The 57,671-nt window shown below is 39.2% G+C and carries 52 protein-coding genes, 2 riboswitches and 1 other annotated feature; of the genes, 35 read left to right on the top strand and 17 right to left on the bottom strand.

What is annotated here, in order from left to right; genetic code table 11:
* Positions 1–641: 641 nt before the first annotated feature.
* A complete protein-coding gene (gene adhE / locus DXC23_RS09755) occupies positions 642–3,263 on the bottom strand; it encodes a bifunctional acetaldehyde-CoA/alcohol dehydrogenase (protein WP_117705955.1) in 2,622 nt (873 codons plus the stop codon).
* A 64-nt stretch (positions 3,264–3,327) separates the two neighbouring features.
* On the bottom strand, positions 3,328–4,050 hold the full coding sequence (locus DXC23_RS09750; RefSeq protein WP_117705953.1) for a leucine-rich repeat domain-containing protein: 723 nt from the start codon (positions 4,048–4,050) through the stop codon (positions 3,328–3,330).
* A 497-nt stretch (positions 4,051–4,547) separates the two neighbouring features.
* Here DXC23_RS09750 and DXC23_RS09745 point away from each other — a divergent pair, with 497 nt between their 5' ends.
* The 4 genes from DXC23_RS09745 to DXC23_RS09730 all read left to right on the top strand — a co-directional run bounded on the left by DXC23_RS09745 (position 4,548) and on the right by DXC23_RS09730 (position 8,995).
* On the top strand, positions 4,548–5,822 hold the full coding sequence (locus DXC23_RS09745) for a cation:proton antiporter (protein ID WP_117705952.1): 1,275 nt from the start codon (positions 4,548–4,550) through the stop codon (positions 5,820–5,822).
* A gap of 278 nt (positions 5,823–6,100) precedes the next feature.
* Positions 6,101–6,766, top strand: a complete 666-nt coding sequence (locus tag DXC23_RS09740; protein WP_117705950.1) for a YcxB family protein — start codon at positions 6,101–6,103, stop codon at positions 6,764–6,766.
* Positions 6,767–7,104: 338 nt separating this feature from the next.
* Positions 7,105–8,679, top strand: coding sequence for a peptidoglycan-binding protein (locus DXC23_RS09735; RefSeq protein WP_117705948.1), 1,575 nt, complete (start codon positions 7,105–7,107; stop codon positions 8,677–8,679).
* A 94-nt stretch (positions 8,680–8,773) separates the two neighbouring features.
* Positions 8,774–8,995, top strand: a complete 222-nt coding sequence (locus DXC23_RS09730) for a DUF896 domain-containing protein (RefSeq protein ID WP_117705946.1) — start codon at positions 8,774–8,776, stop codon at positions 8,993–8,995.
* Between the two features lie 441 nt (positions 8,996–9,436).
* Here the strand turns inward: DXC23_RS09730 and DXC23_RS09725 are convergent, their stop codons facing one another.
* Positions 9,437–9,796 carry a helix-turn-helix domain-containing protein gene (locus DXC23_RS09725; RefSeq protein WP_117705943.1) on the bottom strand — a complete coding sequence of 120 codons (360 nt, stop codon included), beginning with the start codon at positions 9,794–9,796 and terminating at the stop codon, positions 9,437–9,439.
* Positions 9,797–9,926: 130 nt separating this feature from the next.
* Between DXC23_RS09725 and DXC23_RS09720 the strand changes: the two genes are divergently transcribed.
* Positions 9,927–10,445, top strand: a complete 519-nt coding sequence (locus DXC23_RS09720) for a nitroreductase family protein (RefSeq protein WP_117705941.1) — start codon at positions 9,927–9,929, stop codon at positions 10,443–10,445.
* A gap of 110 nt (positions 10,446–10,555) precedes the next feature.
* Positions 10,556–10,694: riboswitch (FMN riboswitch) on the top strand.
* Positions 10,695–10,985: 291 nt separating this feature from the next.
* Here the strand turns inward: DXC23_RS09720 and DXC23_RS09715 are convergent.
* Genes DXC23_RS09715 through thyX form a run of 8 tightly spaced genes read right to left on the bottom strand, consistent with a single transcriptional unit; the run spans position 10,986 to position 17,887 of the window.
* Entirely contained in the window at positions 10,986–12,206 is a 1,221-nt protein-coding gene (locus DXC23_RS09715) for a U32 family peptidase (protein WP_117705939.1), read from the bottom strand.
* A 15-nt stretch (positions 12,207–12,221) separates the two neighbouring features.
* On the bottom strand, positions 12,222–13,553 hold the full coding sequence (gene mltG, locus DXC23_RS09710) for an endolytic transglycosylase MltG (RefSeq protein ID WP_117705937.1): 1,332 nt from the start codon (positions 13,551–13,553) through the stop codon (positions 12,222–12,224).
* Positions 13,554–14,162 carry a 5-formyltetrahydrofolate cyclo-ligase gene (locus DXC23_RS09705; RefSeq protein WP_117705936.1) on the bottom strand — a complete coding sequence of 203 codons (609 nt, stop codon included), beginning with the start codon at positions 14,160–14,162 and terminating at the stop codon, positions 13,554–13,556. It abuts the gene before it with no gap.
* Positions 14,153–14,692: a DJ-1 family glyoxalase III gene (locus DXC23_RS09700; RefSeq protein WP_199523071.1), complete on the bottom strand. Its 540-nt coding sequence runs from the start codon at positions 14,690–14,692 to the stop codon at positions 14,153–14,155. Before DXC23_RS09700 ends, DXC23_RS09705 begins: the two co-directional genes overlap by 10 nt.
* A gap of 18 nt (positions 14,693–14,710) precedes the next feature.
* Entirely contained in the window at positions 14,711–15,493 is a 783-nt protein-coding gene (locus tag DXC23_RS09695) for a GNAT family N-acetyltransferase (protein WP_117705932.1), read from the bottom strand.
* Positions 15,480–16,376 carry a phosphatidylglycerol lysyltransferase domain-containing protein gene (locus DXC23_RS09690; protein WP_117705930.1) on the bottom strand — a complete coding sequence of 299 codons (897 nt, stop codon included), beginning with the start codon at positions 16,374–16,376 and terminating at the stop codon, positions 15,480–15,482. Before DXC23_RS09690 ends, DXC23_RS09695 begins: the two co-directional genes overlap by 14 nt.
* Positions 16,370–17,041 (bottom strand): deoxynucleoside kinase, encoded by a 672-nt coding sequence (locus tag DXC23_RS09685; RefSeq protein ID WP_117705928.1) that lies wholly within the window; start codon positions 17,039–17,041, stop codon positions 16,370–16,372. Before DXC23_RS09685 ends, DXC23_RS09690 begins: the two co-directional genes overlap by 7 nt.
* A gap of 45 nt (positions 17,042–17,086) precedes the next feature.
* Complete coding sequence (gene thyX / locus DXC23_RS09680) at positions 17,087–17,887, bottom strand: FAD-dependent thymidylate synthase (RefSeq protein WP_117705926.1); 801 nt, start codon at positions 17,885–17,887, stop codon at positions 17,087–17,089.
* Positions 17,888–18,071: 184 nt separating this feature from the next.
* Positions 18,072–18,287: a binding site (T-box leader), on the top strand.
* Positions 18,288–18,335: 48 nt separating this feature from the next.
* On the opposite strand from thyX, the gene alaS reads away from it, so the two are divergent.
* The 8 genes from alaS to DXC23_RS09640 all read left to right on the top strand — a co-directional run bounded on the left by alaS (position 18,336) and on the right by DXC23_RS09640 (position 27,860).
* Complete coding sequence (gene alaS, locus DXC23_RS09675) at positions 18,336–20,969, top strand: alanine--tRNA ligase (RefSeq protein ID WP_117705924.1); 2,634 nt, start codon at positions 18,336–18,338, stop codon at positions 20,967–20,969.
* A 217-nt stretch (positions 20,970–21,186) separates the two neighbouring features.
* Positions 21,187–22,302: an LPXTG cell wall anchor domain-containing protein gene (locus DXC23_RS09670; RefSeq protein WP_117705923.1), complete on the top strand. Its 1,116-nt coding sequence runs from the start codon at positions 21,187–21,189 to the stop codon at positions 22,300–22,302.
* A 170-nt stretch (positions 22,303–22,472) separates the two neighbouring features.
* A complete protein-coding gene (locus tag DXC23_RS09665; RefSeq protein WP_022234538.1) occupies positions 22,473–22,736 on the top strand; it encodes a PqqD family protein in 264 nt (87 codons plus the stop codon).
* Positions 22,729–23,199 carry a S24/S26 family peptidase gene (locus DXC23_RS09660; RefSeq protein ID WP_117705921.1) on the top strand — a complete coding sequence of 157 codons (471 nt, stop codon included), beginning with the start codon at positions 22,729–22,731 and terminating at the stop codon, positions 23,197–23,199. The genes DXC23_RS09665 and DXC23_RS09660 overlap by 8 nt, the downstream gene beginning before the upstream one ends.
* A gap of 10 nt (positions 23,200–23,209) precedes the next feature.
* Positions 23,210–24,424 carry a nucleotidyltransferase family protein gene (locus tag DXC23_RS09655; RefSeq protein ID WP_117705919.1) on the top strand — a complete coding sequence of 405 codons (1,215 nt, stop codon included), beginning with the start codon at positions 23,210–23,212 and terminating at the stop codon, positions 24,422–24,424.
* Between the two features lie 230 nt (positions 24,425–24,654).
* A complete protein-coding gene (locus DXC23_RS09650) occupies positions 24,655–25,371 on the top strand; it encodes a polyphosphate polymerase domain-containing protein (protein WP_117705917.1) in 717 nt (238 codons plus the stop codon).
* Positions 25,364–26,056 carry a DUF4956 domain-containing protein gene (locus DXC23_RS09645; RefSeq protein WP_117705916.1) on the top strand — a complete coding sequence of 231 codons (693 nt, stop codon included), beginning with the start codon at positions 25,364–25,366 and terminating at the stop codon, positions 26,054–26,056. Before DXC23_RS09650 ends, DXC23_RS09645 begins: the two co-directional genes overlap by 8 nt.
* Positions 26,046–27,860 (top strand): carbohydrate-binding domain-containing protein, encoded by a 1,815-nt coding sequence (locus DXC23_RS09640; RefSeq protein ID WP_117705914.1) that lies wholly within the window; start codon positions 26,046–26,048, stop codon positions 27,858–27,860. Before DXC23_RS09645 ends, DXC23_RS09640 begins: the two co-directional genes overlap by 11 nt.
* Before the next feature lie 48 nt (positions 27,861–27,908).
* Here the strand turns inward: DXC23_RS09640 and DXC23_RS09635 are convergent, their stop codons facing one another.
* Positions 27,909–29,537 (bottom strand): lectin like domain-containing protein, encoded by a 1,629-nt coding sequence (locus tag DXC23_RS09635; protein ID WP_117705912.1) that lies wholly within the window; start codon positions 29,535–29,537, stop codon positions 27,909–27,911.
* A gap of 134 nt (positions 29,538–29,671) precedes the next feature.
* On the opposite strand from DXC23_RS09635, the gene gpr reads away from it, so the two are divergent.
* From gpr to DXC23_RS09575, 12 genes are all read left to right on the top strand, one after another.
* Positions 29,672–30,547, top strand: a complete 876-nt coding sequence (gpr, locus tag DXC23_RS09630; protein WP_117705911.1) for a GPR endopeptidase — start codon at positions 29,672–29,674, stop codon at positions 30,545–30,547.
* 55 nt (positions 30,548–30,602) lie between these two features.
* The gene (spoIIP, locus tag DXC23_RS09625; RefSeq protein ID WP_117705909.1) at positions 30,603–31,694 is read left to right on the top strand and encodes a stage II sporulation protein P; all 1,092 of its coding nucleotides are present in this window, start codon (positions 30,603–30,605) and stop codon (positions 31,692–31,694) included.
* 77 nt (positions 31,695–31,771) lie between these two features.
* Positions 31,772–32,308: a hypothetical protein gene (locus DXC23_RS09620; RefSeq protein WP_117705907.1), complete on the top strand. Its 537-nt coding sequence runs from the start codon at positions 31,772–31,774 to the stop codon at positions 32,306–32,308.
* Between the two features lie 10 nt (positions 32,309–32,318).
* Positions 32,319–33,302 (top strand): tRNA dihydrouridine synthase DusB, encoded by a 984-nt coding sequence (gene dusB, locus DXC23_RS09615; protein ID WP_117705906.1) that lies wholly within the window; start codon positions 32,319–32,321, stop codon positions 33,300–33,302.
* 28 nt (positions 33,303–33,330) lie between these two features.
* Positions 33,331–34,587: a serine hydroxymethyltransferase gene (glyA, locus tag DXC23_RS09610; RefSeq protein WP_117705904.1), complete on the top strand. Its 1,257-nt coding sequence runs from the start codon at positions 33,331–33,333 to the stop codon at positions 34,585–34,587.
* 151 nt (positions 34,588–34,738) lie between these two features.
* The gene (locus DXC23_RS09605) at positions 34,739–36,010 is read left to right on the top strand and encodes a replication-associated recombination protein A (RefSeq protein WP_117705903.1); all 1,272 of its coding nucleotides are present in this window, start codon (positions 34,739–34,741) and stop codon (positions 36,008–36,010) included.
* Between the two features lie 233 nt (positions 36,011–36,243).
* Positions 36,244–37,830 carry a starch-binding protein gene (locus DXC23_RS09600; protein ID WP_117705901.1) on the top strand — a complete coding sequence of 529 codons (1,587 nt, stop codon included), beginning with the start codon at positions 36,244–36,246 and terminating at the stop codon, positions 37,828–37,830.
* Positions 37,831–37,872: 42 nt separating this feature from the next.
* Positions 37,873–40,275, top strand: a complete 2,403-nt coding sequence (locus DXC23_RS09595; RefSeq protein ID WP_117705899.1) for an alpha-amylase family glycosyl hydrolase — start codon at positions 37,873–37,875, stop codon at positions 40,273–40,275.
* Positions 40,276–40,524: 249 nt separating this feature from the next.
* Positions 40,525–40,752 (top strand): DUF3343 domain-containing protein, encoded by a 228-nt coding sequence (locus tag DXC23_RS09590; RefSeq protein ID WP_117705898.1) that lies wholly within the window; start codon positions 40,525–40,527, stop codon positions 40,750–40,752.
* A complete protein-coding gene (locus DXC23_RS09585; protein ID WP_117705896.1) occupies positions 40,749–41,903 on the top strand; it encodes an aminotransferase class V-fold PLP-dependent enzyme in 1,155 nt (384 codons plus the stop codon). The genes DXC23_RS09590 and DXC23_RS09585 overlap by 4 nt, the downstream gene beginning before the upstream one ends.
* 67 nt (positions 41,904–41,970) lie before the next feature.
* Positions 41,971–42,843 (top strand): diadenylate cyclase CdaA, encoded by an 873-nt coding sequence (gene cdaA, locus DXC23_RS09580; protein WP_117705894.1) that lies wholly within the window; start codon positions 41,971–41,973, stop codon positions 42,841–42,843.
* Positions 42,833–44,098, top strand: coding sequence for a CdaR family protein (locus tag DXC23_RS09575; RefSeq protein WP_117705893.1), 1,266 nt, complete (start codon positions 42,833–42,835; stop codon positions 44,096–44,098). The genes cdaA and DXC23_RS09575 overlap by 11 nt, the downstream gene beginning before the upstream one ends.
* Positions 44,099–44,829: 731 nt before the next feature.
* Here DXC23_RS09575 and DXC23_RS09570 read toward each other — a convergent pair.
* From DXC23_RS09570 to ylxM, 4 genes are all read right to left on the bottom strand, one after another.
* On the bottom strand, positions 44,830–45,063 hold the full coding sequence (locus DXC23_RS09570) for a KH domain-containing protein (RefSeq protein ID WP_117705891.1): 234 nt from the start codon (positions 45,061–45,063) through the stop codon (positions 44,830–44,832).
* Positions 45,064–45,086: 23 nt separating this feature from the next.
* On the bottom strand, positions 45,087–45,332 hold the full coding sequence (gene rpsP, locus DXC23_RS09565; RefSeq protein WP_022235347.1) for a 30S ribosomal protein S16: 246 nt from the start codon (positions 45,330–45,332) through the stop codon (positions 45,087–45,089).
* Between the two features lie 63 nt (positions 45,333–45,395).
* Positions 45,396–46,772 (bottom strand): signal recognition particle protein, encoded by a 1,377-nt coding sequence (gene ffh / locus DXC23_RS09560; RefSeq protein WP_117705889.1) that lies wholly within the window; start codon positions 46,770–46,772, stop codon positions 45,396–45,398.
* A gap of 12 nt (positions 46,773–46,784) precedes the next feature.
* Positions 46,785–47,135: a YlxM family DNA-binding protein gene (gene ylxM, locus DXC23_RS09555; protein WP_117705887.1), complete on the bottom strand. Its 351-nt coding sequence runs from the start codon at positions 47,133–47,135 to the stop codon at positions 46,785–46,787.
* 309 nt (positions 47,136–47,444) lie between these two features.
* Between ylxM and DXC23_RS09550 the strand changes: the two genes are divergently transcribed.
* From DXC23_RS09550 to DXC23_RS09510, 10 genes are all read left to right on the top strand, one after another.
* Positions 47,445–48,380 carry a PhoH family protein gene (locus DXC23_RS09550; protein WP_117705885.1) on the top strand — a complete coding sequence of 312 codons (936 nt, stop codon included), beginning with the start codon at positions 47,445–47,447 and terminating at the stop codon, positions 48,378–48,380.
* A 58-nt stretch (positions 48,381–48,438) separates the two neighbouring features.
* Positions 48,439–48,951 carry an rRNA maturation RNase YbeY gene (ybeY, locus tag DXC23_RS09545; RefSeq protein WP_117705884.1) on the top strand — a complete coding sequence of 171 codons (513 nt, stop codon included), beginning with the start codon at positions 48,439–48,441 and terminating at the stop codon, positions 48,949–48,951.
* A 7-nt stretch (positions 48,952–48,958) separates the two neighbouring features.
* Complete coding sequence (locus DXC23_RS09540) at positions 48,959–49,459, top strand: diacylglycerol kinase family protein (protein ID WP_022235352.1); 501 nt, start codon at positions 48,959–48,961, stop codon at positions 49,457–49,459.
* A gap of 41 nt (positions 49,460–49,500) precedes the next feature.
* On the top strand, positions 49,501–50,409 hold the full coding sequence (gene era, locus DXC23_RS09535) for a GTPase Era (RefSeq protein ID WP_117705882.1): 909 nt from the start codon (positions 49,501–49,503) through the stop codon (positions 50,407–50,409).
* Positions 50,409–50,894 carry a GNAT family N-acetyltransferase gene (locus DXC23_RS09530; protein ID WP_117705881.1) on the top strand — a complete coding sequence of 162 codons (486 nt, stop codon included), beginning with the start codon at positions 50,409–50,411 and terminating at the stop codon, positions 50,892–50,894. The genes era and DXC23_RS09530 overlap by 1 nt, the downstream gene beginning before the upstream one ends.
* A gap of 58 nt (positions 50,895–50,952) precedes the next feature.
* The gene (locus DXC23_RS12460) at positions 50,953–51,126 is read left to right on the top strand and encodes a hypothetical protein (protein ID WP_158552556.1); all 174 of its coding nucleotides are present in this window, start codon (positions 50,953–50,955) and stop codon (positions 51,124–51,126) included.
* Positions 51,077–51,820 carry a DNA repair protein RecO gene (recO, locus tag DXC23_RS09525; RefSeq protein WP_117705879.1) on the top strand — a complete coding sequence of 248 codons (744 nt, stop codon included), beginning with the start codon at positions 51,077–51,079 and terminating at the stop codon, positions 51,818–51,820. The genes DXC23_RS12460 and recO overlap by 50 nt, the downstream gene beginning before the upstream one ends.
* A 16-nt stretch (positions 51,821–51,836) precedes the next feature.
* Positions 51,837–54,197 carry an endonuclease MutS2 gene (locus DXC23_RS09520; RefSeq protein ID WP_117705878.1) on the top strand — a complete coding sequence of 787 codons (2,361 nt, stop codon included), beginning with the start codon at positions 51,837–51,839 and terminating at the stop codon, positions 54,195–54,197.
* A gap of 240 nt (positions 54,198–54,437) precedes the next feature.
* A riboswitch (purine riboswitch) is annotated at positions 54,438–54,536 on the top strand.
* A 74-nt stretch (positions 54,537–54,610) separates the two neighbouring features.
* On the top strand, positions 54,611–55,990 hold the full coding sequence (locus DXC23_RS09515) for an NAD(P)/FAD-dependent oxidoreductase (RefSeq protein WP_117705876.1): 1,380 nt from the start codon (positions 54,611–54,613) through the stop codon (positions 55,988–55,990).
* A 289-nt stretch (positions 55,991–56,279) separates the two neighbouring features.
* Positions 56,280–56,879, top strand: coding sequence for a DUF3267 domain-containing protein (locus DXC23_RS09510; RefSeq protein WP_158552554.1), 600 nt, complete (start codon positions 56,280–56,282; stop codon positions 56,877–56,879).
* A gap of 65 nt (positions 56,880–56,944) precedes the next feature.
* Here the strand turns inward: DXC23_RS09510 and DXC23_RS09505 are convergent, their stop codons facing one another.
* The gene (locus DXC23_RS09505) at positions 56,945–57,505 is read right to left on the bottom strand and encodes a transposase (protein ID WP_147329137.1); all 561 of its coding nucleotides are present in this window, start codon (positions 57,503–57,505) and stop codon (positions 56,945–56,947) included.
* Positions 57,506–57,671 lie beyond the last annotated feature (166 nt).

Raw genomic sequence — 57,671 nt, 5'->3', positions numbered from 1 at the left:
TAAAAGCCACTTTTGATTTAATTCAAAGGTGGCTTATGTGTTTTTACTTATTTTAGCTGATTATCGGTCGGGCAACAAAGTAAAGCAAAAGGCAAACTTTTCGTCCCGAATATAAAAGTTTGGTCAACCTTTTCAAAGGTTGCGGGTTTGGGCAGAGCCCATAAAATAATAAAAACAAACTAAATTGAAATATAAATAAACAGTTGTAATTATATTATAGAATAACTAAACTTTAGATTGCTCAAGACTTTAGTAGAAAACAAAAGTTAAGACTAATGAGTGGCAGAGAGCAAGAGAGTTGCACTTGAATGTCAGTAGAGAAAAGATATTCCAAAGGACGCAAAAGTTTGCGTGTGTGGCTAATTTGCCCTTGAAGAGTAGTTTAGTAGCGTACTTTTTCTTTGTTACTGTCGCAATTTTAAAGGTTTACGCTATTTGTTTGTTCAAGCCGCCAAATGACAAGCCGTTTGGCTATCAGAATTTGAAAAAGCATAAAGTATTTGTGACGTTGCCCAAACCCGCAACCCTTTAAAAAGGGTTGACCTAAATTTTATATTTATACTACAAAACATAGCACTAAACCACATAAAAATCCCCCGTAGAAAACTACGGGGGAGAGAAGTAACGAAATAATTTATCTATTAAACTGTCTCGCTGTTGTTGCCATAGTAAGCATTGAGGTACATCTGCTTGATTTCCTTGAAGAGTGGGTATCTTGGGTTAGCGCCTGTGCACTGATCGTCGAATGCCTGCTCTGTCATATCGTCAAGTCTTGCAAGGAAGTCAGCCTCATCAACGCCGTACTCCTTGATTGAGTTCTTAATGCCAACTCTTGCCTTAAGGTCATTGATAGCCTTAATAAGGTTCTCAACGCTCTCAGCATCGTCCTTACCGCCAAGACCAAGGAATCTTGCTACTTCAGCGTAACGAGCCTGTGTCTTTGGATGATCGTACTGTGGGAATGTACCCATCTTAGCAGGAGTATCAACAGAGTTGAAACGGATAACCTGCTCAAGCATAAGAGCATTTGCAATACCATGTGGAATGTGGTGGAATGCACCAAGCTTATGAGCCATTGAGTGACATACGCCGAGGAATGCGTTAGCAAATGCCATACCTGCCATTGTAGCACCGTGAGCAACCTTCTCACGAGCAACAGGCTCATTCATACCGTTGTCATAGCAAGCCGGGAGATACTTGAAGATAACTTCAAGAGCTCTAAGTGCAAGACCGTCTGTAAAGTCAGTAGCCATCATTGATGCATAAGCCTCAAGTGCGTGGCTGACAGCATCTATACCTGATGCAGCTGTAAGACCCTTAGGACCGCTCATCATATTGTTAGCATCTACGATAGCCATATTTGGCATAAGCTCGTAGTCAGCGAGTGGGTACTTAACGCCTGTTTCCTGATCTGTGATAACTGCGAATGGTGTTACCTCAGAACCTGTACCTGAAGATGTTGGAACAGCGATGAAGTAAGCCTTTTCACCCATCTTAGGGAATGTGTAAACTCTCTTACGAATATCGCAGAAACGCATAGCCATATCCTGGAAGTCTGCCTCCGGATGCTCATAGAGAACCCACATAATCTTACCGGCATCCATTGCTGAACCGCCGCCGAGTGCGATGATTACATCAGGCTCAAACTTACGCATAGCCTCTGCACCCTTCTGAGCTGAGAGAAGTGATGGATCCGGCTCAACATCAGCAAATGTTGTGTAAACAATGCCCATTTCATCGAGCTTGTCTGTGATTGGCTTTGTATAACCATTCTTGTAAAGGAATGAGTCAGTTACGATAAATGCTCTCTTCTTGCCCATAACATCCTTGAGTTCCTGAAGAGCAACAGGCATACAGCCTCTCTTAATATAAACCTTCTGTGGTGCTCTGAACCAAAGCATATTTTCTCTCCTCTCGGCTACTGTCTTAATGTTGATAAGGTGCTTAATACCCACGTTCTCTGATACTGAGTTACCGCCCCATGAGCCGCAGCCAAGTGTAAGAGATGGTCTGAGCTTGAAGTTGTAGAGGTCACCGATACCACCCTGTGATGATGGTGTGTTTACGAGAATACGGCAAGTCTTCATTCTTGCAGCGAACTCGTCAATCTTAGCTGTGTCATTTACAGCGTCTACATAAAGTGAAGATGTATGACCGTAACCGCCGTCAGCTACAAGCTGCTCAGCCTTAGCAAGTGCATCTTCAAAATCTTCTGCCTTATACATAGCAAGAACAGGAGAGAGCTTCTCATGAGCGAATTCCTCGCTGATATCAACGCTTTCAACCTCACCGATAAGAATCTTTGTTTCCTCAGGAACTGTTACGCCTGCAAGAGCAGCGATTGTAACAGGCTTCTGACCAACGATCTTAGCGTTAAGTGCGCCGTTGATGATGATAGTCTTTCTAACCTTCTCTGTTTCTTCATCGTTAAGGAAGTAGCAGCCACGAGCCTTAAATTCCTTCTTAACCTTTGAGTAGATCTTCTTTTCAACGATTACTGACTGCTCAGAAGCACAAATCATACCGTTATCGAAAGTCTTAGAATGAATGATTGAGTTTACAGCAAGAAGAATGTCTGCTGACTCATCAATGATAGCAGGAGTGTTACCTGCACCAACGCCGAGAGCCGGCTTACCTGAAGAATAAGCAGCCTTAACCATGCCGGGGCCACCTGTTGCGAGGATGCAATCAGCTTCCTGCATAAGCATATTTGTAAGCTCAAGGCTTGGAATGTCGATCCAGCTGATGATTCCTTCCGGAGCACCTGCTGCAACAGCAGCCTCAAGAACAACCTTAGCAGCCTCGATTGTGCTCTTCTTAGCACGTGGGTGTGGGCTGATGATGATACCGTTTCTTGTCTTTAAGCAGATAAGTGTCTTAAAGATAGCTGTTGATGTTGGGTTTGTTGTTGGGATAACGGCAGCAATTACACCGATTGGCTCTGCAATCTTCTTGATGCCGAATGACTTGTCTTCTTCAATAACGCCACAAGTCTGAACATTTTTATAAGCATTGTAAATGTACTCAGAAGCGAAGTGGTTCTTGATAACCTTATCTTCAGCTACGCCCATGCCTGTTTCTTCAACAGCCATTTTAGCGAGTGGGATTCTCATCTTGTTAGCTGCGGATGCTGCTGCAAGGAAAATCTTATCAACCTGTTCCTGTGTGTAGGTTGCGAAAATCTTCTGAGCTTCTTTAACCTTTGCTAAAGCTGCCTCAAAAGTCTCTGCGTTTTCTACGATCGGATACTCTTTTGTGCTCATTAAATCTACCTCTTATCTTGCATTTTGTATTTTATTCAGCATAAAGCTGAAAATGGATGACTTATTATTCTTCAACAGCCTTGAAAGTAAGGTTGTTGGTTTTTCCGTAGGATTTAACATAATTCTCAGAATATGAACCCTTTGGAGCATTTATAGTAACAGCGTTTTTGTTTTCACATACGCTGTACTCAGACATTTTAGTTACATTTGCCGGAATTTTGATTTCTGTAAGGTCAGGGCACTGATAGAAAACATATTCTCTGATTTCTTCAAGGCTGCCTGATTCAATAGTTACAGATTTAACTCCCGATCCCTGGAAGGTGTAAAGACCGAGGTCTGTTACAGAACCCGGAACTGTTACCTGCTCAAGAGAAGTACAGAGAAAAAATACATTATTGCCTAATGTTTTAAGATTTTTGGAAAGTGTAACCGTCTTAAGATTTGCACATGACTGGAAAGCATGACCCTCAATCTCAGTTACCGTATCGGGAATAGTTACGCTTTCGATTTCCTTATCGCTGAATGCGTTAGGACCGATAGAAGTTACCTTGTAGTTGTTGTAGCTGTCCGGAATTACAATATTTTTTTCATTACCTGTGTATTCCGTTACCATAAGCTCATTGCTGTTTACAATGTAATAACCAAAGCCGTTATTAGTAAGGTCAGGCTTTGTAGCTTCAACGGTATAACCGGGCTCGTTCTTATTTGAACAACCGCAGCCGGCTAAGCCGAATACCATTGTTGCACACATTGCTCCTGCAATAAGTGCGCATAATATTTTTTTCATAATTTGAAGGATCCTTTCAAAAACTTAGTACCAGTACTGAGCTATCTAACTCTCAGTAATAACATTTTAACATCTTTGTTAAATAATTGTCAATGTTTTTTTCGCTTTTTTTTTGTAAAAAGTAACTTTTATCGCATTACATAATAAATCGGTAGTAAGGTAATGTTATTATGACACAATCGACAAAATAGCAAGTAATTCTTGCCTGAAAAGCCTATTTAAAACACTTTGCTTTAGTGTGTTTTCAGCGTAATAATCATTAAAATTCTAATATGAAATTATCCGATTTCTCTATGAAAAAAGATAATAAACACCGTATCCAATAAATACATAAATGTATTCCAATTTGACAAAAAAATGTCAATGTATACAAAACAGTGAAAACTGTTATATTTTTAAATTTTTTGTCTTGAAATTTAAAGCAAAAGTGCTAAAATATATGGTGGAAAAATTTTATATTTCCTATATAAATATGTATAGGGAGAAGGGGCGCATCTATGGATTTAATGCTTATTTTAAAAAACCTTGCCATAATCCTCGTTGCAGCTAAGCTTTGTGGACTTCTTGCCCGTAAGCTAAAAGCACCGCAGGTAGTTGGCGAAATCATTGCCGGTCTTATCATCGGACCTTCACTGCTAAACCTTGTAGTTAAGGACGATTTTATTTCAGGCATGGCGGAAATCGGTGTTATTTTACTTATGTTCTCAGCCGGTTTGGGAACCGACCTCAAGGAGCTTGTCAAAACAGGACCTGTTGCATTGCTGATTGCACTATCCGGTGTAGCTGTTCCTCTTGTAGGCGGTATGCTTGTTTATATGGGATTTGGTTTCGGTACTCCAAGCACTCAGCTTTACGAAGGCATATTTATGGGTACGGTACTTGCCGCAACATCTGTAAGTATTACAGTACAGGCACTCAAGGAAATGGGACATCTTAAAGGAAAGGTCGGCACAACGATACTTTCCGCAGCGATACTTGACGATATTATAGGTATTATTCTTCTTACCGTTGTTATCGGATTTAAGAGTCCTGATGTTTCACCTGTTGATGTTTGCATCAAGACAATTTTGTTCTTTGTACTTGCAATCGTTCTTGGTTTTGCACTTTACTTCCTCTTTAAATGGATCAGCAAGCATTGGCCTCATTCAAGACGAATCCCGATTTTCGGACTTGTTCTTTGCTTTGCGGCAGCTTATTGCTCAGAGGAATTTTTTGGTATTGCCGATATTACAGGTGCATATGTAGCAGGTATTATTCTTTGCAATATTAACGATGCAGGTTATATTGAAAGAAAAATGGATATCAGCTCATATATGATTTTCGGACCTATCTTCTTTGCAAGCATTGGTTTGCAGACAAGTTTTGATAACTTTAATATGCAGATATTATGGTTCTCAATCGCACTTGTTGCCGTTGCTCTTGTAACTAAAATTATCGGTTGCGGCGGTATGGCAAAGATTTGCAGGTTCAATGTTCCTGATTCACTCAAAATCGGTGTCGGTATGATGAACCGTGGCGAGGTTGCACTTATTGTTGCACAAAAGGGACTTGACGCAGGTCTTATGGACTCAAAGTTCTTTACAGCTGTAATCATTCTTATTATTGTTTCTTCTATTCTTACTCCTATTCTTTTGAAGGTTCTTTATTCAAAGTGGCCTGATAAAAAGGACAGTGAGATTGAAAACGAAAAGAAACTTGCTCAGGAAGGTGTAGGAGCTACCTATAATATTTCTGACAATGATTTCAAACAGACACAGAGCGAAGATAAATAATTTTATCAGATTAGCCGTTCTCTTATGAGAGCGGCTTTTTTGTTTGCTTATCAGAAGTTGAGATAAATTGTGGTTTAGTAAAATGCTTTATCAAGCAATTATAAAATTTTGGTCGACCTTTTTTAAGGTCGTGGGTGTGGGCAAAACCTTTAAAAAGGCTTGACCTAAATTTTAAAATTATTTAGTCTTAATCGTGCAATAAGCCATAATTTATTATTTTATACCATTTTATTTACATTTACTTATCATTATGATAACATTATATTGAGGTGGTAAAAATGGATAATGAAAATATAAATATCAGTGATTATAAATACGATTTCGAATCAAAAATTGTAATGAACGAACAAGATTATTTAGACTTTAACAATGTAAGCTATAAAAGATTGGCAATAATATTTATAATTGAATTTATCATAACGGGTTTTATAACAACACGAATATTAATCCTAAAATCTTTTAATTATTATTTTCACAGTGAAACTACAAGTGATATTCAATTATATATGATATTATCCGCAGTAATCATTTTGCTTATGGGAGTAATATATTTTAAAACACAGAGAACTATTAAAAACAACTATAAAAGAGCTTTGTTTACTACCGGTGAAAAGTACATTACTCACACTACTTATTTTGGCGAAAAAATTATCACTGTAACAAAGGATACATCAAGAGAATTTGATTATTCAAGCGTTACGGGAGTTTACAAAACCGAAAAATACTTTCTTTTAAAATTGCAGTTTAATTTGTTTTTGATTATAGGCAAAGATATAAAAAACAACACCAATAATGTAGATTTTATTTCTTACATATTCAGCAAATCACCTAATATTAAAAAGAAAGTTGTTATTAATGTTACCAATCAAAAGAAGGTTGCCTTTGTTTTTATGTGCCTTGCAATCGTTCTGTTTTTAATTAATTTAATAATTGCCGTCTTATAAAAAAGTTTCTATTCTAAATGTTACCACAACTTTTAGAATAGAAACTTTTTTTCTTAATTATGATATAATCTTTTTAAAATCTTATCATACAATTTCTAATTATTTCAAAATGTTACAAAATTTTACTTGTTTTGTAACCGAATATTCAAATATAATTCTTAATTAGAAACAAAAACCTAATTTTATTGTGCCTTTTACCAAAAAGGGGGAGATATACTAAACAAGGGGTTGATTTTTTATGACTTATCTGCTATAATTATTACAGTTTTGTTAATAAGTGTAATTTTGATGTAACTAATCATCTGTAATTGCGCTTAAAACAATTGGAGGTAATTATAATGCAGCGAAGTAAGAAAATTGCTTCTGTGCTGTTGAGTGTGACAATGCTTTCGGGTGCTTGTGCGGCCGCAGGCAGTACCACAGCTCACGCATCCGGCACAGGCGCAGGTCTTGCAGAGTGGGCGCTCAATGCATATTACAGCGGTTGGAGCTATGTTTACGGCGGAGCTACTCCCGGTACGGTAGACTGCTCTGGACTTATCTATTCCTATTGCGGAGGTAACGCAAGAGGCGGCGATTCACAGCTTTATGCATCGAGCGAGAGTGGATACATAAGCAACGGTATTCCACGAGTACACGGCTTGGGACTTCATATGGATGGCCATGTCGGTGTTTATATCGGTGACGGTATGGCAGTAGATGCAAGAAATGACGATGAAGATGTATGCTATGACACCCTTGATTATATGGGTTGGACACAGTGGTACAAGGTAGGCGCTATTGATTATATTGAAAACGGTTGGGAACAGTTCAACGGTGATTATTATTATTATGAAAACGGCGAATACATTGTAAATACATCGAGAACAATTGACGGAACAACCTATTATTTTGACTCAAAGGGCAGATCAAGCGATACCCCGTCAAATCCGTCCTCATCAAATTCGTCAAGCAGTTCCTCAAGTTCAGACAACAGCTCTTCGGACAGCAGCTCTTCGGACAGCAGTTCTGATAATTCATCAACAAATGATGACAGCAGTTCAACTGAAGAGGTAAAGGAAGAATCTCAGACAGAGCCGAGCTTATATAAGAACGGTGATGAGGGTGACGAAGTAAAGAAGATTCAGGAAAGACTTAAGGAGCTTGGTTATTATACAGGCGAAGTAACAGGTAAGTTTGATGATGCAACAGAGGCTGCGTACACTCAGTTCCAGCAGGCAGCAGGAGTTGCGGTAGACGGTATTTCGGGTACAGACAGAGATGTCCTCTACTCAGACGATTGTCCTACATATGCCGATGCTCAGGCATTGCTTGCAGAACAGACACCTACATATCAGTTAGGCGATCAGAGTAACGCAGTACTTACAATTCAGAACAGACTTGCAATCCTTGGTTTCTTTAACGAAATTGCAACAGGCTATTTTGGTGAAACAACCTTACAGGCTGTTGAGGCATTCCAGCTTGCTAACAACCTTGAGGCAACAGGTATTGTAGATCAGGCTACATATCAGGCAATGTTCTCGGCAACAGCACTTTCAAATAACGGATATGCTCTTGCTACTTCAGTAGAATATACAGGCCCGTACGCAATGCCGCAGGGCGGTTCTTCACAGTTCGTATTGCAGAACACACAGAATCAGAACTACGCACATTCAGCCGCAGTTGTAGCGTCAGCCGCAAACAAGGTTACAAAGAAAGCGCTTTCAAATACATCAGCTGATGCACCTGTATTTTTCTCAGCAGTTGTTAAGCGCAACCTTAATGTAGGACTTTGGTTTGTAGTTGTACTTGCTTTACTCTCAGTTTTTGGCGGTGTTTTCATTATTAAAAATGTTAAGGCATCTAAAAAAGCACGCAGAGCAAGAAGTAAAAAATCTTACACAAGAGTAAAGACAGAGGCTCGTTACTGGTAAATATTAGCCGTATCTTATGGTTGTCCATATGATACGGCTTTTGTGTTGCAAAATTTATTTCAGTGTGATATTATTAAGGCAGGAAGTGATAATTATGGATAAAAAATTAATTGAAAGAATAAATGAGCTTGCAAAGAAAAAGAAAACACTCGGATTAAATGCCGAGGAGCAGGCAGAGCAAAAGCAGCTTTATGCGGTGTATCTTTCGGAAATCAGAGCGCAATTTGACAACACTCTTGATAATGTAAGCATAAAGCAGGAGGATGGCTCGGTAGTTCCGTTTAAATCTGCCGCAAAAAAGAAAAATAATAAGTAAAAATTAAGCGCCGATGTAATGTGATGTTGCATCGGCGCTTTTGTTTTTGGATATTTGTTAGTGGGGGAGTGCGTTTTATCTCAGCTTTAGTCGAGTGACATAGCAGGACATAAGCAATTCTTTCCGACCAAAAATAAAAAAGTTTGGTCAACCTTTTCAAAGGTTGTGGGTGTGGGCAACGCCCACAAAACTTTATGCTATCGCAAATTTTTTTGATAGCCAAATGACTCATTTGGCGACTGAACATAACAGCGAGAGCCTGTAAATTGCAACAGCAAAAAGTTATTTTTATTTTACAGAGATGTGGCTTCTAATTAAACGATGTGAAATCTCTTGATATGAGAGATTAAATCTCCTATATCAAGAGGTTTCAATGCTAAAAGACTGCCAACATATATTATGAGTGAGCCAGACGCATAAGACGCAGAGCCGATGATAATTTTATTTTTTAGATTTGCAACAAGTAGATTTAATATCCGATTCCTCTAAATAAACTGTTCCCCAATCACACATAGCATCTAAAATGGGGGTAAGAGTATTACCGAAATCTGTTAAAGAGTATTCCGTTCTCGGCGGGACAACAGGATAGACTTTTCTGTTAATCAGTCCATCGTTTTCAAGTTCTCTCAACTGTTGTGCTAACATTTTATCAGTTGCGTTTGGGACTAATTTATGCAGTTCACTATACCGCAGGGTTTTACCCATGAGATGCCACAGAATAACCGATTTATATTTCCCGCCAATTAAGTCAATTGTTGCTTCTACGGGACAGTTATAACCACTTTTACACTTTATACTCATAGATTTTCTCCTAACTTACTTTTTAGATAGTATATACCTAAAAAGTGCATTCTTGATTTTTGATTTGTTTTGTATATAATTATAGTACGGGGACACCCAAAAATCAAGCTTAGTAACAGGAGGAAAACTTATGAACTTCTTAGAAATTGCTAAATCACGATATTCTGTCCGTGATTACACAAGTCAAAAGGTGGAGCAGGAAAAGTTAGAAAAGATTTTGTTTGCTGCTCATGTTGCACCTACCGCAGCCAATTTGCAGCCTGTCCGTCTTATTGTTGTGCAAGAGGATGAGGGATTAAACAAAATCGGAAAAGCTGCAAACCTTTACGGAGCACCTCTGGCAATCATTGTTTGTTCCGAACATACTAAAGCATGGACTCGTCCATTCGACAGAAAGCAGACTGTTGATATAGATGCGTCAATTCTTACAGACCACATGATGATAGAAGCAACCGAGTTGGGATTAGGTTCTGTATGGATTTGCTACTTCAAGACCGATGTCATCAAAAAGGAATTTCAACTGCCAGATACCCTTGAGCCTATTAACATTTTGGCGATTGGTTATTCAAATGAAAATCCTGCTGACCCAGAGCGTCATGCCACACAGCGTATTTCTTTGGATGAGTTAGTACATTACGAAAAGTTGTAACTGAAAGAAGTGTTGGTGTTAAAACGGATACTTCTGAAAAGTTTCCGAAATATGCAGACTGTCTTGAAAAGTCATAAATAGCAATCTATAATTTATCTGACAACTGAATAATGTATCTTCAGGGCAGGGTGAGATTCCCGATTGGCGGTATAGTCCGCGAGCGTGAAAACGCAGGACTTGGCAAGGTTCAAGTCAGGATTTGGTGAAATTCCAAGACCAACAGTATAGTCTGGATAGAAGAAGATAGATTTTGTGTGTTATGCCGTTGCTTTGCTAACAAAAGATATTCTAAAAACTTATGCCGTCATCGCTATGCGTTGACGGCATATCTGTGATTATTCCTTTTTTAAAAGGCTGTCGCCTGTTTTTTCAAACTTAGTTTTAGCACGCAAACAGCAGGCTGTTTGCGCCTGCGAGTTTGTTAAAAAGGAAACTTTTTATGGGCTCTGCCCAAACCCGCAACCCTTTAAAAAGGGTTGACCTAAATTTTAAGTTTATAAAGCTAAACTTTGTGCGTTAGAGTAAATAAATAATAGTCTTTTAATCTTTCTTTTTTCTGATTACCGAGCCATCGGGAATTTTCAAGTCACTTTTCATTGTCAGCTTTTGCATAGCGTGGGGGGCAGAGTCAACCGAATTTCCGTATTCGTCAGTAAGTGATATGCACTTTACATTGAAAGGAATACCGCTTGGTGGAAGAACATCAAGCGTATCGCCAACAAGGAATTTATTTCTCTGAGTAATTTCGGTTGTGGTATCATCAACTGATTTTTCACTTACTGCAACAACATCGTAATGTCTGATATAACCGCCGTTGCCTGTAACCTGTCCCGGTTCTCTGCCAAAGTAAAAGCCTGTATTGTATTCACGATGGCTGATTTTTTCAAGTTCCTCTTTAATCCATGGCTCAAGCACATAATTTTCGCCCTTAGCCATAAATCCGTCAACTGCGTGGCGGTAAGCGTTTGTAGTAACAGCAGTGTAGTACGCAGACTTTGCTCTGCCTTCAATTTTAAGGCTCGACACACCTGCTTTTACAAGCTCCGGAATATGCTCTATCATACATAAATCCCTTGAATTGTAAAGATATGTGCCGTTGCTGTCCTCTTCAACAGGGAAGTACTGACCCTCTCTGTTTTCTTCAAAAAGATGATATTTCCATCTGCAGGGCTGTGCGCAGTCGCCATGGTTTGCATCTCTGCCCGTCATATAGCTTGAAATAAGGCATCTGCCGGAGAACGACACGCACATTGCACCATGAACAAAGCACTCGATTTCAAGGTCTTTCGGAATTTTTGCTCGTATCTGTGCAATTTCATCAAGCGGAATTTCTCTTGCGAGTACAACCCTTGACGCACCCATATTATAAAGTACATTTGCAGTTGCATAGTTTGTCACACCTGCTTGTGTTGAAATATGTCTTGCAACCTTTGGAGCATATTTTTTGGCCGCCTCAAACACTCCTAAATCGGCAATGATAAATGCGTCAACGCCGCACTCCTGAGCATAGCTTAAATAATCGGGTAAATAATCAAGCTCATTATTTCGTGGCAGTGTATTGCAGGTTACATACAGCTTTGCTCCCTTTGCGTGGGCAAGCTCGCAAGCCTGTTTTAATTGTGTATTGTCAAAATTCTTAGATGCAGAGCGCATACCAAACATTTTTCCGGCAAGGAATACTGCGTCTGCGCCAAATGAAAGCGCCGAGTTCAGACATTCCATATCACCTGCCGGTGCAAGCACTTCCGGTCTTGTAATCATATAAAAATCTCCTAATTATTCAATATTTGCAAGGTTTTCGTTATGCTCATAAATTGTAGATGCATAGTAAGCGTTGCCGTCTTTATCGTGGCAGAAGAAGTAGTAATTTGTATCCTTCGGATTGAGGGCGGCTATGATTGCGTTCATACCCGGATTACAGATTTCACCTGCCGGTAAGCCCTCTTTGGTATAAGTATCGTATGAGCTTTCAAAAGTATCTCTTGCGTCATCGGGAACATCTGCCTGAGTTCTGTACGGATAGAACTTTGTTGAGTCAAGTCCGAGATACTGCACACCCATATCTTCGTCGGCATTAAGTCGATTGTAAATGATAGATGAAATATAGTACATATCATCGGTATCGGCAGCCTCCGACTGAATTATAGACGCAACTATCATAACCTGATCGAGAGTGTAATTACTTCTGTTCTTTTTGAGCATTTCCTCAATGGTTGTTACCTTGTCATAACCGCTGACATCCTGCTTTTCGGTAAGTCTTGTATCGTAGTTATTGAGGAAACGATAAATAACATTTTCGGCATCCTCGTTTTTATAGAATGTATAAGTATCAGGGTATAGGTAGCCTTCAAGCTTGTAGTAACGATCATCAGTGTTTTTAATATCCTTAAGGAAAGAATATTCGTCATCAAACTGATTTGAATTACAAAGCTCGAGGAACTTGCCCTCATCTGCAAGAGCACCTTTTTCTTTGAGCAATTTAGCAATTTCAAGAACATTTCTGCCCTCGGGAATAGTAACCTTGACAGTATCTGTACGGTTTACACTGCTGAGCAGGAAGTTTATTATTGCCTCGTAGTCCATATTTGTTTTGATTTCGTATGTACCCTGCGTAAAATCATCGTCAGCCTTGGTGAATTTTGCAAACATCTTGAAATAGTTTTTATCCTCAATGATATTATTCTTTTCAAGAACGGTTGCAACGGTGTCAAGGTTTGGATTTGCAGGAATTTCAATTTTTACGCTTTTGTTTTCGGTACGATTTATAGCAAGCATATCGTCAATACCTGCCACAAAGAACATACCTGCCATTGCGCCCACAATAAGCACAGAAACCGCCCAAATTAATCTAAAAACTCTGCGGTTGCGCTTATTTTTTGCTTTTGCAAGTTTTTTGTCGAGTTTCTTTTTCTTTTTCAAAGCCTGTTTAGAATCCTTTGCCATCTGCGCCTTAACATCTTCGCCACTGTAAGAGTTAAGCTCCTGCGGCTCGTTGTTAGCCGGCTCGGCAGGCTCGTCTAAAATATTGTCATGAATATTTAAAGTGAAGTTTTTAGCCTTTTGACGGCGTTTTTCTTCAAGGTTCTGAATGTTATTATCTTCGCTCACTTACACCATTCCTTTTTCAAATACATTTCTTGTATCGTTTGTGAATTTTTCGGTTATTAAAATGTCAACAGCCTTATCGTAAATTCCATGCGGCAGTTTTTGCTCTACACATCTTGAATAGCAGAGCCCAACTGTTGCACCGCCGAACAGGTTTAAAAATCTGTCGTAATAGCCCTTGCCAAAACCAAGTCGGTAGCCGTATAAATCAAAGCTAAGTCCGGGTACAAGGCAAAGTCCGTCAGAATAATCTGTGATTATTTGGCAGAGGTTTGTGTCAGGCTCCATTATGGAATATTTGCCCTCTTTTAAATCGTCAAGCGAGGCAACGCTGTAAAAATCCATAACGGGTTCTTTTTGCCTGCACTTTGGCAGAGCAAGAATTTTTCCGTCTGCAATAGCTTTTTCAAGAATAGGGTAGGTGTTAATTTCTATCGGCATAGAAACAAATGCAAACAGAATTTTACACTCCTTGTATTCATTAAGCTCTATAAATTTTTCAAATAAAACTTTATCAAGACTGTTTCTGATTTCTTCCGAACAGGCTGTTCGGATTTTTTTATGCTTTACTCTCAGTAAATTTTTTTGCTCTCTTATATTGATTATGGGCATTGCATATCACCGCAGACCTTGTTTGCAGCTTCGGCAGACAATACCTTTTCTACGATAGCTTTGCCGAAAAGTATAGCACAGCCTGCACCCTTGCCTGTAATTACATTGCCGTCAACCTCAACGGGAGCGGCGGTGTATGTTGCGCCCTCAAGCTCTTTTTCAAATCCTGGGAAACAAGTGGCTTTTTTGCCCTTTAAAATTCCGAGATTGCCGAGAACTGACGGAGCGGCACAAATAGCGGCAGTGATTTTGTTATTCTCAAAGCAATAGGTAGTCGCCTTTGCAACTGCATCTGACTTAATAAGATTGATTGTGCCGGGCATACCGCCGGGAAGAACAACGCCATCTATGTCGTTATATGATATTTCCTCAGGCTTTAAGTCTGCTTTAACAGGAACTCCATGAGAGCCTGTTACAACTTCGCCTGTTACGCCTACTGTTTTTACCTCAATTTTTGCCCTGCGCATCATATCAAGCGGTGCAAGAGCCTCGGTTTCTTCAAATCCGTCTGCTAAAAATAAATAAAACATAGCAATACCCTTTCTATATTAATTTAATGTAATTCCTATATAAATATCCGTTGGCACAGCCTGTCCGCTTTTAAGCGGTTTAACCATTCCGTATCGGATTTTTTGAGCATTATTAAACAGCCTGTTGTGTGTAAATATAAAATGTTCAGCCTTTGTATTTTGCAGAATATCATTTACCATATTTTTAAAGTTGTTTTCTTTAAAATCAAAATAAAACACTTCTGCCGTATTTTCATTTTCTTCAAACAATGCAAAATAATTTTTGCTTTTAACATTTTTTATATTATATGTTGAATAATATTCGACAGCAAAATTCTTAAAGTCATTACCCTGCTTGAGAATATTATTTTCGCTGAAATTTAATTCCTGCAAAGAAAGTAAATCATTTCTTGAAAAATCGGAAATATAAGCAATGCAGTTTTCACGATAACCGAAATTTTGATAATAGTTATAAAGATTATCGTTTGCAGGGAAAAGAAAGGAATACTTATCTCCGCTTTTTGCCGAATCTTCAAGAGCGTATTTAATTAATTTGCTCATAATGCCTTGCTTGCGAAAATCTTTATGGGTTGACGCACCGCAAAGATAATGAGCTTTTTGACCGTTAAAACTTGCACTTATAAGATAAAGTGCGGAAATGATTTTTTCGCCGTACTTTGCAATATAAGTTTGTTTTGCGTTAAAACATTTGTCAAAAAATAAATCAACAGCTTTCGGTTCTTCATCAAAAGATGAAAGCCAAAGCTTTTTAAGTGATTTAATATCGGAACTGTCGGGTTTACAAAAATTAATTTCCATCATTTTTTAATGTTGCGTTATACCTCGCAATCAGAATTATGGGATTATATGAGAGTTTGGACTTTTTAAGTCCCTCTATACCCATATCTTCTTCACGGTTTATATATTTATAAGAAGACAGCGTTTTGGCAAATTCATTATTGATAACAGCATAAATGCCGTCATATTCACGCAGGGCTTTTTCAAAGCAAATGTCAAAGGCAATAGGGGAGATCTCGCAACCGAGCGTCATGGCAACAGCTTTGCTGTCAACATATACAATACCGCCACGCATTTTAAATTCTTCCATATTGTCAAGCGATTCCCTTATGGCGTGCTTTTCTTCATAGTTTTCTATATCTATGTCATTTTCGGCGCACCAATCCAACATAACCTTGTAAGCGTCCTCTTTGTTTGAATTTGTAATTTCCTCAAACCTAAAATTCGGATAGGTGTTTTTGAATTTTGAAATATGGTTTCGCTTTGCGTGGAATTTTCTGCCCGAAAGATTTATTAAATCTTCGGATAAATACACATACTCCTGATTTTCAGGGGAAAATTCGTAATTAAATTCTGACGGATACAGAGTTTCGAGTTTTATCCTTTGTGCGTCTGTAAGCATTACGATAAAAGGCTTTTGTCCACGCTCATATGCGTCTTTAATGATTTCATCAACAGCAGGTTTAATATCCTCGCCATGCGGCAGACAATATCCCCATACCGTACCGTCATTGTTAAAATATGCCTTGATAAGGCAGTCGTTGTAAAAAGCAAATTTAATATTATACTCGTTTCGCCAAAGGTAAGCGCTTAAAATATTTGTGGTAAGCGATATTCCCTCCGGATTATCATAGTATTTCTGAAAATTATTAATATCCGATTTTTCTATCAGCCTAAAGTTTAACATAAATTATTAAGTTCAGCCGCCTTTTCTATTTCCTCTGCTATTGATTCTATCGGCTTGATTTCACCGTTTTCACAACAGTTAATTACTGTCCAACCGCATTTTTTTGCGGCGTAAAGTGCCGATTTTCTGCATTCGAGTAAAAATGCAAAGTTTTTTTCGTGTAAATCTTTTTTGCTTTCGTCACCCTCGTAACGCTTGCTCATAAGTTTTTGAGAAACTTCGGGTTCAACATCAAGGTAAATAACCTTGTCGGGCTTAGGAACAGAAAGTTTATTGTATTCAAAATCTTCCTGCCATTCAATAAAGTTGTCCCACTCCGATTTGTCAAGTTTAGACATCTGATAAATTATATTGGATGTAGCGTATCTGTCGCTTAAAATCACATCACTGTTATCGTAATCTTTTTTCCAAAATTTAAGAAAACTTGCCACTCTGTCTACCGCATAAAAGGACGAAGCGGCATAAGCGTTTACATCATTCGGATTACTGCCGAATTCTCCGTCGAGATACATTTTTACAAGTGCCGAGCTTTCGTTTGCGTAATCGGGAAATTCAAGTCTTTTAATGCTTTTTCCCATTGCTGAAATTTTATCAAACAGGATTTTTGTTTGGGTAGCCTTTCCACTTCCGTCAAGACCCTCTATTACAATGAATTTTGCACTCATTTTTGTTCCTATCCATTTCTATTATTCAAAAATATAATTAAAATATTACTCTCTGCCATATTTTTTGCGTACTTCTTTCATTTTGCCGCAGCTCATTTTACCCTCGGGGCAAGCGCCGAACAAACACGCAGGGCCGCAGTTTTTAAATAAATGCGGAGCAACTTCAAGACATTGTTTAAGCATTTGCTCGGCAACATCTCTGATTTCCCACTGTGCACGGTTACAGCAGCGGTGTGCAAAGAAATTCTCAAGACTTCTTGCATTAAAGGTGCATACAATTTTTGTGGTTGAGGCATTGGGAAGAATAAATCTTGCGTCCTCGTTAGCCTTTTTTACAAAAGCATTGAATTTTGCTTTGTTTTCATTTCTGAAATTTTCAATTACCTCTTCGTCACTGCCCTCGGTTATGCCTGTTTCTTCTCTGATATATCCTGCAACAAGTGCGTTACGAACTTCGCTGTAAGCCTTTGACTGCATTTCTATGACTTTGTTGTAAGCGGCAAGCGCCTTTTCGTTTTTTGCAATTTCAGGCGGTGTTACAAAATCGAACTTTGTGCCGTCAACATAACGCTGCGACTGCTGACTGTAAGATGCAATTCTATGTCTTACGAGCTGGTGCGAACAAGCTCTTGAAATGCCCTCAATGCCAAAGGTAAAGGATGCGTGCTCAAACGGACTGCCGTGTCCGATGTTTGCAAGCATATCTATAAAATCAGCGGTCTTTTCCTCAGTAAGACCATCTCTTATATTTGATATTTCAGACGGTGAGTAGCACAGCTTGGCAGCCATTGCAACCGTCATTTCGGGATTCGGTGTGTAAGTAAGTAAAGTGACCTTAGCACTCAAAATAATCTCCTCCAAAGTGATATAAAAACATATATAAATGTATTATATCATTTTGTGTCGCAATATGCAACAAAATTAATGCGATTGTTGCGGTACTAAAAAAGAAAAATATCAGAAAATTTCCGATATTCACTTGACATTGTGAATAATTAGTTTTATAATGCTACTGAATAAAAAGTATATGTAATTGGCGTTGACGGGATTAGCTGTATCTCGTTCTTTCAGAGAGAAGTCGGTCGGTGCAAGACTTTATGAATGTTTACAGCACGCTGCCCCTGAGCTCTGTGTGACTAAGCACAGCGTATATCTGCGTTAAGGATTGTAATCGTAAGATTACTCAAAGAGGGTGTTTAAGCACCAATTTGGGTGGTACCGCAGGAATTATTCTCCTGTCCCATTTTTATGGGGCAGGATTTTATTTTGCAAATTTTTTAAGGAGAGATTTTTAATGGAATGGACAGGACTTAACGAACTTCGTGAAAAGTTTCTTTCATTTTTTGAAAGCAAAGGACATTTAAGACTTCCGAGCTTTTCGCTTGTTCCAAAGGACGACAACAGCCTTCTGCTTATCAACAGTGGTATGGCACCGATGAAAAAGTACTTTACAGGCGAGGTTACACCACCGAGAAAGCGTGTAACAACCTGTCAGAAGTGTATCCGTACTCCCGATATTGAGAGGGTAGGTATTACTGCCCGTCACGGCACATACTTTGAAATGCTCGGTAACTTCTCTTTCGGTGACTATTTCAAGCATGAGGCTACAGCTTGGGCATGGGAGTTCTTTACAAAGGTTCTCGAAATGCCTGTTGACAAGCTCTATGTTTCTATTTATGAAAACGATGACGAGGCTTATAAAATTTGGACAGAAGAAATCGGCGTAGATCCATCTCATATGGTAAGACTCGGCAAAGAAGACAACTTCTGGGAGCATGGTTCAGGTCCTTGCGGCCCATGTTCTGAAATTTACTTTGATCGTGGCGATGAAAAGGGCTGCGGCAAACCTGACTGTCATGTCGGCTGCGAGTGTGACCGTTTCGTTGAGGTATGGAACATTGTATTCTCACAGTTTGAAAACGACGGCAACGGCAACTACACTCCGCTTGCTCATCCTAACATTGATACAGGTATGGGTCTTGAAAGACTTGCTTGTGTAATGCAGGGCGTTGACAACCTTTTCTTAGTTGACACTGTTCAGAATATTATGAAGAAGATTTCTGAAATTACAGGTGTAAATTACGGTGAGGACGATAAAAAGGATATTTCACTCCGAGTTATCACCGACCATATCCGTAGCACAACATTTATGATTGGCGACGGTGTTCTCCCGTCAAACGAGGGCAAGGGCTATGTTCTCCGTCGTTTGCTTAGAAGAGCTGCTCGTCATGGCAGACTTTTAGGCTACAAAGATGCTTTCTTATATAAGGTTTGCGAAACTGTAATAAAAGAAAACGAGTCGGCATATCCTGAATTAAGAGAAAAGCAGGAGTTTATTACAAAGATTATCAGAGTTGAGGAAGAGAGTTTCCAGAAAACAATCGACCAGGGTTTTAAACTTTTGCAGGGCATTGTTGATGATCAGGACATTAAGGTACTCAGCGGTGAGGACGCATTTAAGCTCAACGATACTTACGGTTTCCCGATTGACCTTACAAGAGAAATTCTTTCGGAGCAGGGCATAGATGTTGATGTTGACCGTTTCCACGAGCTTTTGAAAGAGCAGAAACAGCGTTCAAGAGATGCAAGAAAGAAAGAAGACACAGACGCTTGGATTTCAGATTCAACAGACCTTTCTGATATTGCTAAAACAGAGTTCTGCGGCTATACAGACCTTAACACAGGCAGCAAGGTTGTTGCTATTATTAAGGACGGCATAAGAGTTGACAGCGTAGGCGAGAACGAAACCGCACTTGTAGTTCTTGACAAAACTCCGTTCTATGCAGAGAGCGGCGGACAGGTAGGCGACACAGGTGTAATGGAGGCAGGTACTCTTGAGGTTGATGTTGACGATACAACTAAGGATGCTTCGGGTGTATATCTCCATTCATGTACCGTTAAGAGCGGCACACTTGAGGTTGGCACAGAACTTCGTGCAATCGTTGACTTTGACAGAAGAGCAAATATTATGCGTAACCACACAGCGGCTCACCTTTTACAGGCCGCACTTCGTGAAGTTCTCGGCAATCATGTTCATCAGGCAGGTCAGCTTGTAACAGACCATTCGGTTCGTTTTGACTTTACTCACTTTGAGGCTCTAACAGATGAAGAACTTAAGAAAGTCGAAGACCTTGTAAACAAGAAGATTCTTGCATCTATCCCTGTTATTACAAAGGAAATGCCAATCGAAGAGGCAAAGAAACTCGGCGCTATGGCATTGTTCGGCGAGAAGTACGGCGATGTTGTACGAGTTGTAAGCATCGGTGAGTTCTCCGTTGAGTTCTGCGGCGGTACACATGCTACAAATACATCAAGCCTCGGCTTGTTCAGAATCCGTCAGGAGGGCTCTGTTGCATCGGGTGTAAGAAGAATTGAGGCTATCACAGGTATTAGTGTTCTTCAGTATATGAACGATGTTCGTGAAACTGTACTTAATGTTTGTGAAACACTCAAGATTTCAAATACAAAGGCTCTTGAAGAGGGTGCACAGAAGATTGCAACCTTACTTCATGATCAGCAGAAAGAAATTGCAGAGCTTAACACAAAGCTTGCCGCTATGCAGGTTGACAACCTCTTTATTAATTCTGAAATTGAAAACGGCGTAAGAATTATTGCTAAAAAAATTGACAATGCAAACGCTGACGCACTTCGTGCAATGTGCGAGAGAACAAAAGATGTTGCTCCGCTTTCTGTAGTTGTACTTGCTTGTGAAAATGACGGCAAGGTTACATTTGCCGCATCTTGCGGTAAAGATGCTAAGGCACTCGGCGTAAATGCAGGCAAACTCGTTAAGGCTGTTGCACAGGCAGCGGGCGGCAACGGCGGCGGTAAGCCTGACCTTGCTATGGCAGGTGCAAAAAATCCTGAAAAGATTGATGAAGCACTTGCTATCGTTAAAGAAACTGTATATGGTATGATTAAGGCATAAATGTTGCAAAATCCACATAATTTGATTTTTGTTGTCTGAAAGTTTGCAATTTATTGCTATTATTGTTTAGAACTACTAAAAACAGTCTAGCAAGATTGTATATTAAAACAACGGTAAAAAGAAATTAAAGTATTGAAGTTTTGTAATATTTGATGTATAATAATTCCAATGGAATAGTATATTCCTAAAGTTAAAAGAACAATGGAGGAGATTTAAAATGTTCAAAAAAGTAATGAGCCTTGCTCTTGCTTCAACATTAGTGCTTTCAGCAGGGGCATTTGCAGCAAGCGCAGCTGAGGCAGAGGACGCAGTAGCAGCAAATGACGAGTCTGCAGTAGCAGCTGACGATTCTTCAGCAGTAGCAGCAGGTGACGAGTCACAGGTAGGTGCCGGCACAAAGATTTACTTTGATGTAAAGAGTGCAGGTTGGAAAAACTTTGAAAAGATCTATTGCCACGTCTGGAGAGCTGACGGTACAGGTAAATGGCCAAGCTGGCAGACAAAGAAAGAATTGTGCAAAAAGGAAAGCGACGATCTTTATTCTTATGATATAACAAAGACAGGCAACGCTGAAGAAATTCAGAATGCCGGCAGCAAGAACTTATATTGCGTAATCTTCAGTGCAGATACACAAGTTCAGATTTACAACACAATCATGAACGGTAACTGCATTGGCGATACTGTGTATGTAACAGGTAACAAGATCGAGAACCCTAAGGACAGCAACAAGACAGATACTGAGGCTGCATGGAAGAACCATCCGGAATGTGGTCCGCAGAAGGTTATTACTTCAACATCAAAAGTAGTCGGTACAGCTCTTGCAGACGGTACAACAGATGTAACACTTTTAGCTGACTACCTTCTCGATTATGTTTCTGACGAGGGTGTTGCTGATACAAGTAAGACAGATAAGACACAGGATCTTATCAACCAACTCAAGATCAGCCCAGTCGCTGTAATGTCTAATGTAAATTTCAAACTTGAGGGTTTTGTTAAGGAAGAAACAATGACTCAGGATGTTGCTAACAAGAAGAAGGCAACAATCGAGGGTATCCTTGGTAACTGCACAGACCCAACAAAGGGTGGCGAAAAGGTTAACAAAGATGAGATTAACAATGCAGAGGCTAAGAACGATGCTGCTGAATCAAACGGTGGTTCTTCAAACAGCGGTTCATCATCAAACGGCTCTTCATCTAATGGTTCATCAAATGGTTCATCATCAGGCTCTAACTCAGTACAGTCAGGTCAGGAGACAACAATCTTCTTCGTATTTGCCGGCGTAATGGTTGCAGCTGCAGGTGTATTCTTCCTCGTTAGAAGAAGAGAGAACTAATTTATCTTAACAGATAATTAATACTTAATCACTTAGCTCCGCAGAGTTTTCTGCGGAGCTTTTTGTATGCTCAAAACTCTCTCATTACTTGCTTTTTTATGCTTTATGTATTACAATATTATTATCAACACATTAAAAAATTTTATATTCATATATGAGGAGAAATGAGTATGAAAATTAAAGATGATTTTGTTTTAAGGAAAGTAGCCGATTCATATGTAGTGGTACCGGTAAACAGTCTTACACTTGATTTTAACGGTGTTATAAATCTTAATGAAACGGGTGCTTTCTTATTTGAACAGTTGCAAAAAGGAATTGAGAAAGACGAACTTATTGCTAAAATGATTAGTGAGTATGATGTAACAAAAGAAAAAGCAAGTGCGGATATAGATATATTTATTAATAAGTTAAAGGATGCAAATGTCTTTGAATAATAAAGAAATTCAGCTTGAAGATGTAATACAAATTATTAAAGAAAAACTTAACAGCGGAGGCACGGTTACATTTACTCCGCACGGAACAAGTATGTATCCTATGCTAAGAAACGGCGAAGATGTGGTTGTCCTGAAAAAGCCGGAGGGCAGGCTAAAATATCTTGATGTTGCTTTATACCGAAGAAGTAACGGCGATTTTGTTTTGCACAGAGTTGTCGGTTTTGATAAGGATGGCAAATATATTTTTTGCGGTGATAATCAGTTTCATAAAGAACGGGGAATTACTGACGAAAATATTATAGGTGTGGTTACCGCATTTTATAGAAAAGGAAAACACTATACCGATAATTCGCTTTCATACAGATTTTATAAGTCAGCGTGGGAGTATATCAAAGCGCCAATGCGTATGCTTTATTCAGTGCACAGAATGAATAAGTCGATAAAGATAATAAAGAAAAGGTAGTTTTTGTATAATGAAAAAACATCTTAATGATGCTCAAAAAAAAGAATATGCATATTATTTATCGCTTGTATCAAGTGTTTTAAACGGAACAGAACCGCAGCTGCCGTATGAAAATTGTAATCTTGACCACATAAGGCGGATTTCTAATGATACCAGAATGGATGCAATTTTTGATGAGGCAATTATTATGCTTTCTAAAAAATTCAGCGTTTCTGCTGAACTGCTGTCTTACGCAAAAAAGGATCTTAATCACTGGATTTATGTCGATACGATGATGAAATATGAAATTGAAAGTTTGCTGAAATGCTTTGACAAAGAGCAGATTTATAACCTGCCGATGAAAGGTTATTTTCTTAAAAACGATTATCCAAATCCGTTTGACCGCTCGATTGCTGATTATGATGTTTTATTTGAAATAAAAGATATTGAAAAAATAAAGGTTTTATTCAATAAAAACGGTTATAAATTTTTGAAAAACGATTCACAGCAATACCATTTTACAAAACAGCCGTTTATGTATATTGAAATGCATTGTTCACTTTTAAAAAAAAACAATAAGAACTATGCTTTTTTTGAAAATCAGCTTGAAAGAGCCAAGGTGCGTGACGGTTATTCATTCTCTAAGGAAATGTCGCTTGAAGATTACTATATCTATATGTTGCTTCACTCTGCCAAGCACTTTTCCGAGGGCGGAATAGGAATCCGAATGATTGCGGATGAGTATGTTTTTTATAAAAAATATGCCGACAAACTCGATTGGGCATATCTTGACGATTGTTTTAAGCAATGCGGAATACAGATTTTTGAGAAAAAACTGCGTGATATTTCACTGAAATGGTTTTCAAAAGGCAGTGAAGTTAAAGATTTTGACGATGTTGAAGAGTATATTTTATTAAGTATGACTCTCGGCAGATTAGATGTTGCGGTTATGTCCGAAATGGAAAGACGAAGAGTTAATACGGAAACAGGCAGAAAAAAATCAAGATTTGTTAATTTTATTTCATCGCTTTTTCCGAATAAAACATATATGGCAAATAATTATTCTTTTGTGGAGAAAATGCCGATTTTATTGCCGTATTCATGGGTATGTATGTGGTGCAGAAGAATTTTTATTGACAGAAATATTAATATAAAAAAAGGTTTTAACAACAGAACTTCTTATACTGATGATGATGTAAGTTATTTTACTTATATTCAAAAAGAAGTGGGTTTTGATGTTAAATAAAATTTTATTTATGTTTTAATTGACAAATAATGTATTTATTGATACAATATCAAATAAGTTAGCAAACACTAACGGCACTTGGTGTTTGCTAATTTAAAGAGGAATAGTTAGTCCGTCCTAACTATTCCTCTCTTTTTATTTTAAATTTAAGGTAAATTTTAAGTAAAATTTTAATTTCATTTAAAGTTGCTCAGGTACAATATACTCATCAAAACGAAAGGGGAATAAATATGAGTTATCAAAGCGTATTTAAGCGCTATGAAATAAAGTACCTTGTGACAAACGAGCAAAAAGAAATGATTATGCAGGAAATGCAGAAATATATGTATGCCGATAAGTACGGCAAAAGCACAATTTGCAACATTTATTTTGATACACCCGATTTTTTGCTTATAAGGCGCTCGCTTGAGCATCCGCTTTACAAAGAAAAGCTCAGGCTGAGGAGCTACGGCGTTGCCAAGCACGACAGCACAACATTTATAGAAATCAAGAAAAAATACAAAAGGGTTGTTTATAAACGCAGAACAGAAATGACAGAAAGTGAAAGTATGCGTTATCTATGCAGTGGCGAGCATATGGCAGACAGTCAGATTTTGCGTGAAGTTGATTATTTTCTTGAACACTACAATGGGATTGCTCCGCAGGTTGTGATTTTTTACAATCAAGAGGCTTTTTATTCAAAAAATGATTATGATTTCAGAGTAACCTTTGATAACAATATTCTTTGGCGTGATTATGATTTGTCGCTTTGCAAAGGCATTTACGGTACGCCTATATTGCAGAAGGATTATTCACTTATGGAAATAAAAACGGGTACGGCTGTTCCTATGTGGATGACAAAAATTTTAAGTGAAAACAAAATCTATAAAACATCTTTTTCAAAATATGGCAATGCTTATCTTGCAATTATGCACGAAAAAGCAAACGGAGGTAAAAAATATGCTTAATACATTATTTTCAGGAATTTTCAGTACAACAACCGAATCAATAGCAGTTCCGCAGTTTTTACTTTGCATTGCGGTTGCGCTTGTAATTGGTATCTTTCTTGCGGTTGTTTATTCGTATAAAACAAAGTACACTAAGAGTTTTGTTGTAACCCTTGCATTGTTGCCGGCGGTTGTGTGCGTAGTAATAATGATGGTAAACGGAAATGTGGGTGCAGGTGTAGCGGTTGCAGGTGCATTCAGCCTTGTGCGTTTCCGCTCTGTACCCGGTACGGCTAAGGAAATCGGCACAATTTTCCTTGCAATGGGCGCAGGTCTTATTTGCGGAATGGGTTACCTCGGATATGCCGTTTTATTCGCCTTGATTTTAGGATTAGCAATGTTTGTGCTTAATAAAATAAATATCGGTGCAGACAAAAGGCTTGAGCAGGACAGAATATTAAGAATAACCATTCCCGAGGATCTCAACTATACAGGTGCTTTTGACGACCTCTTTGAAAAATATACTCAGAAGTCAGAGGTTGTGTCGGTAAAAACAGCTAATATGGGCAGTTTGTTTAAGCTGACATATAATGTAACTCTTAAAAACTCGACAGAAGAAAAAGATTTTATTGACGATTTAAGATGCAGAAACGGCAATCTTGAAATCAGTATGGCAAGACAGGAGATAACTAATAATGAGCTTTAATTTAAAAAGCAAAGGGAAATTTGCAGCATTGCTTGCGGCACTTATTATATCCGTAAGTGTAACAGGCTGCGCAAATACAGATGAAAAAACATCCTCGACAAATTCTTCAACTGTTACAAAAGACAGTGTTTCTACGGCTTCAATCGCTTCGGATGAATCTCTTGACAGCGATATGTTCACCGACCGTGACAAAGAGGTTGGCTATGATGAAAGCTCGGCGGTTACGGTTGCTTTTTCGTCATCGGGCGCAACCGCAAGTTCAGACAGTGTAACGGTAAGCGGAAGTAAGGCTACGCTCAAGGACGAGGGTACATACATAATAACAGGTACAACAGCAGACGGACAGATTATTGTGGACGCAGACAGCAAAACCAAAATTCAAATTGTACTCAAAAATGCCTCGATTACTTGCAAATCAAGCGCCGCATTGTATGTAAAGCAGGCGGATAAAGTATTTGTAACAACGGCGAAAGATTCCGAAAATACACTTGCCTCAACAGGGGAGTATGTTCAGACAGACGATAATAATGTAGATGCGGCGGTATTTTCTAAAGATGACATAACTCTAAACGGTGAGGGCAAGCTGACGGTTTCGTCCGAAAAAGGTCATGGCATTGTTTCTAAGGACGATTTAAAGCTCACAAGCGGAGAATATACAGTTACAGCGGCAAGCCACGCATTAAGCGGTCAAGACAGCATAAGAATTGCGAGCGGCACTTACAACCTTACCTCAGACAAAGACGGACTTCACGCAGAGAATACAGACGATACCTCAAAAGGCTTTGTGTATATTGCAGACGGCAATTTTACCGTTAATTGCAAGGGTGACGGTATAGACGCAGGCACTACCGCTCAAATTGAAAACGGTACATTTAATATCACTTCAAGCAGTGGTTCAAGCTCCTCAAGCGCAACGGATTCCGCAAGTGTGAAAGGCATAAAAGCCGTAGGAGATCTCACAATCAGCGGCGGTACATTTAATCTGAACTGCGAGGACGACGCTTTACATTCAAACACAAATGTTACCGTTACAAACGGCACATTTACAATTTCAAGCGGAGATGACGGTATTCACGCAGACAGCAAAACAAGCATAAGCGGAGGCACTGTAAATATTACCGAAAGCTATGAGGGCATAGAGGGAACAGAGGTTGAAATTTCGGGCGGCACAATTACCTTGAAAGCAAGTGATGACGGAATAAATGCCGCAGGCGGAAAAGATGAAAGCGGTTTTGGCGGTGGTTTTGATCGAGATAATTTCAGCTCATCAAATGCATCTATTACCATATCGGGCGGTAAAATTACAATAGAAGCAGACGGTGACGGAGTGGATTCTAATGGTTCACTCACTGTTACAGGCGGAGAAACCTATGTTTCAGGCCCTACAAGCGGAGCGGACGGCGCACTTGATTATGACGGCGAGGCAACAATTACAGGCGGTATATTCGTTGCGGCAGGTTCAACTCAGATGGCGCAGAATTTCGGCGAAAACTCAACGCAGGGTTCAATGTTTGTCAATGCAAACTCAAGCGGAGAAATTACACTTAAAAACAGCAGTGGAGAAGTTTTGGTATCTTTCACTCCTACCAAAACATATGCTTGCGTAGTAATCAGCTGTCCGCAAATTACAACGGGACAGACCTATACAGTAACCGCAGGAGAGTATTCAACAGAGGTTGAAATGACTTCACTTATTTATGGCTCAGGCGGAATGGGCGGCCCTAACGGTATGGGTGGCAGAGATATGAACGGAATGGAAAGACCGAATGACTCGGATATGTCCGATCCTCCTCAAATGAGATAAAATAAAATCACAACTGTTCGGCTGAGCAGTTGTGATTTTTGCTTTTGTTTAGTTTTTATCGGAAATCATAATTTGAAGTTGGGTTACATCATTTACATTTATTTCATTATTTTGGTCGGTATCGGCATTCAGCTTTTGAACAGCCGTAAGATTTGAACCACCCGAAATTGCCATTTGTAAATCCGTAACATCGAGTACATCAAGTTTATTGTTTAAATCAATATCTCCGAGCATAGTTACAGCAAGCTCGGTTTTATTTGTAATTGCTTTTATAACAAAAGTACCGCCGAGGTCATCATCTCGCTCGGCTTTGTACCAATCGAGAATATCAATCATTTTTCCGTCTTTATAAATATAGCTTTCGCCTTTTTTGGTTTCATTTATAAAGGCAAATTGTCCGTTCGATTTATTCAGCCATTCGCCAACGCCGATAGTGTTTTTGTCGCTTGCCTCATTTTTACTGATTTTTACGGCAATCGCACCGTATGTAACAGGCAAATCAAAATCGTTTGTGTCAATATTTAAGTAGCCGCTGTAAGGAACTGTACCTGTGCTTAGCAATGTCCATTTGGATTCATCGCTTACGGGAGTTTTATTTTCGGCAGGAACATAATAAATTTCGTAATCCGAATTTTTGGCAGTGCTTTCAAACATTACCGAATCGAGCTTGTTGTATCCCTCTGAAAAATTAAAAAGATTAAGATAAGTAACGCTGTCATAGTCAATGTAATTAAATTCGTAGGTAGCACCGTAAATTTCATTTTGCATCAGCTTTATATCATCGGTAATCGGTGTTACATCTTCAATGGCATAGTTATATCTGAATGTACTGCTGAAAAGGTAGGCGTCTTCATACGACATCCAAAAATAGCCGTTTAAGCTGTTGTAGTTGCCCCAGCTGTTTTTTACGAGCCATGCGCCGTTATTTTCGGGAAGAATACCGTTGGCGGTTTTAAAATTCTCCTTTGCAAAATCATCGTCCCAGCCGACAATAGCTATTGCGTGCCCCGTAGCTTTTGGCGAGCCTTTCGGGCAAAAATAAGCGGTTCTGTCGCTGTTTTCGTAAAATGTACTATGCGAATATGCGGCATAAATTGAGCCGTTGTCCATAATCTCCTGCTTTATTTCTTCTCGTGAGCAATTATCAAGATACTTTATAGCCGTTGCTCCGTAATTAACAAGAGAAGATAGGTCGGTGTCGGGGTTGTATTCATCGGCAAAGCTTTCGAAGTCGCTCTGTTCAATTCCGCCCTGCCACGAGCTTAAATATCCGAGTGCGGTAAAAGCATAGCCGTCAGATGTAATACTCCTCAGCCAACCCTTGCCGTTGCTTTTTGTAGTTGCCCATAGGTTCATATGCTCTGTTGAAAAATTATTTGCGGTAAAACCACTTTTTAGAAGTTTTGTTTCAAGCGCAGAGAGCGAGGAGTAAATCCAGCAATCGTTGTATCGCTGATCCTTTGGCGGATTTACAATGTTGTAGTCCACCGAGCTGAAAGAAGTCGGCAGGTCGGCTTGTGTATCGTCTGAATTGCTGTAAGTGTTTATCTGAAAATTTTTAAGTGATTTTGTATTGCTGTCAATTTCGGCGGCATTTGCCGTAATGCCCACTGCCGAAAAAAGCATAAATGCAGATATTGAAATTGTTATCGCCTTTATTGCAGGTGATTTTTTCATTTTTTACAATCACACCTTTTATTAAAATTTTAATTATATTAAATAATTATATCAAAGATTTTCTTTCTTGTAAAGAATATAAGCAATGTTTATACACAAGATAATAGCAGTATTCAGATAAAAGGGGCGACTTTATGGAACTGAGAACAGACCTTGCGGTAGAGGCAAGAGAAATAGCAGGCGAAGATGTGGGCGGCGTTGACTTTGTGCAGTACAGTGAAAACGGACTTGACATTTCAAGACTTGAGGTAAAAACACGAAAAGCTCAGCAGCAACTCGGCAAGGAAGAGGGAACATACATTACGATTGAACTTCCGTCACTTACTGATAATTTTACGGAAACCGATGAAAGGCTTATAACAATAGGAAAAGAAATCCGCAGGCTTTTGCCTGTCAACGGACTTGTGCTTGTGGTGGGGCTCGGAAACCCGGAGATTACTCCCGATTCCCTCGGGCCGAAAACGAGCGCAAGGGTGCTTGCGACAAGGCATATTTCGGGAGAGATTGCAAGGAGTACGGGACTTGACAGATTAAGACCTGTTGCGGTTATGGCAACGGGAGTAACGGGACAAACGGGCATAGAAACAGGCGAGTACATCTTAAGCATTGTAAAAAGAATAAAGCCGAATGCCGTTGTGGTAGTAGATGCGCTTGCGTCACGCAGACTTGAAAGGCTCGGCTGTACTCTGCAAATAAGTGATACGGGAATTTCACCCGGTGCAGGTGTGGGAAATCACCGCACAAAAATTAACAAGGACACCATAGGAGTGCCTGTAATTGCAATAGGAGTGCCGACTGTTGTAGATGCCGCTACCTTTGCATCAGATTTATTAAGCGGAAACGATCCGCACAGAGCAAGGCGCAGAATAACTCCGCAGGGCAGGCAGATGGTTGTTATTCCACGAGAAATTGATTTGCTTACAGAAAGAGCCTCAAGACTTATTTCTTTTGCACTCAACGGTGCTTTGCAAAATGAATTTAATATATCGGAGCTTGTATCTCTTATGTAGCAATTTGGTCATACATTAAAATCATCGGCATATATTTTTATAAGGCGGTGATTTTGTGAAAAGATTAGGAGCATTAAAAATAACGGCGTCAATAGTTCTTGTATTGACTGCCGTTTTCTGCATTTATAAAAGATTGCCCGAATGTTTTGCAAGTGATAAGCCTGCCGCTCTCGCTGTTGCGGCGCTCACCTTGTCTGACGGTACATATAAACTTTCAAATCTTGCAAATACAAACGAAAATCGGACAGAGCCAAAAAAGCAGGAGGAAACACAGCCGACAACCAAGGCTGTAACGATTACAAGAAAATTTAATGGTGAAAAGGATAAAACAGGATATTACGATTCTTTCGGCGACCATAGTGGGGAAGAAGTATATGACATTCTTGCCGAGCATATTGGGGCAAACGGTGTAAAATGCGGTACGGCATATGTAAAAAACAATACGGGACTTGATTATGATTTTGAGTCCGCCTTAAGCAGTGAGCTGCCGTTTGATGTGGATTCAAACGGTTCGGCGCAGGTGCTTATTTACCACACCCATACAAGCGAAAGTTATATGGATGAAGATGTGGATTATTTTTACGAAAGCTATTACTCACGCACACAGAACAATGATTATAATGTAACGGCTGTCGGAGATGCAATTACCGATGTGCTCAACAAGCGTGGTATAAAGACAATGCACGATACCACGGTGCACGACTCAACATACAGCGGTTCTTATGACAGAAGTGCGCAGACGGTCGAAAGCATTATGGAAAATAATACGGATATTAAGGTAATAATTGATATTCACCGTGACGCAATCGGTACGGAAACTCAAAAGGTAAAGCCTGTATTTACATATGACGGTAAGCAGGGGGCGCAAATTATGATTTTGTCGGGCTGCGATACAGACGGTGAAATGAATTTTTTGAATTGGGAAAACAACTTGAATTTTGCACTGAAAATTCAAAACAAAGCCGAAGAGATGTACCCCGGAATGACAAGACCGCTCAATTTCGGCTATTTTGCTTATAACGAATATATTTGTGACGGTTCTTTGCTTATAGAAATAGGAACAGACGCAAATACAATAGAGGAGGCGGAGTACAGCGGAGAGCTGCTTGGCAATGTGCTTTATGAGGTTCTTAAACACGGGTTATAATTAAATGTAAAAATAGCTTGCAATATATTGCGACTTTTGGTATAATTTGAATATATGTATCCGCAAGGAGTAATGTAATGAAAAAATACAGAATTTCAAAATATGCAATCTGTATGCTGTTTGCGGTATTGTTTATGTTTGTGGCTGCAATCGGCACAAATGCCGTTGATATTGACGGCGACGGAATAGATGACGGAGATGTATCGGAAACCGAGGTTTATACAGAACCAGAATATACAGAAACTCAATATACCGAGCCTGAAACCTATCCCGAAACCGAGCCTTACACAGAGCCGCCGACAGAATATTATACCGAAGAAGTTACAGAAAAATATACGGAGCCTGTATATACCGAAGAACCGACAGAGCCGTATTACGAAGAAACAACAGAATATGATTTTAATAATAATGTAGTCAATGAAACGGTGTCGCCTACCCAGCTTTCAACTTCAAAAGTTAGTACAAAGCGTTACGAAACCAATGATGCCGCAGGTGTTGTATATTGGGTTTGCGTAATTGTAGGTATAATTGTTTTGATTTTCGTATTGCTCAGCACAAAAATATCTTATGTGCTTGAACGCAGAAGAGAGCAGAGAGATATTTATTCTTCATAAGGAGAGCGGTATGGAAAAAGTAAAAATAGGAAATGTTGAATTTAAGTCCCACGCAGTGCTTGCCCCTATGGCAGGCGTTACCGACAGGGCATATCGTGAGCTTTGCGTAGAATTTGGCGCTGCCTATTGCGTAAGCGAAATGGTAAGCTCAAAGGCACTTTCTTTCAACAGTAAGAAAAGTGAAGAACTTATGGAAATCTCCGATTATGAGCGACCATGCGGTATTCAGATTTTCGGAGATGATCCCAAATGTATGGCTGATGCTGCTATACATTCTATGGAAAACAAGCCCGATATTATTGATATAAATATGGGCTGCCCTGCTCCTAAAATCAGCTCAAACGGCAGCGGCAGTGCATTGATGAAAAATCCGCAGCTTTGCGGAGAAATTGTAAAAGCAGTAACGAGCACCGTTGATGTGCCTGTTACGGTTAAAATCCGAAAGGGTTGGAATAACTCAGCTGTAAATGCAGTTGAGGTTGCTAAAATTTGCGAACAGGCAGGCGCAGCGGCAATTACAGTTCATGGCAGAACAAGAGAACAGTATTATAAGCCGCCTGTTGACTATGATATTATAAAGGAAGTCAGCAATGCGGTGTCAATTCCTGTTATTGCAAACGGCGACATTACCTCTGCCCAAAAGGCTAAAGAAGTAATGGACTACACAGGATGCAGGCTTGTAATGATTGGACGAGCTACACTTGGCAATCCATGGATTTTTTCTCAAATAAACGCTTATCTTGAAAATCCCGATTGCGTTCTCAAACAGCCGACTCTTGAAGAAAAGCTCAATGTTATGTGCCGACACATTGAAAAAATGGTTGAGTACAAGGGCGAGCATATGGCAATGCTGCAAGCACGAAAACTGATTGCAGGATACTTTAAAGGTATGCGTGGTGCGGCAGAGCTTAGAAATCAGTCGGGCAAGGTGTGTACGCTTGATGATTTGTACGCACTTAAAAACAAGGCTTTAGCATCTGTTTATGATGTTTAAAATTTATTTTAGATAAAGGGGAATAATTATGAGTGAAAAAACTAATATCGCAGCACTCGATTACCTCAACAGCTATGATCCTGCTGTTGGCGAGGCAATGACAGCTGAACTTAAAAGACAGAGAAGAAATCTTGAGCTTATTGCAAGCGAAAATATAGTTTCTCCTGCTGTTATGGCAGCAATGGGCAGCTTGCTTACAAATAAGTACGCAGAGGGTTATCCCGGAAAGCGTTACTATGGCGGTTGCCAGTGCGTAGATGTTGTAGAGGAAATCGCACGCAAGAGAGCTTGTGAGCTTTTCGGCGCAGAGCACGCAAATGTTCAGCCACACTCAGGCGCTCAGGCTAACACAGCAGTTTACTTTGCTATGCTCAATCCCGGCGACACAGTTATGGGTATGAATCTTAACGAGGGCGGTCATCTTACACACGGTTCACCCGTAAATATTTCAGGTAAGTACTTTAACTTTGTACCTTACGGCGTTGACAGCGTTACACACAGAATTGATTACGATAAGGTTCTTGAAATCGCCAAGGAATGTAAGCCAAAGCTCATCGTAGCAGGTGCGTCCGCTTATCCGAGAATTATCGACTTTGCTAAACTTCGTGAAATTGCAGACGAGGTTGGCGCTTATCTTATGGTAGATATGGCTCACATTGCAGGTCTTGTTGCAGCAGGCGTTCATCCAAACCCTGTTCCATACTGCGAATTTGTTACATCTACAACTCACAAAACTCTTCGTGGCCCAAGAGGCGGTCTTATCCTCTGTCGTGAAGAATTTGCTAAGCAGATTGACAAGGCTATTTTCCCGGGTACACAGGGTGGCCCGCTTATGCACACAATCGCAGCAAAGGCAGTTTGCTTTGGCGAGGCATTAAAGCCTGAGTTCAAGGAGTACGGCGCAAAGATTGTTTCTAACTGTAAGGCACTTGCAGAGGGACTTCTCAAGAGAGGCAACAAGCTCGTTTCAGGCGGTACAGACAACCATGTACTTCTTATGGATCTTCGTGATACAGGCGTTACAGGCAAGGAGCTTGAGGCTCGTCTTGATGAGTGCTACATCACAGTAAATAAGAACACTATTCCGGGTGAGCCACTTTCTCCGTTCGTAACAAGCGGTGTTCGTATCGGTACTGCTGCCGTTACAACAAGAGGTCTTAATGAGAAAGATATGGACAAGATTGCCGAGTATATCACACTTGTTCTCAATGATTTTGAAAACAGCGCCGACAAGGTAAGAGCAGGCGTTGAAGAAATCTGCAAAAAGTATCCGCTTTACGAATAATTTGTTTAATAAATAATTCGCTTTAAGAATAATATTCCGTTCCGTCAAACTAAAGGCGGAACGGATTTTTTTACCAAAATTCTTGACAAATTGTGCGAACAAATGTACTATAATTATATAATGATTTTCAAAACGAAACGAGGTTTACTCTATGAATACTCCGCTTGCAGACAGAATAAGACCGCAAACACTTGACGATATAGTAGGGCAAAAGCATTTGCTTGGGCCAAACAAGCCGTTACGAAAAATAATTGAAAGCGGAGAAATTCCAAATTTGATTTTTTACGGCCCATCAGGCGTGGGAAAAACTACACTTGCTACATATATAGCTAAAAGAACTAACAGAACTCTGAAAAAGCTGAACGGTACAACCGCATCTACCTCAGATATAAAAGAGGTTGTATCGGAGCTTAACACTTTTTCGGGAATGAACGGAATTTTGCTGTATCTTGACGAGATTCAGTATTTCAACAAAAAGCAGCAGCAGGTTTTGCTTGAATACATTGAGAACGGCTCTATAACTCTGATTGCATCAACTACCGAAAACCCGTATTTTTATGTTTATAATGCTATTCTCAGTCGTTCTACTGTTTTTGAATTTAAATCCGTACCGCCCGAAGAGATTGAAAGAGCCGTAAAAAGAGCCGCCGATATAATTGCAGAGGAACAGGAGATAGAGGTCGATTTTCCCGAAAGCTGCCGCAAAAAAATTGCGTTCGGTTGTGGAGGAGATGTACGAAAAGCAATGAATGCGGTTGAGCTTTCTATTCTTGTGGCAGATGAGGAAGACGGAGTTAAAACCGTTACCGAAGAGATAGTAAGCGAGCTTGTGCAGAAAAGCGCAGTTCGATATGATAAAGACGGCGACGAGCATTATGACATTATTTCGGCTTATCAAAAGAGTATGCGTGGCAGTGACAGCAACGCAGCTTTGCATTATCTTGCACGCTTGCTTGAGGCAGGCGATTTGCCGAGCGCTTGCAGAAGACTTATGGTGTGTGCTTGTGAAGATGTTGGACTTGCATATCCGCAGCTTATTCCTATTGTGAAGTCTTGCGTGGATATTGCTCAGGCAGTCGGATTGCCTGAGGCAAGAATACCGCTTGCCGATGCCGTAGTAATGGTGTGCAATGCTCCAAAGTCAAACTCGGCTTATATGGGAATAAATCGTGCAACTCAGGACTTAAAGCTCGGAAATTACGGTCCTGTACCAAGACAACTTCAAAATATGCACTACGATGGGGAAGACAATAACAATAAAGGACAATTTTATAACTATCCTCATGATTATCCTAATCATTATGTAAATCAGCAATATTTGCCCGATACTATTCGTGACAGAGTTTATTACGAATACGGCGACAATAAAAACGAGCAGGCATACAAGGCTTATTGGGATAAAATCAAGAATAAAAGGTATTAGTATTTATCACAAAAAATGCACATTGCATTTGTGCATATTGATATTAATTTTTGCAAATCACTTGCTTTTTGTTAATTGTATACAAATATTGTATAATAATTTTGTTTGCAATAAAATTAAATAATTCCACAAAAGAAAAAACAGTTAACAAACATTGTTGTATAATATAATTGTCAGAATGTGGAATTATATTATCCACAAAAACCATAACAAAAAATTTGGAGGAAATTCTTATGGTAACAACAAAGCACAAGGTACTCAGCTTAATACTTTGTATTATGCTCGCAGTATCAGCAGTTTGTGCAGGCAGTATGGCAGTATCAGCAGCAACAGGCGATACTGTATACGTTCGTGCAAACAACGGCTGGACCAATCTGTACTGCTATATGTGGACAGATGGTGCAGGCAACAACGCAACATGGCCTGGTCAGGCTATGACAAAGGTTGAAGATGACGTTTATGCTTACACAGTTTCTGGTGATTTTAAGAATGTTATTTTCAACAACGGCAGTGGCAAACAGACAGGCAACCTTACTTATGCCGGCAACGGTCAGATCTATGACCTCAGCACAGGCAAGTGGTCAGCTTACTCAGGCACAACACTTCCAACACAGGCTACTTCAGCTACACAGGCAACATCATCAACTAAGCCGACACAGGCTACACAGCCGTCAACTTCTTCGGGCAATGCAAAACCAATTTACTGCCAGAATGATGCAGGTTGGTCAAATGTATATTGCTATATGTGGAACAGCACCACAGATAGCAACGCTGCATGGCCGGGCAAATCAATGACTGAAATCGGCGATAATGTATGGTCTTATACTCCTAATAAGGCTTATAAGAATGTTATCTTCAGTTCAGGCAGCAATAAGTCAAATGACCTTACAGTAGGTTCAGGCGACCTTTACAACAACAAGACAAATACTTGGTCTGTATATGATACAAGTGATATTCAGGTAACTTCTTATAAAGCAGACCCATCGAGCACAATTTATACAGGTACAGCTGTTACACTTTCAACAACAGCAAATAGCCTTGTAAATGCTACTATCAGCTATCAGATTTCTGTAAACGGCAAGGTAGTATCTCCTATGAGCTCGACAAACTCATATGTATGGACACCATCAGCAGTTGGTGAATATACAATCAAGTTTGAGTATTCTGATACAAAGGGCAACACAAACGAGCGTTCACTCACACTTACTGTTGCAGATGACTCAACACTCGTTAAGCCTGTTATTAAAAATGTAACACCATTTAATCTTAACTTTATTAAGCTCAACACAAAAGCTACCGTTAAAGTCCTTGCAGGCGGCGGTAATACAGGTACAAACCTTCTTTTCTATAAGTATGTAGTTACAGATCCAAACGGTAATAAGAACATTCCTTATTACACACTTAACGATTCATACTCATTTGTACCTACAGTAAAGGGAACATACACAGTTGAAGTATATGTCGAAGGTTCTGACAACTCAAAGGTTTCAAAGACTTATACTTATACAGCTGATTCGAATGTACCGACTACAACACAGCCGACTACATCTGTTATTCCTACAACAACAACACCAAAACCAACAACACCAAAACCAACCACACAGCCTACAACTTCAGTACAGCCTACATCAACTCCGTTTATGCTTGGCGACTGCAACGGTGACGGCAAAGTTGATGTAAACGATGCTACATATCTCCAGATGATCATTGCTGAATACAGCGGTATGAAATATGATTTCAAGACATGTGATATTGACGGTAACGGTGTTCTTGATGTTATCGACGCTACAATGATTCAGAAGATGGCTGCAGGACAGTAATTTAACATATGACGATTAACTAAAATATATTGAGGTACTATTATGACAAAAATTAAAAAATGGTGTGCATTAGTACTTTCTGTAATGCTTGTTATTACAGCAGGCATAGTATCTGTAAACGCTGCTGACGCTGACGCTACAACCGAAGAGGTTGGTGCGGCGTCAGCTGAAACAGGCATTACTATTCATTATCAGAACAGTGAACTTGCACAGCCATATGTTTACCTTTGGAATTCACTTCCAACAAACAGCGCAATGTCAGATTCATATCCGGGTGAAAAAATGACTGCCTCTTCAAACGGTTGGTTTACTTATGTAATCAACGATGTTACGGCTGTAAATATGATTTTTACAGATAAAGACGGCAAACAGTATTCACCTGAATTAAGAAGAACTACCGGTGAGTGGTGGTACAAAAACAAGAGATGGACAAAGTACAATCCTGATGAAATTGACCCTGTTGATTCAGTGGATATGCGTGAAGAGTCTATCTACTTTGTTATGACAACCCGTTTCTATGACGGAGATACAGGCAACAATGTTCATTGCTGGGATGACACACAGGCAAATAACCCTGATTCAGACCCTGCATGGCGTGGTGACTTCAAAGGTCTTGCAGACAAGCTTGACTATATAAAGGCACTTGGCTTTTCAGCTATCTGGATTACACCTGTAGTTACAAACGGTTCAGGCTATGATTATCACGGTTATCATGCTATGGACTTCTCAACCGTTGATGTTCGTTATGAGAGTGATGATTTTACATACCAGGATCTTATTGATGAGGTTCACGCAAAAGGTATGAAGATTATTCAGGACGTAGTTTTCCAGCATACCGGTAACTTCGGTGAGGCTTATTTCTGCAATCTTTTTGAAAAAGATACAACAAAAGACCTTTCAAATCTTGAAGAGTCAATGATTCCTACAGACTTGCTTCTTGACACATACGGACTTAATTCAGCAGAGGAATACTGGGCACAGAAGCCTGGAATTCAGTATTCTGAAAGACTTAACCTTATGAAGAATACAACATACTCTTCGGATGTAGGTAACTCAACAGGCAGCTTACCGGACGCAAAAGATTATGATTCTGCAAAGATTTCAAATTCTGACACATTTAATGCAAACAACTATTATCATACAGGTTATTTCCAGAGCCTTAACTGGGATGACTGGACCTGTAAATTTGCTCAAATCGCAGGTGACTGTGTTGACCTCAACACAGAAAATCCGGCAGTAGCAGAACACATCGTAGATGTATACTCAGACTATATCAATATGGGCGTTGACGGTTTCCGTGTTGATACAGTAAGACATATTCCAAGACTTGCACTTAACCTTATGTACAATGACCAGCTTTATGCTGCTGCAAAGGCATCGGGTAACAACAACTTCCTTATGTTTGGCGAAATCTGTACTCGTTACACACAGATTTGGTATCGTGGCCACGCAGAGGAATCTACACCTTACTACACTTGGAAAGAGTCAAACAATAAGTGGGCTGATTTATGGAGTTACGGCACTTCTGCTGAAGATATCAACAACAATATGAATGTTGTATTTGATCATTATCTCGAAGAAGATGATCCTACAGATGAACCTACTTCAGAAAATGCTTTCTTAAACGGTATTACATACCACACACCTGACAGATCTATGGCATCGGGTATGGAGGGTATTGACTTCCAGATGCACAGAATGTTTGGTAACGCAAGCAGTGCTTATAACTTTGCTAAGAGCACAGACCAGTATTATAATGATGCAACATACAATGTAATGTATGTTGATTCTCATGACTATGCTCCTGAACAGCCTGATGAAAAGAGTCGTTTTGCAGGCGGCACACAGACTTGGGCAGAGAACCTTGACCTTATGTTTACATTCCGTGGTATTCCATGCGTTTACTATGGTTCAGAGGTTGAGTTCCAGAAGGGCGAAGTTATTGATGTTGGTCCTAACGCTCCTCTTTCAACAACAGGTCGTGCTTACTACGGCGATTATCTTGAGGGTGATGTAACAGCTACTGACTTTAGCGAGTACACAGCATCAGGTACTGTTGCTGAAACACTTGCAAGCCCACTCAGCGTTCACCTTTCAAAGCTTAATGCTATCAGAAGAGCTATCCCTGCTCTTCAGAAAGGTCAGTACACAGCTTCTGATTCTTATGTAACAGGTGGCGATATGTCTTATATCCGCCGTTATACAAGTGCAGAAGACGGTATTGACAGCCTTGCACTTGTAACTGTATCAAGTGGTGCTACATTTAAGAATATTCCTAACGGCAGATATGTAGATGCTGTAACAGGTGATGTTAAGAATGTAACAAACGGAACACTTACAGTTTCAAAAATCGGTAAGGCAAATATGAGAGTTTATGTATGCTGCGCAAATGGCTTTACAGGTATTGATGGCCAGATCGGCGGTACATCTTCTTTCCTTAAATAATTAAATAACCAAAAGTTATTGCATAGCGGCACTCCTCGTGAGTGCCGCTTTTGCTATGTGAAAGTTTAGTCTTATCATGATTGCAGCGTGAATTTGGCTTTGCTTATTAAAAATTCTAAAATTTGTTAAATTATGCGCGCTAAACCACAACTAAATAATACACCCCCATTAAAATAACCATATAAAAATTAATTCATATTATGTAACAGGGAGAATATAAAAATTAAGATTTATAAAGTGGTGAATAATATGAAAAAATCTGTTTTTGTTTTTAGCACTCTCACTTATACGCAACGGGGTAGAGAGGCACTCAAAAGACGAGGAATACGCACTCAGATAATACGCACTCCTTTGCAATACAGAAACGGCTCATGCGGTTATAGTTTACTTGTTGTGAACAGAGTTGAAGAAAGCATTGAAATTTTAAAGGCTATGAATATACCTGTGCAGGGAGTATATCCTGCTGATTTAGAATGATTTACTTTGATAACGGAGCTACCACCTTTCCAAAACCAAGGTCTGTTGTAAATGCGGTAAATTACGCAATTACGCAGATTGGTGCAAATCCGGGGCGTGGCGGTCATAAAATGGCTATGAAAGCATCGGAGGTATTGTATGATTGCAGAAAAAATGCCGCTGAGCTTTTTGATATAGATAATCCGGAGAATGTAATTATAACAAATAATTGCACAACAGCTCTTAATACTGTAATTAAGGGCATATTAAAATCAGGCGACCATGCGGTGATTTCCTCTTATGAGCATAACGCCGTAGTTCGTCCGCTTGAATATCTCAAAACTAAGGGAGTAGACTATTCAGTTGCTGAAATTGAATTTGGCGATACTGAAAAAACAATAGACAATTTCAGAAATTCTTTTAAAGAAAATACAAAACTTGTAATTTGTACCCATGCGTCTAATGTATTTGGTGTGCGCCTGCCGATAGAAAGAATTGCGGCTTTGTGCAGGCTAAACGGCATATTGTTTTGCACCGATGCCGCTCAAACCGCAGGAATTATACCGATTTCTATGAAAAATTCGGATATAGATTTTCTTTGCACAGCAGGGCATAAAGGGTTATACGGGCCGATGGGTACGGGTTTGCTTATAATAAACAGTGAGGTAATCCCCGAAAGTCTGACTCAGGGAGGAACGGGTAGTCTTTCGGCACAGATAAACCAACCTGAAATTTTACCGGATAAATTTGAAAGCGGAACTCATAATTTACTCGGAATAGCAGGACTTAACGAGGGGATTAAATATGTTCTGAATAAAACTCCGCAAAAAATATTTGATTATGAAATAAAACTCGCTCAAAATCTTTATGACGGACTGCGAAAAATTAAAAATATAGAGCTTTATACTCCAAAACCTGACGAAAAGCAGTTTGTACCTGTTATTTCGTTTAATTTGAAAGATACTGACAGCGAAAGAACGGCGCAGATTCTTAGTGACAGATTTAATATTGCGGTTAGGGCAGGACTTCATTGTGCGCCGCTTGCTCATAAGTGCTTTGGAACACTCGAAAAAGGAACAGTTCGAGCAGTGATTTCGTCATTTTCAACTCAAAATGAAGTCAACTATCTTGTTAAATCAGTCAGTCAAATTAATTATTACAAAAGAATGTAAAAAAGGTTGCAATTCAATGCGATTGTGTGTTAAAATAAAGTAATGAAAAATAGAGGAGGTTAAAATAATGGAGTGGATTCAAAATGTGTTTGCTGTATTAAAAACTATTGAAATTCGTGATATTATTGATATTCTTGCTATTGCTTTCATTATTTTCAGCCTTTTCAAGCTCGTAAAAGAAACTCGTGCAGCTCAGCTGTTAAAGGGCGTTGTTGCACTTCTTATTATATATTTGATTTCTTCACTCTTTGGACTAATGATGCTGACTTCTTTGCTGAGAACATTTTTTGAGGCGGCGGTTATATTGGTAGCAATAATATTTCAGCCTGAAATCAGAAAGTATCTTGAGCAGATGGGCAGAAATAATACTTACAAAAAGTATATTAAGCTGATAACTCATAGAGAAAAAAGTGACGAATGGAAACAGGCTGTTAAAAAGTCTATTATAGATGCTGCCGATACAGCATTGCTTTTCTCAAGATCTAAAACAGGCGCTTTGCTTGTTTTTGAAAGAGAAACAAAGCTGTCTGATATTGCGGCAACAGGCACGATAATTAATGCCGATACTTCTGTTGCATTGTTTGGAAATATATTTTTCAACAAAGCTCCGCTCCATGACGGTGCAAGCATAGTGCGAGATGGCAAGCTCTTTGCGGCGGGCTGTATTCTTCCTTTAACAGACAACAAGAATGTTGATATAAATTTGGGCACAAGACATAGAGCAGGACTTGGCATCAGTGAGCAGAGCGATGCCGTAGTTCTCATTGTCAGCGAGGAAACAGGTGTTATTTCTCTTGCTATCAACGGTGTTCTTTTGCGTAACTTTACACGAGATGAGCTCGTTGTCAAACTTGAGTCGCTGCTCCTTGAGAATTTTGATGATGATTCTATGGCTGCCGGTTTACTCCAAAAGATAAGGAGGAAGTCGGATGAAAAATAATAAAAGCAAAAGATCTAAATTTAAGGCTTTTTTACAAAGTACAAATTTTCTATTTATAATTTCAATAGTTATTTCGCTTGTAATATGGATTTATATGAGTATAAGTACAGGCAACGATACAAGTTTAACTATATCGGGTATACCTGTTCAGGTTGAATTGTCTGACGAGGCGGTAAATAACGGTTTGCAGGTTTTTTCGGGCAGCGATCATACCGCATCACTTACGGTTACAGGCAATAGGGCAGTGGTTGGTTCTTTGCAGCCATCTGACATTACGGTAAAAGCTACCGCAAATTATGTAGATTCAGCCGGGAATTACACATTGTATCTTAATGCCTCAAAGAATAACCCATACAGCGATTTCCAGATTTCGTCATCAATAAAACCGTCAACTATTGATGTTTTTATTGATTATCTCAGAGAAGAAACTTTTGATATTCAGGAAAATGTAGTTTATAAGGTAGATGACGGCTACTATGCGTCAACAACCTTGTCATCTAAAACTATTTATATTACAGGACCTCAGTCTGAGGTGTCTAAAATAGCAAAGGTTGTTGCAAGCGCTAATATTGACGGCACGCTTAATTCTTCACGAAAGGTTAATGCCGACATTATTTTGTACGATGCAGACGGAAAAGAGATAAATACAGATTTGCTCTCACTTGATTTCAAATCCGTTGAGGCGGCAATTTCTGTTCTTCCTGAAAAAGAAGTTAGCCTTAAACCGACATTTACAAATATGCCTTCAGGCTTGGAGATAACTGATGATATGATTTCTATTGAACCGTCATCAATACTCCTTGCCGGTACAGAAGATGTATTGAGCAAAACCGATTCTGTAAGTCTTGCTCCGATTGATTTCGCAACACTTACAAATAATAAATCGACATTTGACCTTGCCGTTGAAATTCCGACCGATTGCAAGAATATAAGCAATACTTCAACAGCAAAGGTAACGCTTGATTTGTCATCACTTTCGAGCAAAAAGCTGACTGTTGAGAAATTTATGGTACAGGGTCTTGCCTCAGGATATTCGGCGGAGGTTACGCAAAAAAATCTTGAGATTACAGTTTACGGCACAAGCAGCCAAATTGATTCTCTCAATGCTTCAGATATTACGGCGGTTATTGATATTTCCGAATCTGACGGTATGAAGGGTTCGGTTTCTATGCCTGTAACCTTTACAATTAATAATGCGTCCTCGTGTTGGGTGTCCGGCTCGTATAAAGCCAATCTTACAATTTCAGAATCATAAATTAAACCCGTAGTTAGCACTACGGGTTTTGATTTTGGTGTTTATTTATAGTTTAACAAATATAGTTTAGCTTAGTAAATTTAAAATTTAGGTCAACCCTTTTTAAAGGGTTGCAGGTTTCGGCAGAGCCCATAAAACATTAAAAACGCTAATTTGAAACATACATAAACAGTTATAATCAAAATAGTGTAATAACCAAACTTTAGATTAATCAAGATTTTAAGAAAAAACAAAAGTTAAGACTAATGAGTGGCATAGAGCGAGAAAGTTACGCTTGAGCAGTCTTAGAGAAAATATACTCTAAAGGCACAAAAGTTTTCGTGTGTGACTGATTTGCCCTTGAAAAGTGGCAAATTAGTAGTTTTAGTAGCGTGACTTTTCCTGTTTATTTTGCTTTCACATTTAATTTTGCTTTTGAATTTAAAGGCTTTCGCCGTTATGTCCAAGCCGCCAAAAGGCAAGCCGTCTGGCTATCAAGAATTTGCAATAAGTGAAAGATTTTGTGTGCGTTGCCCACCCCCACAACCTTTGAAAAGGTTGACTAAACTTTTATATTCGGGACGGAAAGTTTTGCTTTTTCTTTACTTTGTTGCCCGACCGATAATTTGATAAACCATAATTTACCCCAACTATTGACTAAAAACCTTTTTTAAATCTATACAGCTAAACTTTTGCATAAAATCCAAAAATAAAACCTCCGACATAAATCGGAGGTTTTAACTCTTTAGTTATCAGTCGATTTCAACCATAATCTTTTCTTCATAGCGGATAGCTGCACTACGAGCGATTGTGCGGATAGCCTTGGCAATTCTGCCCTGCTTACCGATAATTCTGCCCATATCGCTTTCTGCAACAGAAATGTGATATACGATTGTACCGTCTTCGTTTGGTTCATCGGCAGTAACCTTTACAGCAGTCGGATCATCTACAAGACCCTGTGCTATTACAGTAAGTAATTCCTGCATTTTGGTTTCCCTTTCGTTACCGATTATTCAATAATGCCGTTCTTCTTGAGAAGAGCCTTAACTGTGTCAGTTGGCTGAGCACCGTTAGCAATCCACTTCTTAACAGCCTCTGCATCTACATTGAACTCTGATGGCTTTTTAAGAATATCATATGTGCCGATTTCCTCGATGAAACGACCGTTTCTTGGATATCTTGAATCTGCTACTACTACTCTGTAAAAAGGTGCTTTCTTTGAACCCATTCTTCTAAGTCTGATTTTTACTGCCATTTTCTTTACCTCCGTAAATGTTATAAATCTATATTCACCAAATTGTATTTGGTTGAATGTGTGTTAATTTTTTGGAAGATTGCCCATCGGCATTCCGCCAAGACCGGGCAGTCTTTTCATTTTTCTCTTTTTGCCGCCCTTTGTGCCTTTTGTTTTATTTTTAATTTGTTTCATCATTTTTTGCATTTGCTCAAGCTGCTTTATAAGTCTGTTGACCTCTTCCACACTTCTGCCCGAACCTGCTGCAATTCTTCTTTTTCTTGACGGATTGAGCAGGGAAGGGTTAGACCTTTCTTCAGGAGTCATAGAAAGAATAATCGCCTGCGTCCAGTCAATCTGTCTGTCGTCTATATTAATGTTATCAAGCTGATTTGAAATACCCGGAATTTTAGCAAGAATACCCTTTAAAGGGCCCATCTTTTTAATCTGAGCAAACTGATCATTAAGATCATTAAAGTCAAACTTATTGCTCATCATTTTTTTTGCCATTTCTTCGGCTTTGTCCTGGTCAATCTTGTTTTGTGCATCCTCAATAAGAGTGAGCACATCGCCCATACCGAGAATACGGCTTGCCATTCTGTCAGGGTGGAATACTTCAATATCCTCTAACTTTTCGCCTGTACCGGCAAATTTAATCGGCTTGCCTGTTACCGCTTTTACAGAAAGCGCAGCACCGCCACGAGTATCGCCGTCAAGTTTTGTGAGAATAACGCCTGAAATCTCAAGTTTTTCATTAAATGACTTTGCAACATTAACGGCATCCTGACCTGTCATTGAGTCAATAACAAGCAAAATCTCATTTGGCTCAACCTCAGCCTTGACATTCTTCAGCTCGTCCATAAGCTCTTCGTCAATGTGCAAACGACCTGCTGTATCAAGAATTACAATATCGTTGCCGTAATCCTTAGCGTTTTTGATTGCCTCTTTTGCGGTCTTTACAGGGTTCTGTGTACCTCTTTCAAATACAGGCACTCCTGCCTTTGCACCTACAACCTTTAACTGGTCAATAGCGGCAGGTCTGTAAATATCACAAGCGACAAGCAACGGTCTGTGATTCTGATTTTTAAGCATTAGTGCAAGTTTTGCGGCGTGGGTGGTTTTACCTGAACCCTGCAAGCCGCAGAGCATAATTACTGTTGGTGGTTTAGATGCAAACTCAATTCTTGCATTGTCGCCGCCCATAAGTTCTGTAAGCTCTTCGTTTACAATTTTAACAACCATCTGACCCGGAGTAAGGCTTTCCATTACATCCTGTCCAACAGCTCTTTCTGTTATTTTTGCGGTAAGCTCTTTTGCTACCTTGTAGTTTACATCAGCCTCAAGCAGAGCAAGTCTGACTTCTCGCATAGCTTCCTTAACATCGTTCTCTGAAAGCTTACCTTTATTCTTTAATTTTTTGAAAGCATTACTTAGCTTTTCTGAAAGTCCTTCAAAAGCCATAAATACACTCCTTTATTCTTTGAGTGTGCCTGCCGTACGATTAATTTCGAGTGCAAGCTTTTTAATTGTGTCAACATCGGAATTGTTGTAAATCTGCTGCGAAAGTGCAACTATTTTATCAAGTCCGTTTTCAAGCTGAACAAATCTCTTAAAAAGTCCGAGCTTTTCTTCAAGCTCAAAAAGTTTTTCCTCGCTGCGTTTAATGCTGTCACGCACTCCCTGACGGGTAATGCCTGTTTGCGCAGCAATTTCGGCAAGCGACAAATCTTCATTGTAATACAGGTCAATCGCCTGTCTGCAATTCGGCTTGAGCAATTCACCGTAGAAATCAAAAAGTAAAGATACTTCTACATTTTTCTCCATAAATTAAATGCTCCTGCCCATGTAAAACTTTTCTTAGGTGTAAAGTTGTTTTCTTTACACCTGCAATATTATATACCATATACTCCTCTTTGTCAAGTTATAATCAAATATTTACACTAACAAAAGTGAAAAATTACAAATAACATATATAATCAAACTTATATATTCGTTAAAATTCACAAAATTTAATTTTTTAGTAAAAAAAACTATATTTAATAAGTTTTTTCATCAATATTGTGTTATAATTTAAATATAAATTTTGTTTATCAAGGGTTTGATTTTACGGAACAAATAATCAGTATTGACAGAATGGAAAATGCCGTTGCTCTTTTTGGCAGTTTTGACGAAAACATTAAACTGATTGAAAAGGAATTTGCGGTAAAGGTTGTCTGTCGTGACAGTGAATTAAAAATAGACGGTGAGGCTGAAAATGTATCTAAAGCCGGCAAGGTGATAGACAGTCTTTTGCAGCTCATCAACAGAGGAGAGGCGCTTTCTGACCAGAATGTCCGCTATTGTATTTCGCTTGTCAATGAGGGCAGTGAAGACAAGATTGAACAGCTTGCAGGCGACTGCATCTGTATTACTTCCAAGGGCAAGCCGATTAAACCGAAAACCATCGGACAAAAAAAGTATTGCAACACCATTGCCGACAACACAATAACCATTGGTGTCGGCCCTGCCGGTACAGGTAAAACATACCTTGCGGTGGCTATGGCTGTTACAGCTTTTCGCAGTAAGATTGTGAACCGTATAATTCTTACACGACCGGCGGTTGAGGCAGGCGAAAAGCTCGGATTTTTGCCGGGCGATTTGCAGAGCAAGGTTGACCCGTATCTTCGCCCTTTGTATGATGCATTGTTTGATATGCTCGGTGCCGAAACCTATCAAAAGTATGTTGAGCGAGGCAATATTGAGGTTGCGCCGCTTGCGTATATGCGAGGCAGAACTCTTGATGACAGCTTTATAATTCTTGACGAGGCGCAGAATACCACCTGCGAGCAGATGAAAATGTTTTTAACCCGACTGGGATTTAATTCCAAAATGGTTATTACAGGTGATATTACACAGATTGACCTGCCAAGGGGCGCTAAAAGCGGTCTTAAAGATTGTATGAGAATTTTAAGGAACATAGACGGCATTGGCTTATGCCGATTTGACGAAAAAGATGTTGTGCGCCATAAGCTTGTTCAGGATATTATTAAAGCCTATGCAAAATACGAAAACACGAGAGATCGTGACTGAACAAGGACTTAATTTATTTTATATAAACTTAAAAATAATACGGAAGGATTTGAGCAAAATGCCAGATAACAAAATCAGAGTAGTAATCACAAACAAACAAAAAGCTGTTAAAATTCCAACAGGTATCCGAATGCTTGTCAGACGCTGCTGCAATGCCGTATTAAAACTTGAGAAATTTGAAGGCCCGGCTGAGATTAGCGTAACATTTGTTGACAATGCGCAGATTAAGGAGCTTAACAAGCAGTACAGAGATAAGGATATTGAAACAGATGTGCTTTCTTTCCCAATGGGCGAAAACGGTGTGTATGACAGGGATATTGAAACAGGAGCACAGATTCTCGGTGATGTTGTAATTTCTATGGAAAAAGCAAGAGATCAGGCCGAGCTTTACGGACATAGCTTTCAGCGTGAGGTTGGTTACCTTACAGCGCACAGCGTACTTCATTTGCTTGGCTATGACCATATTGATAATATGGAGAGAGTTCGTATGCGTGAGAAAGAGGAGCTTATTATGGAACAGCTCGGACTTCCAGCATCTTCAAGCTACATAGTTGATGACGATATGGCTTGATTAAACTATGAAGAAACAGATTTTCGGTTTTAAATGTGCGTTTAAAGGAATTATAAGAACAATAAACAGCGAGTCGCATATGAGATTTCATATTGTGGCAGGAATTTATGTTATGCTGTTTTCAATGTTTTATTCCTTTTCGCCTACGCAATACGCTGTACTTGTTTTGCTGATAACTTCGGTTATGGCACTTGAAACGGTCAATACCTGCGTAGAGGATTTGTGCGGTCTTGTTGCCGACAGATACGAACCTCTTGTTAAGTTTGCCAAGGATGCGGCTGCCGGAGCAGTGCTTACAGTTGCGTTGGGTGCGGCAGTGATTGCGTGTATATTTTTTCTTGATTTTAATGTAATTAACACTATATTTACCTTTTTTGCCGAAAATTTGCTTTACCTTATATTTCTTTTGATTTCTGCGGTGATTTCAGCATTTTTTGTTGTGCTTGGTCCTGTGGGAATTAAAGAAAAATTTATAAAATTAAAAAACAGACATTTAACAAAGGGGTAATGCATTGCGCTTGCCCCTAATTTTTTAAAACGGAGAAATTTATGAATACTAATGATAAATCAGCTTTTATAGCAATAGTCGGCAGACCGAATGTTGGTAAAAGCTCAATATTAAACAGACTTTTAGGCACAAAGATTGCCATTGTGTCAAGCAAGCCACAGACCACAAGAAACCGTATTACGGGTGTGCTTACAGAGGGTGAGTATCAGCTTGTTTTCTTTGATACTCCGGGTATGCACAAGCCGAAAAACTCACTCGGCAAGTATATGGTACGCTCTGTAAACGAGTCGGTCGGCGGTGTGGACTGCTGTATGCTTGTTGTTGAGGCAGACAAAAGTCCGGTACAAACCGAGCTTGACTTTATCGACAAATTCAAGGCTCTCGGTATGCCCGCAATCCTTGTTATCAATAAAATTGATATGATTAAGGATAAAGAAATTCTTATGAAGCAAATTCTTGAATACAGCAAGCTATACGATTTTGAGGCTATTGTTCCTGTCAGCGCAAGTGACGGCAACGGTATGAACGAATTGCTTGAAGAGCTTAAAAAGCAGGCAAGCGAGGGAGGCCATTTCTTTGAAGACGATACCCTTACAGACCAGCCCGAAAGAGTTATTGCCTCTGAAATTATCAGAGAGAAAATTTTAAGACTTTGCAATGCCGAAATTCCGCATGGTACAGCCGTTGTTATTGAAAAAATGAAAACAAGAGATAACGGCATACTCGACATTGACGCTACAATTTTCTGCGAAAAAGAGTCGCATAAGCGTATTCTTATCGGCAAAAACGGTGCAATGCTAAAGAAAATCAGCACATTTGCAAGACAGGATATGGAAAGATTTTTTGATTGCAAGGTGTTTTTGCAGGTGTGGATAAAGGTAAAAGAGGATTGGAGAAACCGTGCGCAGCTTTTGCAGAACTTTGGCTTTGACGAAAGTAATTTTGACTGATGAGCATATATATAAAATTAGCGGATTTTGCAGATTGCCAAAAAATTTGTGATATGCAAAGAATAGCTTTTTATGATATTTTAACAAGGTATCGTGATTATGATACAAACCCTGCTTGTGAAACGGTAGAAGTAATACAGAATAAATTTCGGCAACCTTTTACAAAATATTATTTTATTATGAAAGATGAAGAAATAATAGGTGCTGTAAGGATTGTTGAAATTGATAAAAGCACAAGGCGAATTTCACCTTTGTTTATACTTCCGCAATTTCAAAATTACGGTTATGCACAGCTTGCTATGAAGTGCATTGAGGAAGCTTATAAAAATATCAGTTGCTTTACACTTGATACCATAAAGCAAGAGAAAAAATTGTGCTATTTATATGAAAAGCTCGGATATTTGAGAACAGGCAAAGAAGAACAGCTGCATGATAATATGACTATTGTTTTTTATGAGAAAAAATTCCAAAAAACACAGTTGTAATAATTTTCATAATATAAATTCGTTCATTTGTGAAACACTACAATCGGAGGTGTTTTTTATGGATGAATGGTATATGTGGAATGCATTTTTTACAACAGGCAATGTACTCGATTATTTAAGGTATAAAAGTATTCAGGATACCAAGGATTTGGGCGCAGATACGATTCTGAGGGAGGAAACCGATGAAATTCCGGACGATGGGACTGATAGTGAAAGAGCAAAGTATAGGTGAACAGGATAAACTTGTTTATGCTCTGACCGCAACAAACGGTATTATCAAGGCTTTTGTTCGTGGTGCAAAAAATATCAAAAACCAAAAGTGTGCGGCAACCTCCTTGCTCACATACTCCCGACTTACCGTATATAAAGGTCGGGAGAGCTACATAATCGGAGATGCAATTCCCGAAAGGATTTTTTCTAAACTTAGGGGCGATGTAGTAAAAACCTGCCTTGCGCAGTATTTTTGCGAACTCGCAATTACAATTTGCCCTCGTGAGCAAAATGCCGAAGAATTTTTGAAATTGATTTTAAATTCCCTTTATCTTTTATCTGAAAACAAGCGCTCGGCTAAGCTGATAAAGCCATGTCTTGAAATGCGCCTTGCAAGCCTTGCAGGATATATGCCTGACCTGAGAATGTGCAGGGTGTGCGGTGAATATTCGTGCGACAATATGCTGTTTTTACCCAAAAGCGGAGCAATAGAGTGTGCCGAGTGTCACCACGAAAACGGCGAAATGAAGATTTTACTTAATCCGTCATCTCTTACGGCTTTAAGGCATACGATATATGCCGATGATAATAAACTGTTTTCATTTGCTTTGCCCGAAAGCGACCTTGATGTGCTTAACGAGGCAAGCGAAAATTATTTGAAATATATGTTTGAAAAGGATTTTTCAACGCTTAATTTTTATAAAACTATAAGTTAAATTTAGGTATGATTATATGAACAGACATTACAAAACTCTTGAACTCGACAAGATTTTAAAGCTGCTTGCGGATCAAACGAGTATTGATGATGCCAAGGAAATGGCTTTGTCGCTTGAACCGCAGTTTGAACTTGAAAAAGTTAAAAAATTGCTAAAACAAACAGATGACGCAGTTGTTTTAAGCGGAAAATACGGCACACCGTCCTTTGGCGGTGCTAAAAATTGTGCCAATGCCTTGCGCAGAGCAGAGGCAGGCGGCTGCCTTTCAACAGGCGAGCTTTTGCAGATTGCCGAAACTTTGAGAATTATCCGTTCTGTAAAGGAATGGCACTCAAAATTTGCATCAACCGAAACCACACTTGACGGATATTTCAGCGGTCTTGTATCAAATAAATTTCTTGAAGAGAAAATTACAACCGCTATTATAAGCGAGGACGAAATTTCCGATAAAGCAAGCTCAACCCTTGCGGATATACGCAGAAAAATCCGAACAGCCTCATCAAAGGCAAGAGAAGTGCTCGATAAAATTATTCACAGCACGCAGTATCTCAAGTATTTGCAGGACGCTATCGTAACTCAGCGTGACGGCAGATATGTTGTGCCTGTAAGAAGTGAGTGCAGGGGCAGTGTTCCCGGTCTTGTGCATGATACCTCGGCAAGCGGTGCTACGGTATTTATTGAGCCGATGGGCGTTGTGCAGGCAAATAATGATATAAAACTTTTGCGTTCAAAGGAAGATGACGAAATCGAAAGAATTTTGTTTGAACTTTCGGCGAATGCAGGAGATTTTGCAGACGCAATTATAGCAAGTTATAAAAATCTCGCTATTCTTAATTTTGTATTTGCAAAGGCAAACCTTGCGTATAATATGAGAGCCTCAATGCCGATTATGAATGACAGAGGTATTGTAGATTTAAAGCAGGCAAGACACCCGATTATAGATAAAGATAAGGTCGTGCCTGTTGATATTGTTCTCGGAAAGAATTTTGATACACTTGTAATCACAGGCCCTAATACAGGCGGTAAGACCGTAACATTAAAAACTCTCGGTTTGCTCACACTTATGGCTATGTGCGGACTTCTTGTGCCGTGCACAGACAACAGCGAGCTTTCGGTATTCCGCAGAGTGCTTGTAGATATAGGCGATGAGCAGAGTATTGAGCAGTCGCTGTCAACATTCTCGGCGCATATGACAAATATTATTCAGATTATAAAAATCGCAAATGCAGGCTCGCTTGTGCTGATAGATGAGCTTGGCGCAGGTACAGACCCTGTTGAGGGTGCGGCGCTTGCAATTGCTATTCTTGAAAAACTCAGGGATAAACACGCAAAAATTGCGAGCACTACTCACTATGCAGAGCTTAAGGAATATGCTTTGCGTACAGAGGGCGTAGAAAACGCTTGTTGTGAATTTGATGTTACAACATTAAGACCGACATACAGACTTTTAATCGGCGTTCCCGGTAAGAGTAATGCTTTTGCAATCACAAAAAGGCTCGGTATGGACGATGAAATTGTTGAGAGGGCAAAGGAGCTTGTTTCAAGCGAAAGCCGACAGTTTGAAGATGTAGTCGGAACACTTGAAAAACGCAGACAAAGCCTTGAAAAGCAGATAGAAAACGCAAACCGACTTACCGCAAAGGCTAATACCGAAAAGCAAAAGGCTGAAAATGAAATTCGCAGAGCAAAAGAAAATGCTGAGCGAGAAATTGAGAGAGCAAAGCAGGAGGCTCAGCGTATTATTTCAAGAACGAGGGCGCAGGCTGACGCTTTGGTGGAAGAACTTGATAAGGCGAGAAAAGCAAAGGATATGTCTGCCGAGGCTCGAGCAAAGCTCAAGAAAAACCTCAATACAATGGAAACAAATGCCGACCCGGTTGTTAAGAAACAGGCGGAGGGCGAAAAATACAAATTGCCAAGACCGCTCAAGGTGGGCGACAGTGTGCTTATTTTTGACATTGACAAAAACGCGACCGTACTTGCGCCGCCGACAAAGGACGGAATGGTACTTGTGCAGGCAGGCATTATAAAAACAAGAGTTAAGATTGATAATCTCAGACTTATAAAAGAGAAAAAGCAACAGCCGCCGCAGTATTCGGCAAAGAGAAATGTGCATAGTACGCTTGATGTGCGCCCGACTACCGAGGTAGATGTTCGTGGCGAAACTGCCTTTGACGCAATTATGATTGTTGACAAGGCAATCGACAATGCCGTACTTATGAATATTAATCAGCTTACTATTATCCATGGAAAAGGTACAGGCGTACTGAGAAGAGAAATTCAATCATTCCTGAGAACTCACAAGGCAGTTAAAAGTTTTAGACTCGGCGTTTTTGGCGAGGGCGAAAGCGGCGTAACTATTGTGGAGTTGAAATAAATTGTAGATTTGGGTTTATCGGTCGGGCAACAAAGTGAGGTAAATGCTAAACTTTTCGCCATGAATTAAAAAGTTTGGTCAACCCTTTAAAAAGGGTTGACCTAAATTTTAAATTTTTCTAAAACTAAAATTTGTGAGTTAAACCGCAAATTCCAACGCACTTCAGCTTGTTGTGCGTTTTGTAAAATTTGTCAATAAAAAGAATATATTTAGGTGTTGACGATTTAGACTTTATCTGCTATAATACTTTAGGTTTAAGATTATATAAACTTGTAATACGGACGAGTGTATCTACAAACTGCCTTAAACAGTTTTGCTATAATCTCCTTGGTAGGGGTATAGTATTATTGTTTAGTGGTGGTTTTTTTATTTGCCTTTACAATTTATTTAAAGATGAATAAAGGAGTAAATTTATGAAAAATTATGATGTTATTATAGTTGGTGCAGGTCCCGGCGGTATATTTTCAGCGTATGAATTGGTAACAAATAATTCTGAGCTAAAGGTAGCTGTTTTTGAAGAAGGACATTTGCTTGAAAAAAGAAAATGTCCGATAGACGGTGATAAGGTAAAAAAGTGCATCTCTTGCAAAACCTGTTCTATTATGAGCGGTTTTGGCGGTGCAGGTGCTTTTTCTGACGGTAAGTACAATATCACAAATGATTTTGGCGGTACTTTATATGAATATATCGGCAAGAAAAAGGCCATTGAGCTTATGCACTATGTTGATAAAATAAATATGGAATACGGCGGCGAGGGCACAAAGCTCTATTCAACCGCAGGCTCAGGCTTTAAGAAGATTTGCTTGCAGAATAAGCTGAATTTACTCGACGCTTCTGTTCGTCACCTCGGCACTGATATAAATTATATTGTGCTCAACAACCTATACAATTTCTTAAAGGACAAGGTGGACTTCTATTTTGACACTCCTGTCACCAATATTGAATTGCTCGGCGAAAATGACGAGGGTTACATTGTGGATACATCAAACGAGAACTACGAGTGTAAAAAGTGTGTAGTATCTGTTGGCCGCAGTGGCAGTAAGTGGATGGAAAAGGTTTGCAGCGACCTTAAAATTCCTACAAAGTCAAATCGTGTAGACATAGGTGTTCGTGTTGAACTTCCTGCCGTTATTTTCTCAAATCTTACAGATGAACTTTACGAAAGTAAAATTGTATATCGCACCGAACAGTTTGAGGACAATGTGCGCACATTCTGTATGAATCCAAAGGGCAGTGTTGTTACAGAGAACACAAATGGAATTATCACTGTAAACGGTCATAGCTATGAGGATAAAGAAAAGCAGACAGAAAATACAAACTTCGCTTTATTGGTTAGCAAGCATTTTTCAGAGCCGTTCAAAGACAGCAACGGTTACGGAGAAAGCATTGCACGACTCAGCAATATGCTCGGCGGCGGTGTTATTGTTCAGCGCTTTGGCGATTTAATCAGAGGTCGCCGCAGTAATCCAAAGAGAATAGAAGAGGGTCTTGTTGTGCCTACTTTATCGGCAACTCCGGGCGATCTCAGCCTTGTTTTGCCTAAGCGTATCCTTGACGGCATTATCGAAATGATTTATGCATTAGACAATATTGCCCCCGGTACAGCTAACGATGACACATTGCTCTATGGCGTTGAGGTTAAATTCTATAATATGGAGGTTGAGGTGGACGATCACCTCGAATCACTGCATAAAGGTCTTTACATTATCGGCGACGGCAGTGGTGTGACTCATTCATTATCACACGCAAGTGCAAGCGGTGTGTTTGTTGCAAGAGAAATTCTTGAAAAATAATTACAGCTTTCAGTTTAAATAGTTTTTATACAGAAAATCGACTGATAAAAGGAATTATACCTTTGTCAGTCGATTTTTCTATATCGGAATTATAACAAAAATATAAAATAAAAAGTGCCGATAAAATCGACACTTTTGTGGAGCGAATCACATACAAGTTACGAACTTGTTCTCTTTCTAAAAACATTATATATGAATTGTTATTAAATTTCAATGGTAGTATGGAAAATTTTCAAATTTGCTGATATAATTAGAAACAGATAAATAGTAATTTTTAGAGGAGATGCTTATGTTTAATATAAAATGGATAGGAATAATAAAAGATGAAGATATACAAAAATATCAAAAAGGAAAATTAGATAGTAAAGCAGAAAAAATGAAAATGCCTAAATCATCTAAAGAACAAATGATAAAGGCTTTACCTTTTTTAATTCCAGTAATAATAGTAATGTTTTTAGCTATGTTTATTAAAACATACATAGCTAAAGATATTGTAATAAAAGGATGGGCAATTTTTATAGGATTATTCATAGGATTTGTTTTATTGTTTGTACATGAATTTTTACATGCAATTGTGTATCCTAAAAAAGTAACTAAATATATAGGGATTGTTAAGCCTTTTACTGCTGTTGCATTAGCTTCATATCCATTATCTAAGAAAAGATTTATACTAATGTGTCTACTTCCATATATTTTAGGAATAATTCCTTTTATATGTTTTATAATATCACCTTCAAATAATTTGATTTTGAATGCAATATTATGGGGAATGGCATTTTTAGGAATGGCAAGTCCATATCCTGATGCGTATAATGTGTATCAAGTAATAAAACAAGTACCAAAAGGTAAAAAAGTACAATTTTATGAAGATGATACATATTATATTTAGAAATTACAAGTTATAAGTGAAGTAAACCAAAGGTGTGTGTATTTTTTATAAATTATATTATACAATTATTCTTGAAAGAAGGGATAAAAATATCGCCGATGTGTTTTGCTGAATTTCTTTTGTTCTTCCTTTCTCACACTTTCAAATGCCCAGTTTACCTGACGAATCCAATGATACTTGTCTACGATCTGCTTTGAGTTCTTAAACCACGCCGTTGCGATGTTAGCAAAAGGTTTCCACATATCACTGACAAAATATTTGACATTTTCACGCTCTGATTTGCTGAATTTTGCAAAATATTTGGTAAGACATACTTCTGTTCGTGCAGGAAGTATATCAAGCACGACCTTTTTAACAGGATCAGTTATTATACATTGATACTTTTCGCCGCCTGTATTACCCTTGAATTCATCTATTGACAACGCTGACGGCAAGTTTTTATGACCGTAATCAACAACACCAAAAACTCTGATAATTGTGTTCACAGAAAGGTTCATTTCTCTGGCAATACTTGTGTAAGTGACAACATCTCTCAGCTTATCGATGATATACGCCGAGAGTCTGTTTGTCATTCGGTGATAGCGTGGCAGAAATTTATTCTTTTCGGCAAACCTTTTACCTATCAACAACACCAAAAACTCTGATAATTGTGTTCACAGAAAGGTTCATTTCTCTGGCAACGCTTGTGTATGTGACAACATCTCTCAGCTTATCGATGATATACGCCGAGAGCCTGTTTGTCATTCGGTGATAGCGTGGCAGAAATTTATTCTTTTCGGCAAACCTTTTACC

Origin of the sequence: Eubacterium sp. OM08-24, from assembly GCF_003438075.1 — a bacterium.
In the GTDB taxonomy this organism is placed as follows: Bacteria; Bacillota; Clostridia; order Oscillospirales; family Acutalibacteraceae; genus Ruminococcoides.
The sequence above is the reverse complement of the archived record's forward strand: the minus strand, read 5'-3'. Positions and strand labels throughout refer to the sequence as shown.

What these genes read in the sequence shown, in the direction of transcription:
- DXC23_RS09735 (WP_117705948.1), top strand. Translation starts at nt 7,105, where the DNA reads ATGCAGCGAAGTAAGAAAATTGCTTCTGTGCTGTTGAGTGTGACAATG.
- DXC23_RS09585 (WP_117705896.1), top strand. Translation starts at nt 40,749, where the DNA reads ATGATTTACTTTGATAACGGAGCTACCACCTTTCCAAAACCAAGGTCT.
- DXC23_RS09695 (WP_117705932.1), bottom strand. Translation starts at nt 15,493, where the DNA reads ATGATGGAAATTAATTTTTGTAAACCCGACAGTTCCGATATTAAATCA.
- DXC23_RS09640 (WP_117705914.1), top strand. Translation starts at nt 26,046, where the DNA reads ATGAGCTTTAATTTAAAAAGCAAAGGGAAATTTGCAGCATTGCTTGCG.
- DXC23_RS09740 (WP_117705950.1), top strand. Translation starts at nt 6,101, where the DNA reads ATGGATAATGAAAATATAAATATCAGTGATTATAAATACGATTTCGAA.
- DXC23_RS09590 (WP_117705898.1), top strand. Translation starts at nt 40,525, where the DNA reads ATGAAAAAATCTGTTTTTGTTTTTAGCACTCTCACTTATACGCAACGG.
- DXC23_RS09510 (WP_158552554.1), top strand. Translation starts at nt 56,280, where the DNA reads ATGTTTAATATAAAATGGATAGGAATAATAAAAGATGAAGATATACAA.
- DXC23_RS09540 (WP_022235352.1), top strand. Translation starts at nt 48,959, where the DNA reads ATGAAGAAACAGATTTTCGGTTTTAAATGTGCGTTTAAAGGAATTATA.
- recO (WP_117705879.1), top strand. Translation starts at nt 51,077, where the DNA reads ATGAAATTCCGGACGATGGGACTGATAGTGAAAGAGCAAAGTATAGGT.
- DXC23_RS09650 (WP_117705917.1), top strand. Translation starts at nt 24,655, where the DNA reads ATGAGTTATCAAAGCGTATTTAAGCGCTATGAAATAAAGTACCTTGTG.
- DXC23_RS09575 (WP_117705893.1), top strand. Translation starts at nt 42,833, where the DNA reads ATGAAAAATAATAAAAGCAAAAGATCTAAATTTAAGGCTTTTTTACAA.
- DXC23_RS09705 (WP_117705936.1), bottom strand. Translation starts at nt 14,162, where the DNA reads ATGCCCATAATCAATATAAGAGAGCAAAAAAATTTACTGAGAGTAAAG.
- DXC23_RS09655 (WP_117705919.1), top strand. Translation starts at nt 23,210, where the DNA reads ATGAAAAAACATCTTAATGATGCTCAAAAAAAAGAATATGCATATTAT.
- DXC23_RS09550 (WP_117705885.1), top strand. Translation starts at nt 47,445, where the DNA reads ATGGAAAATGCCGTTGCTCTTTTTGGCAGTTTTGACGAAAACATTAAA.
- cdaA (WP_117705894.1), top strand. Translation starts at nt 41,971, where the DNA reads ATGGAGTGGATTCAAAATGTGTTTGCTGTATTAAAAACTATTGAAATT.
- dusB (WP_117705906.1), top strand. Translation starts at nt 32,319, where the DNA reads ATGGAAAAAGTAAAAATAGGAAATGTTGAATTTAAGTCCCACGCAGTG.
- DXC23_RS09685 (WP_117705928.1), bottom strand. Translation starts at nt 17,041, where the DNA reads ATGAGTGCAAAATTCATTGTAATAGAGGGTCTTGACGGAAGTGGAAAG.
- DXC23_RS09605 (WP_117705903.1), top strand. Translation starts at nt 34,739, where the DNA reads ATGAATACTCCGCTTGCAGACAGAATAAGACCGCAAACACTTGACGAT.
- ffh (WP_117705889.1), bottom strand. Translation starts at nt 46,772, where the DNA reads ATGGCTTTTGAAGGACTTTCAGAAAAGCTAAGTAATGCTTTCAAAAAA.
- DXC23_RS09665 (WP_022234538.1), top strand. Translation starts at nt 22,473, where the DNA reads ATGAAAATTAAAGATGATTTTGTTTTAAGGAAAGTAGCCGATTCATAT.
- DXC23_RS09515 (WP_117705876.1), top strand. Translation starts at nt 54,611, where the DNA reads ATGAAAAATTATGATGTTATTATAGTTGGTGCAGGTCCCGGCGGTATA.
- DXC23_RS09720 (WP_117705941.1), top strand. Translation starts at nt 9,927, where the DNA reads ATGAACTTCTTAGAAATTGCTAAATCACGATATTCTGTCCGTGATTAC.
- alaS (WP_117705924.1), top strand. Translation starts at nt 18,336, where the DNA reads ATGGAATGGACAGGACTTAACGAACTTCGTGAAAAGTTTCTTTCATTT.
- DXC23_RS09715 (WP_117705939.1), bottom strand. Translation starts at nt 12,206, where the DNA reads ATGATTACAAGACCGGAAGTGCTTGCACCGGCAGGTGATATGGAATGT.
- DXC23_RS09670 (WP_117705923.1), top strand. Translation starts at nt 21,187, where the DNA reads ATGTTCAAAAAAGTAATGAGCCTTGCTCTTGCTTCAACATTAGTGCTT.
- era (WP_117705882.1), top strand. Translation starts at nt 49,501, where the DNA reads ATGAATACTAATGATAAATCAGCTTTTATAGCAATAGTCGGCAGACCG.
- DXC23_RS09645 (WP_117705916.1), top strand. Translation starts at nt 25,364, where the DNA reads ATGCTTAATACATTATTTTCAGGAATTTTCAGTACAACAACCGAATCA.
- DXC23_RS09520 (WP_117705878.1), top strand. Translation starts at nt 51,837, where the DNA reads ATGAACAGACATTACAAAACTCTTGAACTCGACAAGATTTTAAAGCTG.
- DXC23_RS09745 (WP_117705952.1), top strand. Translation starts at nt 4,548, where the DNA reads ATGGATTTAATGCTTATTTTAAAAAACCTTGCCATAATCCTCGTTGCA.
- DXC23_RS09750 (WP_117705953.1), bottom strand. Translation starts at nt 4,050, where the DNA reads ATGAAAAAAATATTATGCGCACTTATTGCAGGAGCAATGTGTGCAACA.
- DXC23_RS09570 (WP_117705891.1), bottom strand. Translation starts at nt 45,063, where the DNA reads ATGCAGGAATTACTTACTGTAATAGCACAGGGTCTTGTAGATGATCCG.
- DXC23_RS09635 (WP_117705912.1), bottom strand. Translation starts at nt 29,537, where the DNA reads ATGAAAAAATCACCTGCAATAAAGGCGATAACAATTTCAATATCTGCA.
- glyA (WP_117705904.1), top strand. Translation starts at nt 33,331, where the DNA reads ATGAGTGAAAAAACTAATATCGCAGCACTCGATTACCTCAACAGCTAT.
- DXC23_RS09690 (WP_117705930.1), bottom strand. Translation starts at nt 16,376, where the DNA reads ATGTTAAACTTTAGGCTGATAGAAAAATCGGATATTAATAATTTTCAG.
- DXC23_RS09700 (WP_199523071.1), bottom strand. Translation starts at nt 14,692, where the DNA reads ATGTTTTATTTATTTTTAGCAGACGGATTTGAAGAAACCGAGGCTCTT.
- rpsP (WP_022235347.1), bottom strand. Translation starts at nt 45,332, where the DNA reads ATGGCAGTAAAAATCAGACTTAGAAGAATGGGTTCAAAGAAAGCACCT.
- gpr (WP_117705911.1), top strand. Translation starts at nt 29,672, where the DNA reads ATGGAACTGAGAACAGACCTTGCGGTAGAGGCAAGAGAAATAGCAGGC.
- DXC23_RS09595 (WP_117705899.1), top strand. Translation starts at nt 37,873, where the DNA reads ATGACAAAAATTAAAAAATGGTGTGCATTAGTACTTTCTGTAATGCTT.
- adhE (WP_117705955.1), bottom strand. Translation starts at nt 3,263, where the DNA reads ATGAGCACAAAAGAGTATCCGATCGTAGAAAACGCAGAGACTTTTGAG.
- DXC23_RS09730 (WP_117705946.1), top strand. Translation starts at nt 8,774, where the DNA reads ATGGATAAAAAATTAATTGAAAGAATAAATGAGCTTGCAAAGAAAAAG.
- DXC23_RS09530 (WP_117705881.1), top strand. Translation starts at nt 50,409, where the DNA reads ATGAGCATATATATAAAATTAGCGGATTTTGCAGATTGCCAAAAAATT.
- ybeY (WP_117705884.1), top strand. Translation starts at nt 48,439, where the DNA reads ATGCCAGATAACAAAATCAGAGTAGTAATCACAAACAAACAAAAAGCT.
- DXC23_RS12460 (WP_158552556.1), top strand. Translation starts at nt 50,953, where the DNA reads ATGGATGAATGGTATATGTGGAATGCATTTTTTACAACAGGCAATGTA.
- DXC23_RS09620 (WP_117705907.1), top strand. Translation starts at nt 31,772, where the DNA reads ATGAAAAAATACAGAATTTCAAAATATGCAATCTGTATGCTGTTTGCG.
- DXC23_RS09600 (WP_117705901.1), top strand. Translation starts at nt 36,244, where the DNA reads ATGGTAACAACAAAGCACAAGGTACTCAGCTTAATACTTTGTATTATG.
- ylxM (WP_117705887.1), bottom strand. Translation starts at nt 47,135, where the DNA reads ATGGAGAAAAATGTAGAAGTATCTTTACTTTTTGATTTCTACGGTGAA.
- DXC23_RS09725 (WP_117705943.1), bottom strand. Translation starts at nt 9,796, where the DNA reads ATGAGTATAAAGTGTAAAAGTGGTTATAACTGTCCCGTAGAAGCAACA.